The sequence below is a fragment of the Mesorhizobium sp. M0184 genome (assembly GCF_040322215.1).
GTDB lineage: Bacteria > Pseudomonadota > Alphaproteobacteria > Rhizobiales > Rhizobiaceae > Mesorhizobium.
The window spans coordinates 1-57671 of sequence record NZ_JAMYSZ010000032.1 but is presented as its reverse complement, the minus strand read 5'-3'; the positions used below and the strand labels follow the sequence as shown (position 1 = coordinate 57671).

Below are 57671 nucleotides of genomic sequence, written 5' to 3'. Positions count from 1 at the left end.
AGGTCGGCCAGCGTCCGCGCCACCTTCAAGACGCGGTGATAGGCGCGCGCGGAAAAGCCGAGTTTTTCGCTGGCATCTCTGAGCAACGACAGGCCGGCGGCATCGGGCATGGCGATCGCCTCGATGACGGAGGGCGAGCAATGGGCGTTGGTGGTGGCGGTCGCGCCGAGCCGCTCGAAGCGCTCGCGCTGGATCGTACGGGCGCGGGCGACGCGCAGCGCCACCGCGGCACTTTTCTCTGCCCGGTCCGGCCGGATCAAATCGCTGGCCGAGACCGCCGGCACCTCGATCCTGAGGTCGATACGGTCGAGCAGCGGGCCGGAAATGCGCGCCTGGTAGTCGGTGCGGCAGCGGTCGCCGCGCAGGCAGCGATAGCCGGGCTCGCCGGCCATGCCGCAGCGGCACGGGTTCATCGCCGCGACCAGCTGGATACGTGCCGGATAAGTGACGCGGTGGTTGGCGCGCGCGATCATGCAGTCGCCGGTCTCGAGCGGCTGGCGCAGCGCATCGAGCGCCTGCGGCGAGAATTCGGGAAACTCGTCGAGGAACAGCACGCCGTGATGGGCGAGCGAGGCCTCGCCCGGCCGCACGCGCAACCCGCCGCCGACCATCGCCGCCATCGAGGCCGAATGATGCGGCGCGCGGAACGGCCGCCGGTCTGTGAGCTTTCCTTCGCCGAGTTCGCCGGCCACCGAGGCGATCATCGAGACTTCGAGCAATTCCCTGGGCGCCAGCGGCGGCAGGATCGACGGCAGCCGCTGCGCCAGCATCGACTTTCCCGATCCCGGCGGCCCGACCATCAGAAGATTGTGGCCGCCGGCTGCCGCCACCTCCAGCGCCCGCTTGGCGGTCTCCTGGCCCTTGATGTCGGCAAGGTCGGGCAGGTCGCGCGCCGAGGCATGGATGCCGGCTTCCGGCCGCGACAGAACCTGCGTGCCGCGAAAATGATTGGCGATGGCGATCAGGCTGCGCGGCGCCAATATGTCGAAATCCTTGCCGGCCCAGGCCGCTTCCGGCCCGCAGGCGAACGGGCAGATCAGGCCCTTGCCTTCGGCATTGGCGCCGATCGCCGCCGGCAGCGCGCCGGCCACCGCGGCGATGGTGCCGTCGAGCGACAATTCGCCAAGCACGACATAGCCGGCCAGCATGTCGCCCGGAATGGCGCCGAGCGCCGCCATCAGCCCGAGCGCGATCGGCAGATCGTAATGGCTGCCTTCCTTGGGCAGGTCGGCGGGTGCCAGATTGACGGTGACCTTCTTCGACGGCATCGACAGGCCGGATGCATGCAGCGCTGCCTGCACCCGCTCGCGGCTTTCGGCTACAGCCTTGTCGGCCAGCCCGACGATGTGCATGTTGACCTTGCCCGGCGCGATCATCACCTGCACGTCGACCGGCACGGCCTCGATGCCCTGGAAAGCAACCGTGCGAACCCGCGCCACCATGTCTTCACCCCGGATGCAGGCTTTTGCCCCAAGCCTTTGCGATCATGCCGCGAACGGCGTCACCGGAGACAACCACAGATTTCCGGCGAAGGCAAGAACATTTGGGGAACAGCTGAGCGCCACGGCTGCAATGGTCCGGAACGCGGCCGCTTCCAGAAGCAATGTACGCTAGTTGCGCTTCTCCTCGACGGCATCCCAAAATAGGCTGGCGATGTCGGCGCCGCCGAAGCGCTGCACTTCGCGTATGCCGGTCGGTGAGGTCACGTTGATCTCGGTCATGTAGTCGCCGATGACGTCGATGCCGACAAGGATGAAGCCGCGCTCCTTCAGCGCGGGGCCGATGCGGGCACAGATCTCGCGTTCGCGCGCCGTCAATTCGGTCTTTTCGGCGCGGCCGCCGACATGCATGTTGGAGCGGGAATCATGCTCGGCCGGTACCCGGTTGATGGCGCCGACAGGCTCGCCGTCAACCAGGATGATGCGCTTGTCGCCAGCCCGCACCTCCTTGAGGTAGCGCTGCACGATGTAGGGTTCGCGGAACAACTGGTCGAACATTTCGAGCAGCGAGGCGAGGTTGCGGTCGGCCTCGTGCAGGTGGAAGATGCCGGCGCCGCCATTGCCGTAGAGCGGTTTGACGATGATATCGCCGAACTCCTTGCGGAAGGCTGCGACCTCGAGCGGGTCCTTGGTGATCAGCGTGTCCGGCATCAGGTCGGGAAATTCAGTGACGAAGATCTTTTCCGGGCTGTTGCGCACCCAGGCAGGGTCGTTGACCACCAGGGTCTTCGGATGGATGCGCTCGAGGATATGCGTGGTGGTGATGTAGTTCATGTCGAAGGGTGGATCCTGCCGCAAAAGGATGACGTCCATCTCCGAAAGATCGGTGCGGACTTCTTCGCCCAGCGAATAATGATTGCCCTTATCGTCGCGAACCTGCATCGCCTCGATACGGGCAAACACCTTGCCGTCGCGCAGCGACAGCCGGTCGGGCGTGTAGTGGAACAATTGGTGGCCGCGCCGCTGCGCCTCCAGCGACAGCGCAAACGACGTGTCGCCGGCTACCGACACGGTGGAGATGTGGTCCATCTGGACGGCGACTTTCAGGGGCATGGCAGCTCTCCGGCGCACTTGGAGCGATCCACTTGGACGCACAAAGTACGCTCCAACATTTTTTGAATCCATGCATCGTGCTTTCCGAAAATCGATTCCGATTTCTCGGGCCGATGCATCGACGAGAGCGATATAAGGAAATCGGCGGCCTCTGCCAATCGGCCAAGGTCATGATGAGGCTGCGCTTCGCTTGGCGCAGACCCCAATGCGATGTGCGTTCAGCGGTCGAACACCAGCTTGGAATAGCCGAGGAAGGACAGCGCCATGGCAACCAGTGAGGCGACCGCAAGGGCGACGAGCGGCGGCACCATCGGCAGCGCGAACAGCATGGCGCAATAGACGAGATAATTGACGAGGCTGGTGGCAATGCCGACGCCGCCATAGCGTGCGCCCTCTTGCGCGACGCCGCGGCTGGAAGGCGAGAAGGTCAGATGGCGGTTGATCAGCCAGGTGACGGACAGGGCAAAACCGATCGAGATGATGCGAGCCGCGAAGGGGCCAAGCGGCGCTATCGCCAACACCAGCCAAAGCGCCGCCGCGTCGGCGACGAAGCCGATGCCGCCGGCGACAATGAAGCGGGCGAGGCGTCCCATTTAGGGCTCTAAGCCGCCCGCGGGGTCTTGCGCGGTCCGGTCTTCAAAGTCGCGAGCGCACTTGCGCGTTCGCGTTCGACGCGGCCGGAAGGCATCGACAGATAGAAGATGCGCTTCTGCTCGGCCCGGCCGCGCGACACCGAATCGAGGATTACCCCGGTCACCGCCGCCAGCATCGACAGCAGCAGCAGCCCGACCGACAGCACCCACGTCGGCATGCGCGGCACAAGCCCGGTTTCGGCGAACTCGATCAGCACCGGCGCCATCAGAAACAGGCTTGATGCCAGGAAGAACACCGAAAAAGCGCCGAAGAAACGCAGCGGCTGCGTCTCCTTCATCAGCATGGCGAACATCCACAGGATCTTCGCGCCGTCGCGAAAGGTCGACAGCTTCGACGAGGAGCCTTCCGGCCGGCGGCCATAGTCGAGTCCGATCTCGCTGACCGGCAATTTGAGCTGCGAGGCGTGCACCGACATTTCGGTCTCGATCTCGAAACCGCCGGAAACGGCGGGAAAACTCTTGACGAAGCGCCTGGTGAAGGCGCGGTAACCCGAGAAGATATCGGTAAAGTCCGAGCCGAACAAACGTTTGTAGAGGCTGTTGAAGATGCGGTTGCCGAAGGCGTGGCCTGTCCTGCCGGCGTCGTTGGCGACGCCGCGCCTGGTGCCCACCACCATGTCGGAGCGCTCGGTCAGCAGCGTGTTGATCAGTTGCGGCGCGTCCTCCGGCGCATAGGTGCCGTCGCCGTCGGCCATCAGGTAGATGTCGGCCTCGATGTCGGCGAACATGCGGCGCACGACATTGCCTTTGCCCTGGCGCGGCTCGCGCACCACGATGGCGCCGGCGGCGCGGGCTCGGAGCGCGGTCAGGTCGCGCGAATTGTTGTCGTAGACATAGATCGCGGCGGCAGGCAGCGTTTCGCGAAAGCGCCGCACCACTTCGCCGATCGTCAGCTCCTCATTGTAGCAAGGCAGGAGCACGGCGATGCTCGGCTCATGGCGCACTTCTTGTGGCATTTTCGTCTCCGGATGCCCTGTGAGGCCCCTGACCGCTCAAGCGCCGGCCTCGCTCGGGCGGCTTTACTATTTATTGAAGCTGTTAAGGCTAGGTTTAAACCGCACCGTATTCCTTCCAAAGGTCCTGATATGAGCACAGCCGACGATGGCGCCTCCATTTGGAGGTCCGATATCGCGCTGGCGCTGCTTGCCACTTTGCTGGCACTTGCCGTCAATGCCCTTGCCGGCTTCCCGGAATTGACCAATGCCGGCGGCGACAACGACAATCTGCTGCGCCTTGTCGAAGTTCGCGACATGCTGGCCAGCCAGGGCTGGTTCGATCTGCACCAGTACAGGATGGGCCTGGAAGGCGGTTTCGTCATGCATTGGTCGCGGCTGGTCGATGCGCCGATCGCCGCCATCATCATCGCCGTATCGGCCCTGACCGGCAGCGCGGGCTTTGCCGAGAATGTTGCGCAAGTGCTGTGGCCGGCGCTGCTCTTTTGCCTGACCGTATTTTTCACGGCTCGCGCCGCGCGCAGCTTTGCCGGGTACGGCGCTGTGCTGCCGGCTGTCGTCGTCGGCGGCGCCGCACTGCATTTCCTCGGCATTTTTTCGCCTGGCGCGCTCGATCACCACAATGTCCAGCTGATGCTGAGCATGGCCAGCCTGAGCTTGTTGCTTGAAGCGCCGTTGCGCAGGCCGGCGGCATTGCTCTCCGGCCTGTGCGCCGGATTGATGCTGGCCGTCGGCATGGAAACCGCGCCTTATGTCGCCACCATCGGCGCCTCAGTCGCCACGCTGTTTGCCCTCGACGCCGATGGCGAGAGGTCGATTGCCAGGGATTTCGGCCTCGGCTTTGCCGGCGTGTCCGCTCTCGTCTTTGTCGCCACCATTGCGCCGTCTGCCTGGGGTCAGGCGCAATGCGACGCCTTCTCGACCGTGCAGTTCGTCGTCGCGGCGATTGCCGGAACCGGCCTTGCGGCGATAGCGTCGGTCGAGCCCGCCGGCCGCACGCGCCAATGGCGGTTCGCCTTGCTTGGCCTGCTTGCTCTTGTATTGGGCTCTGTCGTCGTCTTTTTGTCCCCGCAATGCCTGGCAGCGCCCTATGCGAACCTCGATCCGCGCCTCAAGGAGCTATGGCTTGATCACATCGACGAGGCGCAATCGCTGTTCAAGCTGCTCGCTGAAGATCCGGCCGGGGTGGTGGCGCGCTATGCCACGCCGCTCATCGCGCTCGTGCTGATGGCGCTTCGCCTTGGCCGTGGCGGCTGGCGGCGGCAGGACAGCCTTGTCGGCGCGCTGCTTGTCGTGGCCTTCATCGTCAGTGCTTGGCAGGTGCGCGGTTCGACATTCTCGATCGCCTTCGCTGTCGTCCCGCTTGCCGCCTGGATTGCCAAATGGCGTCAACGGGCCGAGGTCAGCCCGTCGCGCGGTGTGGCGCTGCGCATGGCTGCCGTCTGGCTGGTTTCGGTGAATGCGGTCTGGACTGGGGCTGCCGCGGCAACCTCGGTAGCCTTCGAGGACAGCAGTACCGCCGCCGATAATGGCGACGGCGCCGATGTCGCTTGCCAGCGCATGGCCTCCTTTGCGGCACTCGGCCGCCTGCCCGGCACCACCGTGCTGGCAATTTCCAATCTCGGATCGCCTATCCTGGCCTATTCCGGACATCGCGTCTTCGCCGGGCCCTACCATCGCAACGTCGCCGGCAACCTGCTGGCGCTCGATGCCTTCCTTGGGTCCGATGCCGATGCCAGGACCATCCTGGCGGATCATCACGTCGGCCTCGTCGCGCTGTGCCCCGGCAGCGCCGAAAGCAAGCTCCTCGCAGCCAAGGCGCCGGCAGGCTTTCTTGCCGGGCTGATGCGCGGCAGCGTGCCGGAATGGCTTGAGCCGGTTGCCGGGACCAGCGGAGCCGCCGTCGAATTGTACCGCGTCCGGCTGGGCAGCTGATCGATCGGCGGCCCGTGCGGCCTTTTGTCGGTCATAAGTCCTGACAATCCACTCTTTCGCCCTTGCCCGCCCGACACGGCTGGATAGGATGCGCGCCGGCCGACCGAGATCATTGGACCGGGAGAGAATTTCATGATGCCATCGGCACGCTTTGCCGACCTCGAAGGCGCTTCGGTGCTGATCACCGGTGGCGGCTCCGGCATTGGTGCTGCCTTGACCGAAGGTTTTGTCCGCCAGGGGGCAAAGGTCGCCTTCATCGATATCGCGGACCGTCCGAGTGTGGCGCTGGCCGATCGGTTAGACAAGGAGCTGGGCCGGCGGCCGCTTTATCTCAAGACCGACATACGCGACATCGAGGCGTTGCGGCTATCGGCGGCTAAAGCCGCCAAGGCGCATGGCGACGTGACCGTGCTGATCAACAATGCCGCGCAGGATGACCGTCATGCCGTCGAAGACGTCACGGTGGAGTTCTGGGACAACAACCATGCCATCAACCTGCGCCCGCATTTCTTCAGCGCACAGGCGGTGGCGCCGGGCATGAAGCGGGCCGGCGGCGGCTCGATCATCAACTTCACCTCGACGTCGTTTCTCATCAACCATCCCGATATGCCGGCCTACACCGCCGCCAAGGCCGGCATCGTCGGTCTCACCAAGGGTCTTGCCGGCAAGCTCGGCGTCGACGGCATCCGTGTCAACGCGATCGCGCCCGGCTGGGTGATCACCGAGCGGCAGAGAAAGCTCTGGGTCACCGAAGAAGCGCTCGCCGCTCATGTCGCCAAACAGTGCATCAAAGAGGTGATGCAGCCGGAAGACATTGTCGGCACCGTGCTGTTCCTGGCGTCGGATGCCTCACGCATGCTGACCGCGCAGATGCTGATCGTCGATGGGGGGTTCCTGTGATCTCATCGAGCAAGGCAGCTTCCGTCGCGGCCGTCGACTGGGGCACCACCCGCATGAGGGTCTGGCTGCTCGACGGCGCCGGCAAGGTTCTCGCCGAGCGGCGCGGCGATGACGGACTGATCACCGCCCAGGCTAAAGGATTTTCGTCCATTCTCGAAGGGCATCTGGCTGCCCTGGGTGCTCCCGAGGCGCTGCCGGTCATCATTTGCGGCATGGCCGGTTCGCGCCAGGGCTGGCTGGAGGCGCCCTATGTCAGCGTGCCGGCGCCGATCGGCGCTATTCTCGCCGGCGCTGCCCGCATCCCCGGCCAGCGCCGCGACATCCGCATCGTGCCCGGCCTTGCCCAGCGTCTGGCCGACGCCCCGGATGTCATGCGCGGCGAGGAGACGCAGCTTGCCGGCGCAGGTTTGCCGGCAAAGGGACGCCATCTCGTCTGCATGCCTGGCACCCATTCCAAATGGGTGCTGGTCGAGGACGGCTCTGTTGCCGGTTTCGGCACCTGGCCGACCGGCGAGCTGTTTTCGGTGCTGGCCGCGCACTCGATCTTGCGCCATTCGCTGGGCGAGCCGCCGAAGCCGGTTGCCGCCGAAAATCCATTTTTCCGGGAGTGGTGCCTGAAGGCGTTGGCCGAAGGCGGTGACATCGGTTCAAGACTGTTCTCGATCCGCGCCGCCAGCCTGCTGCAGGATCTGAAGCCCGAGGATGCCGCCGCCTGCCTGTCCGGCCTGCTGATCGGCGGCGAGATCGCTTCGGCAAATCGCCGTTATGGGGCCGTGCCCGTCGTGCTGATCGCGTCGGGCGCACTCGGCAAGCTCTATGCCGACGCCCTCGGCCTTGCCGGGCTCGCGGTCAGGGTGGTCGACGCCGACGAGGCGGTGCGTGCCGGTCTTGCCGAAGCCGCGCGCGAAAATGGCATGATCGCTGGAAATGGAGTTGCCGCATGACCGAAACCGCACCTTTTCCAAAGCTCGAGCGGGGTCTGGTCGCCATCCTGCGTGGCCTCAAGCCAAGCGAGGCGGTGGCGATCGGCCAGGCGATCTTCGGCGCCGGTATCGAAGCGATCGAGGTGCCGCTCAACTCGCCCGATCCTTACGCCTCCATCGCCAGCATTGTCGGAGCGCTTCCTCCAACGGCCCTGGTCGGTGCCGGCACGGTGCTCAGCGCCGCCGATGTCAACGGCCTGCACAAGGCCGGCGGGCGGCTGCTGGTCAGCCCCAATATCGATGCCGAGGTCATGGGCCGTGCCATGCACTACGGCATGGTGACGATGCCCGGCGTGTTCACGCCGACCGAGGCATTTCAGGCAATCCGGCTCGGCGCCTCGGCATTGAAATTCTTCCCGGCGAGCGTGCTTGGCGCGGCAGGCATTTCGGCGATGCGCGCGGTGCTGCCGGCCAGTGTGCTGGTCGGCGCGGTCGGCGGCGTTTCGGACAAGGATTTTGCCGGCTACAAGGCAGCCGGCGTCAGCGTCTTCGGTCTTGGCTCCAGCCTGTTCAAGCCGGGCATGAGCGTCGACGAAGTGGCAGCGCGAGCGAAAGCCGCAGTTCAGGCCTGGGACGCGGCGTTTGGAGCGGCATGATGAGCGAGACCATTGTTTCGGTTTTTTCCGACCATGTCTGCCAACTCGGCGAGGGACCAAGCTATGACCCTGCCACCGACACGCTCTACTGGTTCGACATCGTCAACGGCCAGCTCCTCGAACAGCGCCTGTCGGGCGGTGCCGTCAAAATCCACGAGCTCGGTCAGATGGCCAGCGCCATCTGCATCATCGACGACCAACGCCAGCTGATCGCCACCGAGACCGGTCTGCATGTCCGCGACGTCGCGACCGGCAAGCTGACGCTGCACACGCCGATCGAGGCCGACAATACGGTCACCCGCTCGAACGATTCACGCGTTCACCCTTGCGGCGCGCTGTGGGTCGGCACCATGGGCAAGGGCGAGGAGAAGGGTGCCGGTTCGATCTACTGGTTCTTCAAGGGCGAGCTGCGCCGGCTCTATGCCGACGTCACGGTGCCCAATTCGATCTGCTTTTCCGAGGATGGGACGATCGCCTATTACACCGACACCAGCACCGGGCTGTTGATGCGCGTCGGCTGCGATCCGGTGACCGGACTGCCGGTTGGCGAACCGAAGGTCTTCGTCGACCACCGTTCGGCCAAGGGCTATATCGATGGTTCGGTGCTCGACCGTGACGGCATATTGTGGAACGCCTGCTGGGGCGGCAGCGTCGTCGAAGCCTATGGACCCGACGGCAAGCTCGTCCGTTCGGTGGCGATGCCGGCGACGCAGCCTTCCTGTCCGGCTTTCGTCGGCAGGAATGCCGACCGGCTGGCGGTCACCTCCGCCTGGTCGGGCAAAAGCGAGAAGCAGCGCCTGCTCGACCCGCAAGCCGGCATGACATTCATGCTCGACATTCCAGTCAATGGTCGCTTCGAGCCACGCGTGCTGATTGGCTAGACCATGATCCCGAAAAGTGGGAACCGGTTTTCGGAAAAGATCATGGTCAACCAGGAAGATGGCGCCGTTGCTGTCGTGCAGGCGTCCGGCTGACGTCGGTTCCGCGAAAGCCGAATGCATTCGCCGTGCGATGCTAGAACGGTTCATCGTTTCGCGGGAACGCTGAAACGCTCTATCTCTTTGTTTTGACGCAATTCCGGACGGAAAACCGTTTCACACTTTTCCTGGAATTGCTTTAGGCAATCGTGCTGCCGGGAAATCGTTTCGATCATGTCAAGCCGCGAGCCGAAGCTGATCCTTGTCTACGAGCCAGAAAAGGCTTGCTTCGATCGGCTGGTCGCCGATAACCACGTGCCGGAGCGTGCCGCCGAAATCGCCTCCTATCTGGCGCAATCGACCGATATCGCTGCTGAATTCGACGCACTTGCCGCCGCTTGCCAGAAGCGCGGCCTGTCATTTGCGCCGGTGGCGCTCGACGACGCCGCAAGCGTTCTCGCCGGCGAGGACCCGAAGACCACGCTTGTCTGGACGCTGACCGACGGCGTCGCCTATTTCCGCGGCGGCGCGGCACCGGCTCTGGCACGGCTGAATGGCCTGAAGGCGATCGGCGCCGACGATGCGCTGTTCGCGCTCTGTCAGGACAAGTTCCGGTCCGGCGCCGTGCTCGGCGCGCTTGGCCTGCCGGTGCCGCAGGCGGGCCTTGCCCGTGACGGCGCCTGGCTGGTCGCGCCGCCGGCCTCGCCCGCCGGCTGGTTCGTCAAGCCGAACCGGCTCGGCGCCAAGATCGGCATCTGGCCGCATTCGCACTGCCACGATCTCGGCCACGCGCTGGAGCTTAGCCGGCGCGTCTTCGCCGCCTATCGCGACGATGTCATCGTCCAGCCCTATGTCGCCGGCCGCAACGCGCGCGCCAGTTTTCTCGGATTGAGGCCGGATACCGGCGTCGAGGCGCTGGGCATCGCCTTTGTCGGTTCGGGCGGCGATTTCCAGACCATGCAGGACAGCCTGGCGCTTTACGGCGATACCGGCGCAGCGGCGAAAGCTGCGGGAAAATATACCGAGCCGGTGCTGCTGCCGGTCGCCGGCAGCCAGCCTGAAGCCGATGCAAGAATCCGTCGCATCGCCGAACGCCTGATGGTCGGGCTTGGCCTGCGGGATGTGTTTTCCATCGATTTCCGGGTCGAAGCCGACGACAGCGTCCACCTCATCGAGTTCGAGGTCTGCCCCGGCTTGCCCTGCTTCGATTTCCGCGATTACTGTCGCCAGCAATGGGGCTTGAGCCTCGCCGACGCGATGGCGGAGGCAGCGGCGAACCGGCTTCTCGCCTAAATCCCCTCGACCAGCGCGATTTCACCATCGGCCACCTTCTGGCGGATCGCGACGGCGCGCTGGTATTCGGGCGAGTGGTAGCAGTCATGCGCCGCCGCAAGCGACGGAAACTCGATGATCACGTTGCGGTCGCGGCCCGGCCCCTCGGCCTTCTCATGTGCGCCGCCGCGCGCCAGGAACTTGGCGCCGAAGCGATCGAAGGCCGGTTTGGCGGCGGCGACATAGTCTTTGTAGCCTTCCGCATCGCGCACGTCGACGCGAGCGATCCAGTATCCCTTGGGCATGGCTTTTCTCCGGGTTAATTCCTGCCCTCAGGCCGAGCGCATTTCATCGAGGATCGCTTCCGCTGCCGCCCGCCTGTCGGCCGCACCGACGATCGGCCGGCCGACGACGAGGTGGCTGGAGCCGTTGCGGATCGCCTGCGCCGGCGTCACCACGCGTTTCTGGTCGCCATGGTCGCTGCCCTTCGGCCGGATTCCCGGCGTCACGACCGCCAGGTCGGGGCCGACGATGCGGCGCACCGCCTCGGCTTCTTCGGCCGAGCAGACGATGCCGCCCATGCCGGCATGCAGCGCCTGCTCGGAGCGCCTCAGCACTAGCGTATGCGGATCATACTCATAGCCGGCGTCGATCACGTCCTGCTCGTCCATCGAGGTCAGCACGGTGACCCCGAGCAGGCAAAGGTCGCTGCCCCTCGCGGCTTCGACCGCCGCCTTCATCGTCTTCGGATAGGCATGGATGGTCAGCATGCTCATGCCCATCCTGGCGATGTTGTCGACCCCCTTGGCAACGGTGTTATCGATGTCGAGGAGCTTCATGTCGAGAAAGATCCTGGTGCCGCCGCTGGCCAGCTCGCGGGCGAAATCGAGCCCGCCGGCAAAGGCGAGCTGGTAACCGATCTTGTAGAAGGAGACGATCCCGTCGAGCTCGCGCACCGCTTTCTCGGCTTCCTTCAGCGTCGGCAGGTCGAGGCCGACGATCAGCCGTTCCTGCATCGTGTCGGCATGCGCGGCGTCCGGGATCATGCCTCGATCCGCGTCGACAGCATGCGCGAGGTTTCGATCAGCGTTCGGCATAGGTGCTCCATCGATTGGCGTAGTCTTTCGTCCCGGAAGTTGCCCTCGTCGTCGAAGGCGTAGCCGCCCTCCGGCACCGAACACTCCGGTGTCACCACCTCCATCCGGCAGCGTACCAGAACGGCGCGCAGATGGTTGATGCAGCGTATCCCGCCGAAGGGTCCGTTGGAAGACGAGCAGAGGCCGGCGACCTTGCCGGCAAGCGGCCTGAACGTCCGGCCGCCATCCTTGCGCAGCTGGCTCACCCAATCGATGCTGTTCTTGAGCAGCGGTGGAATGGAGCCGTTATATTCGGGCGTCGCGATCAGCAGCCCGTCATGGGCGGCGATCATCCGGCCGAGCTTGACGGCGTTTTCGGGAATGCCTTCGTCCTTTTCCAAATCCTGGTCGAGGATCGGCAGCGGATAGTCGGCGAGCGAGATGCGGGTCACCTCGGCGCCCTGCATGGCAAGTTCCTTCTGTGCCACGTCGGCGGTCCTGCCGCTATAGGCGCCGCTGCGCAACGAACCGGCGACGACGAGAATTTTCGGGATCACAGCCATGGGTCCGCCTTGTCACCCGATGGGTATAAGACAAGTGCTATTCAAACCCAACGCTTCAATTCATGCGGCCCCGCGTCGGTAGATCCAAAGCTGCGTCGGCGGAATGTTGCGGATGACGAAATGGAAATGCTCGACCGTATAGTCGCCGCGGCCCGGCGGGATCGGCGACAGCGGCCCGTAAGTCAGCTGCACGATCGGCCGGCCCGCCGGGATACGGTCGAGCAGGCTCTCGACATAGGCGATGCGCTGGGCGACAGGGAAATTGAGCAGCGGCACGCCCGATATCACAGAATCGAAGATCAGGTCGCGCTTGTCGCCAAGCGTCGCGTCGAGATTGAAGGCGTCGCCCTCGATGACGTTGACGCCTGGATAAAGCTGGCGCAGATGGCGCACGAAATCAGTGGAATATTCGACCGCGTAGAGATTCTCAGGCTTTATGCCCTGGGCGAGGATGGCGCGTGTGATGACGCCTGTACCGGGCCCGACCTCGAGCACCGGCAGGCCAGATGTCGGATCGACGATCGAGGCCATCTTGCCTGCGGTGATGGAACTGGTCGGGACGATCGAACCGACCGCCTTCGGCTTGTCGATCCAGCCCTTGAAGAACTTCAGCTCGTCGTCGAACTTTTCCGCCAGCGTCTTTCGCAGTCCGGGACTACGCGTCATTGAAAGTCCTCCTCAACGCTCCCTCGCATGCTACTTAGCAGTTACGAGGTGCAAGACAAGGCGAATCCCCGGATAAGGTGTTGATGACGCTCGGGAAGCGTTTTCCAGGGATCAGCTTCAGTGCTCGCCGAACGTTTCGAAAAAGTCTTTCATGCGGGCGAAAAATCCGCTCGACTGAGGCGAATTGTCCTTTGAGGAAAGCTGCTCGAATTCCTCCAGCAATTCGCGCTGACGGCGCGAAAGGTTCTGCGGCGTCTCAACCACGGTCTGGATGTAGAGGTCGCCGATATTGGGCTGGCGCAGCACAGGCATGCCCTTGCCCTTGAGGCGGAACTGGCGACCGTTCTGGGTGCCTTCCGGCACCTTCACCTTCGTCTGGGTACCATCCAGTGTCGTCACCTCGAACGAGCCGCCAAGCGCTGCCGTCGTCATCGAGATCGGCACCTTGCAATAAAGATCGGCCCCGTCGCGCTGGAAGAATTCGTGCGGCTTGACCGCGAGGAAGATGTAGAGATCGCCCGACGGGCCGCCGCGCAGGCCAGCCTCGCCCTCATTGGCCAGCCGGATGCGGGTGCCATCCTCGATGCCGGCAGGGATGTTTACCGACAGCGAGCGCTCCTCGGTGACACGGCCTTGGCCGGCGCATTTCGGGCACGGATCCTTGATGGTCTGGCCGCGCCCCTGGCATTGCGGGCAGGTGCGCTCGATCGAGAAGAAGCCTTGCGTGGCGCGCACCTTGCCGTGGCCGTTGCACATCGAGCAGGTGACGGGCTGGGTGCCAGGCTTGGCGCCGCTGCCCGAGCATTCCGAGCAGGAAATCGAGGCTGGCACCCGAATCTGCGCGGTCTTGCCGGAAAATGCCTCTTCCAGCGTAATTTCCATATTGTAGCGCAGGTCGGCGCCGCGCTCGCGTCCGCCGGACGAGCGGCGCTGGCGCCCGCCCATCATGTCGCCGAAAATGTCTTCGAAAATGTCGGCGAAGCCGCCGGCGCCAAAGCCTTGCGCCCCGCCATTCATACCGCCGTGCTCGAAGGCGGCGTGGCCGAAGCGATCATAGGCGGCGCGCTTCTGCGGGTCCTTCAGTGTCTCGTAGGCTTCGTTGATTTCCTTGAACTTGTGCTCGCAGGCATGGTCGCCTGGGTTGCGGTCGGGATGGAACTGCATGGCGAGCTTGCGAAAAGCGCTCTTGAGCTCCTTCTCGTCGGCGCCCTTTTGCACGCCTAGCGTTTCGTAAAAATCAGCTTTCATGTTTTCCCGCAGTCCGGATAGTCAACGTCTTGAAGCATCGTTGCGTCGTTTGCCGGCACGCTGTTCCGATTTAGGTGTGATGGAGCCGCGATGCCAGTGTCTACGAGGCTTTGTCCGCATTTTTTCGGGCAGCTCAGCGTTTTTCCGGCAAAGGGTTGCAAAAAAGCCCGGCTGTGCGCCGGGCTTTTCCCTTACCTGTACCGTCAGGCGGTTCAGGCCGACTTCTTCTTCTCGTCGTCTTCGTCGATTTCCTCGAAGTCGGCATCGACGACGTCACTGTCCTTGGCGGCATCAGCCTTGGCGTCGGCCTCGGCGGCTTCCTTCTGCGAAGCCTCGTACATGGCCTGGCCGAGCTTCATCGAGACTTCGGCGAGCGTCTGCGTCTTGGCCTCGATCTCGGTCACATCGTCGCCTTCGGCAGCGGTCTTCAGAGCCGCGATCGCATCGGCAATCGCCGTGCGGTCGGCCTCGGAAACCTTCTCGCCGTATTCCTTCAGAGATTTCTCCGAGGAATGCACCAGCGCCTCGGCCTGGTTGCGGGCCTCGACCAGCGCGCGCCGCTTCTTGTCGGCTTCGGCATTGGCCTCGGCGTCCTTGACCATCTTCTCGATGTCGGCGTCCGAAAGGCCGCCGGACGCCTGGATGCGGATCTGGTGCTCCTTGCCGGTGCCCTTGTCCTTGGCCGAGACGTTGACGATGCCGTTGGCGTCGATGTCGAAGGTGACCTCGATCTGCGGCACGCCGCGCGGCGCAGGCGGGATGCCGACCAGATCGAACTGGCCGAGCGCCTTGTTGTCGGCGGCCATTTCACGCTCGCCCTGGAAGACGCGGATGGTCACCGCCGACTGCGAATCCTCGGCCGTGGAGAACACCTGGCTCTTCTTTGTCGGAATCGTCGTGTTGCGTTCGATCAGCCGCGTGAACACGCCGCCCAGCGTCTCGATGCCGAGCGACAACGGCGTCACGTCGAGCAGCAGCACGTCCTTGACGTCGCCCTGCAGCACGCCGGCCTGGATAGCGGCGCCCAACGCGACGACCTCATCCGGGTTGACGCCCTTGTGCGGCTCCTTGCCGAAGAACTGCTTCACGATCTCCTGGATCTTGGGCATACGGGTCATGCCGCCGACCAGGACGACTTCGTCGATTTCGCCGGCCTTCAGGCCGGCATCCTTGAGCGCCGCCTTGCAAGGATCGATCGTGCGCTGGACGAGATCCTCGACCAGACTCTCGAACTTCGCCCGCGTCAGCTTCAGCGTCAGGTGCTTGGGGCCGGTGGCATCGGCGGTGATGAAGGGCAGGTTGATCTCGGTCTGCGTGGTGGACGACAGCTCGATCTTGGCCTTTTCAGCCGCTTCCTTGAGGCGCTGAAGGGCGAGCTTGTCGTTCCGCAGGTCGATGCCCTGTTCCTTCTTGAACTCGGCCGCCAGATATTCGACCAGACGCATGTCGAAATCCTCGCCGCCGAGGAAGGTGTCGCCATTGGTCGACTTCACCTCGAACACGCCGTCGCCGATTTCGAGCACCGAAATATCGAACGTGCCGCCGCCAAGGTCATAGACGGCAATCGTCTTGCCTTCCTTCTTGTCCAGTCCATAGGCAAGCGCGGCCGCCGTTGGCTCGTTGATGATGCGCAGCACTTCGAGGCCGGCGATCTTGCCGGCATCCTTGGTCGCCTGGCGCTGGGCGTCGTTGAAATAGGCCGGAACGGTGATGACCGCCTTCTCGACCTTCTCGCCGAGATAGGCCTCCGCCGTTTCCTTCATCTTCTGCAGGATCATCGCCGAGATCTGGCTAGGCGACTGCTTCTTGCCGCCTGCCTCCACCCAGGCATCGCCATTGTCGCCTTTGACGATCTTGTAGGGGACAAGCTTCTTGTCCTTCTCCGTCACCGGATCGTCGTAGCGGCGGCCGATCAGGCGCTTGACCGCGAAAATGGTGTTCTCAGGATTGGTAACCGCCTGGCGCTTGGCCGGCTGGCCGACGAGGCGCTCGCCGTCGCTGTTGATGGCGACGATGGAAGGGGTCGTGCGCGCGCCTTCCGCATTCTCGATGACCTTGGATTCCTTGCCGTCCATGATGGCGACACAGGAATTGGTTGTTCCCAGATCGATACCGATTACTTTTGCCATTTCTCTAATCTCTCCGCTAAGCAGGCTCTCAGGACCCGTACAGGCGTTCCGACGAAAGCCCCTGTTCACAAGAAATTCCGCTCCGGCAACCGGCATTCGGCGCTGGACGGCTTGGCGCGTATATAAGAACAGGCTGCGTGGCGCGCAAGCATTCTGCGCAAGGCGTTCACCATTCATCGCGGTTGATTGGATTCGGGACCGGCAGGCCCGTATTTTCCGACGGTGATCCAGCCGGCCCGGCCCCCGGCCCATGAACCTTTCCGCCTCGCCCCGCGACTGACGCTCAGGTGCCGCGTGGTGCGGCCCCGGAAAGGAAAGCCCCATGACCACAGATCCAGAGGCTCCATGGTCTCCGGGAACAGCAGGAACTCAGCGCGACCATCGCCTTTGGGACCGGGTCGATGCGCTGGGCTTTCCGCTGGTTCCGTTGACCCTGCGCGGACGCAGGCGTATCGTGACGTTGAGGAAAGCAGACAATTCGATCAGGGATGAACGTGCCGGAACGCCGCGCCTTGCCCTGATTTGCGCGGCGGGACCGGATGTTTCTCCCATGACCTGTGGGGGGAGATCCATGTCTTGCGACCACGGCGCGTTCGTGCGCTCTCGTGCCGGCCGTTTGCGCCGCGCCATCCAGGCTGCCAGCGGATTGTCGATCTTGGCGCTCGCCGCTGGGCTCTGGCTCGGTGGCTCGGCCCAGGCTCAGGAAACCCGGATCATCTATCCCGGCTCGATGGCAGTGACCGGATTCTCCGGCACCATCATTCCCAATTTCGAGGAAGGCCTGCCGCCGGGCGTCGATCCCGTCGACGAAACCTTCATCGACACGGCGCGCGCGACGTTGCGCATCTTCGACGTCTCAAGGTTGGGCGGGCCGGCGTCTGGCCAATTGGTCTTCACCCCGCCACCGTTCGAGGTCACGGCCGGGCAAATCGGCCAGGTGTTCGGCATCACCTACGACGACGGCGTGCGCGACGGCGTTCCATCGGCTATTCCAAACCTCTATGCCGGCGCCACGTCGCTGCACGGCATCCGCATAGTCACGCCAGACGGCGACGCCGACGGCCGGCCGGAGCGGCAGCGCCGCGGCACGGCTGACGCGGTCTTCATGGACGGCCAGTTCGGCACCGAAAACGGCGGCGGCCCCGGAACGATCTGGAAGATCGACGGCATCACCGGCGCCGTCTCGAAATTCGCCGATATCGACGCCAATAGCGGTCCCGGCATCGGCGACGTCACTTTCGACAATATCCACCGCCAGTTCTTCGCCAGCGATCTCGACACCGGCCTCATCCACCGCATCGACGCCAATGGCGCGCTGCTCGACACGTTCGACCACGGCATAGCCGGCCGCCCGGCGCACGGGCTTGCCGCCCTTGCCGACGACGGCTCGGTGATTGACATCCAGGGTGCTGCCTTCGACAGCGAGGACCCCGACAGCTGGGGCTACACGCAGGACGAGCGCCGCGTCTGGTCAGTCGTCTATCGTGGCGGCCGGCTCTATTATTCGGTCGGTGATAAGGCGGAGATCTGGTCGGTGGGCGTTGCCGGCGATGGCAGTTTCGCCGGCGACCCGCGCTGGGAACTGACGGTCAAGGCCGACAAGGATTACGCGGTCACCGACATCGCCTTCGACAACGAGGGCTTCATGTACCTGGCCCAGCGCGGCCCGGTGGAGAACCGCTACGACTACAGCCAGTTCGCCGATTCCGGCAAGGGTCAGGTCATCCGCTACTGGCGCGAAAATCCGGACGATCCGGCGACGGAATCGGCCTGGGTGGAAGTGCCGCAGGAATATGCGGTCGGCTTCCCGCAAGACAACCGACAGTCGGCCGGCGGCCTCGACCTGCAATATGGCTACGATGCCGAAGGCAATCTCGATACCGGCGTCTGCACCGACACGTTGGTCGATACCGGCGACAAGTTGCGCGACAACCCGGAGCTTGCCGAACAACTCGCAGCCGGCGGGCCGCTCGCCGTGCACGGCGTGCAAATCACGCCGACGGCACTGGTCAAGCCGGCCAACATGCCGCCTTTCGGCTCGTGGTTCGTCGACTTCGACAATTATTTCGAAGACCCGGAAGTCGAAGGCCATGTCGGCGACGTCGAGGTCTGGCGCCCCTGCGAAGGCCGTGCCGGCTATTACGAGCAGGTGCCGGGCGGCTATCTGCCACCGTTCTATCCGCCGGACTTTCCGCCCCCCGGCAATCTGCCTCCTTGCCTCGATGTCGAGGATGTCAGGTATTTCTGCACGCCCTCCGGCCTCGAGGCCGATCTCTATCTCCATGACCATGCCGGCTTTGGCGGCGATTCGATCAAGGCTCTGTCCAGGACGCCTGGCGTTGGGGTGACTTCACCTCTGTCGCATGCGCCCGGCGCGCCATACACGATCGGCATCACCGGCCATTACCCTGGCGATACGGTCGATGTCGGGCTCTGCTTCTACAGGCAGTCCGATAGCGACAAGGGTGGCTACTACCCTTGCTGCAAGATGACCTTGCGGCTCAGAACCCCAGCCGTCAGCTGCGAACCGTGAGGAGGGGAAGATGAGCAATCTCGCATTTTTCCCGCCTGCGACAAGCAGCCAATCAACCGGCAAACAATCTATCGTCATGGAGACCATCATGAAACCCCTGTCACTCGCCAGGCGCGGCGTGCGCTGGCTGATGGCGGCCGGTATCGCGGTCGCCATGCTGAGTCCGCTGCAAGGCTTCGCTGAAGACCTTGCTCCGGCCAAGACCAAGCCTGCCGATGCGGGCATCTACACTGCCGTTCCAGATCCCAGGCTCGATTTCGACAATCCTCGCACCGTCAATCCGGAGCCGGGCCGGATCGTGCCCTTCTTCACCAAGAAAGGCACCCAGAGAGGCTGCGACTATGTCGTATACTCGCTGAGCTTTGGCTTGCGCGGCAATCCGCAGGGTTTTGCCAGCCCGGACCTCGCCGCCATGCTGAAAAAGGTCAGGCTCGATTTCAGGGACCAGCTCCCGCACGGCCTGCGCATCGTCGGCGTACATGTGACCGGCGACGGCACCGATGCGTCCGGCGGACCGCTGCCCGGCGCTGCGATCAGCAGTTCGGCTGGCCCGGACGATACGGCGACGGTGTCCGATTTCCGGATTTCCGCCAGCGATCTCGACGGCATCGGCGCTGCGAACGAGCGCGTCATCACGTTCCAGATCACCGCCAAGATCGACCATGCGGCGTTTCCGTCGCCGACGATCATTCACAACCAGGGCATGGTCAAGGTGAGCCGCGAACGCGGCGCCGGCATCGAAATCCCGTCGCAGGACCCGGGCAAACCGGACGACGGCAATTACCTCACGGGTGCAAAGACCTCGATCAAGATCGACGTCACCAGGTGCAACCCGCCGCCTCCACCTCCCGGCAAAGAATGCTTCAAGGTGGAGCGCGGCACGGTCGATTGCGTGCCCGGCGGCGGCGCCTTCATCTACCACATGCCGGTCGGCCCAGAGATGGCTGGCAAATGGGTGCAGCTTTCGACGACGACACCCGGCATCACCATCATTCCCGACACGCAATTGGTGCCGGCCGGCGGCGGTGTGCTCAATTGGAAGATCGTCGGCGCTTCACCCGGCGACGTCATCCACATCATCGTCACCGGTATCGAAACCTATGCCGGCCCGAGGGAGGGCTGGGGCCTGTGCTGTACGCAGACCATCGGTATCGTCATCCCGCGTGATCAGCGCTGCCCACCGAAGGACAAGGAACCGGATCTGAACGTCGAAAAGCGCGCCGACGTGCAACGTTGCACGATGGGCGGCGGCTGCGACTTCACCATCAGGGTCACCAATGTCGGCGATGCACCCTACCACGGCAAGATCGTGCTCGACGAAGTCACCCTGCCGGCCGGCTCCACCCTCGATTCAGGGCCGAACCCGCCTTGGGTCTGCGCGCCTGGAACCACCCCGATGATTTGCACTCATCCGGTGACCACGCTCAATCCGGGTGCCTCTGTCGACCTCAAGCTCGGCTTCAAGCCGGCCGCAGGCTGGCGAGGCAGCGTCTTGCGCAACTGCGCCACTTACAATTACGGCGCCAGCGGCAAGCCGCTTTTCGGCAGCCAGCAAAACGATCGCGGCTGTGCCTCGATCCCGGTCTGCCGGCGTGGCGATCGTGACCGCGACTGCCGGCCGCCGGTGGAGAAGAAGGTCGACCTGATCCTGAAGAAGCGCGCCCGCACCGAATTCTGCTCGGCCGATGGCGTCTGCACCTTCGTAATCGACATAATCAACAATGGCAGCGTCCCCTATAATGGGCCGCTGACGGTCGTCGATACCTATCCGGGCGGCGCGCCGGCATCCTCGACCTTTGGCCCGACGCCGCCATGGACATGCGGACCGAACGGCCCCGGCCAGTTCCGCTGCGACAACGCCGGCATCGTGCTGTTGCCTGGCGCCTCGACGCCGATCTTCGTCAGGGCGGTGATGCCGGCCAACTACCGGCCCGACAGTGTCGAGAACTGCGCCGAGGTGAAGGCTATTCCCGGTGAGAACGACATCACCAACAACAGGGCCTGCGCCAAGGAACGCATCCGTCATCCGAATGGCGGCCAGCCGGCCCTGCGCATCACCAAGCTGTGCAATGGTTCGCTGGCCGGTGCTGCGGTCGTTTCCTGCCGCATTACCGTCATCAGCCTCGGCACCACTGCCCCGACCGGTCCGGTACGGGTCAACGATGCCGCGACGCTGATAGCCGGCGGAGCGCCGGTCCAGATCCAGACCGTCACCCCAGACGGCGCGGAATGGACTTGCGGACCGGTTCCGGCCAATGCGCTGTCGTGCCAGATTCCCGGCGCCGTCATGACGCCTGGAACCAGCCGCCATTTCGACGTGACGGTTGCCGCGAACGGCGAATTCGAGAACTGCGCACGCGGCTCCTACGGCCCGGCTCCGGGAGACGACATCGTCTATCCGATCGGCCAGGCCTGCGCCAAGGGCGGCGGCGCCTCGACCATCCGCGTCGAGAAGACCGGTGATGCCGAGTGCAAGCCCGGCCAGCCCTGCTCGTTCGAGATCACCATCACGAACGATGGCGCGAGCGCCTTCTCCGGTCCGGTTCGCGTCGGCGATGCGATCGGCGTCGAAGGCCTCGGCCGGCTGGAAGGCGTTGCGATCACCTCGATCGATCCGCCCTTCGGCTGCTCGCCGGAGCCGGCAATCTTGCCTCTGTCCTGCATCGCCCAACTGACGCTCGGCGCCGGGGAAAGCCACGTGCACACAGTGACCGTGACCATTCCCGACGACGGTCGTCTGGCCAATCTGCAGGGCACTGTCAACGGCCAGAACTGCGTCGGCGTGCTGTCTCCGAACACGCCGGTGCAAGGCGGTGGCGACGTGTTGTCCCGCGGTGCGGCCGACATGCAGGGTGATCGCGGCAAGGCCTATGCCTGCCATCCCTTCACCATTAGGAATGAGGTGAAGAAGGAATGCTCGCAAGGCTTCGTCATGAACGACGCCGGCAACTGCGTCTGCCCGCCCGGCACGACCTTCCGCAATGGCCAATGCTCGTCCGGGGGCGGCACGGTCATCGTGCCGAAGCCAAAACCTTGCGTTCTGCTCAAAGGCCAGATCCGTACCGAAGACAGACGCTGCGTCTGTCCGCGCGGAACCGAGCTGGAGAACGGCGCTTGCGTGGGCAGCAAGCCGCAGCCCGAGCAGTGCACCATCCGTGGCCAGATCCACGACGCCGCTGGCGATTGCGTCTGCCCGCGGGGTACGGAAGTCAGAGGCAATGCCTGCCGGCCAATCCAGCCGAAGCCGGAGCAGTGCACCATTCGGGGCCAGATCCATAACGCCGCTGGCGATTGCGTCTGCCCACGGGGCACCGAAGTCAGGGGCAATGTCTGCCGGCCAATCCAGCCGAAGCCGGAGCAGTGCACCATCCGCGGCCAGATCCACGACGCCAACGGCGATTGCGTCTGCCCGAGAGGCACGGAAGTCAGGGGCAGTGCCTGCCGGCCAATTCAACCGAAGCCGGAGCAGTGCACCATTCGCGGTCAGATCCACGACGCCAACGGCGATTGCGTCTGCCCGAAAGGCACGGAAGTGCAAGGCAATGCCTGCAGGCGCAAGAAGCCTGTTGTGGTGGAGTGCCCGATACCTGGTCAGATCCACAACAAGCGTGGCGTTTGCGTCTGCCCGCGTGGGACAGAGCTGCGCGACGGCGCCTGCCGCAAACCACGGTTGGAATGCGCACCGGGCGCGCGGCCGATCAATGGCCAGTGCCAGCCGATCCGCAAACCGAACCTGCTGCTGAATCCAAAGGTTCTTCAGCAGGTCGTGCCAAGGCGTAAGCCGCTGCTCGAGCAATAGGATCATCGCGCACCGAACTTCAAACGGTGATGATTCGCGTCACCCAAAACCCGCCGGAGCGATCCGGCGGGTTCTTTCTTTGGCGGCGCCGTATTTCGGCGGCTTGCATGAACCTTACGGCAGTCAGCAGCGACAAACTCCTGAAGGACCCCATCAACCCATCAGGAGAGAGAAATGCCTTCAGCCAAACGTCTTTTCCGAACTGTGGCGACCACTGCATTGATCGCAGCCTCGCTTGCAGGCACGCCCGCCTTCGCCAAGCAGGCGAACATAAAATCGATGTCATTCCATACGGAAAGCGCCAACACGACAATCCATGTCGGCTCGAGCGACAAGCAGAAATGGGACACGCTGAAAAGCGGCAACGTCCAGTTCTGGGGCCACATGAAGCTCGATCTCTGGTGGCCGGGTTATGTGCAGGATGTCGCCGTATCGCTTGGTGTCTGCGGACCAGGCCAGTGCCAGGCGTTCCCGCCGATCTGGAGTGCTTCGCCGCTTGGTCGCGACTACGACCACCAGGAAAATTTCTCCTTTGATCCCTCCATCATCCCGCTGTCGTCGAATACCGGCATCGCCGTCGTACCCGATGGCGATGAGATCGCCGCCAAGTGCAACCAGCACCTCCAGGCCGACGGCCCGACCAAATCCTATTCATTCACGCACACATTCCACGCCAGTTTCTCGGCAGCCACCGACACCGCTCTCGACATGGACAATGCGGTCAGCGAAGTACAGGGCGGCAGCTGGCCGCATCCGCTGTACGGATCGCACTATGCCGAGCATGGCTCGTTCGACGTCCAGATCGTCTGCGATGCCGTCATCAAGCCAAAGGTCCAGGACATCGCCACCGATTTCGGCGAGTTCGACGTGAATGACGTCAAGCTGTTCTTGACGACATACCAGTCCAATCAGCCAGGCTCCGCGCCTGGCACTGTTTGCCCTTCGCTCAGGGTCACCAGCCGGGCGCAAGCCAACCAGGCCGGGCCGGTTACGATGCGCATCTGGCGCCAGAAGGACGGTGGGCCGATCACCTCCGAGGTGCAGCAGGCATGGGCTTCGTACGATGCAGCGAAGAACGGCTATTTCGCGCTTTATGAAAAATGGGAGGATGTCGGCGCCACCGCCTATTTCCAATACAAGGCCGAGATTGTCGGCAACGGCCCGTTCGAGCCCTTCGACGGCTGGAAGGACATCACCGTCCATTGCACGAGTGCCGGCGGCGGCGGCTTCACCGATTCACCGCAGGACAACCCCGTCAACCCGCCGGTTCATTCGGACTGGCAGGGCGAGGTCACCGTGTCCGACAGCGCCGGCCTCAAGAAACTCTGCCCGCGCAAGGGGCAGGTGGCGTTCGAAGTCGAGCGCGATGCGCCGGGCGCGTTTCACTACCGCATCAGTTGCTCGAATGGTGCCTTCTTTACCGGCACGACTGCGGCCTTCAACAATGGCGGTGTGTTCAAGGCGAGCGCCGCGCACGATCTCAGCATCGTCAGGACGCGCTCGATCCAATGCACCCTGCAGGAAATCAAGCAGAACGGTTCAATCGCGACCGTCGATACGGATACGGAGGATTTCACCTGCATAAAGCGCACCTTCGATCCGAAGGCCAACGATCTCGTCTCGACCACCCGTCCGGATTCCGATCAGCCCAAGCTGCCTCCGGTCGTCGTCGATCCCGGCCGTAAATGTCTGCCCAGCCAGAAGCTGATCCACGGCAAATGCATCGACAGGCCGCTCGTGGGCGCGTGCCGCAGCACCGAAAAGCTCGTCAATGGCAAGTGCATTGGCATCAGCATCCATTGCCTGCCCGGCTACCATCAGGTCAGCCTGAAATGCGTAAGGAATCCGGTGATCGCCGACAGGTGCAACCGCAATGAGCTGCGCATCGACGGAAGATGCGTGCGCAAGCCGCCGGTCGTCATCGACTGCAAGCGCGGCTATCATTTGGTCGGCAAGGCATGCGTCAAGAACCCGGTGATCGTCACCGCCTGCCGTGCAACCGAAAAACTGGTGCGTGGACATTGTGTGCCCAAGCCGCCGCTGAAGAAGCCCGATCTGCAGAAGGTGAAACAAGGCAACGGCAAGCTCTTCCTGCCACGGACGGCCAGGCCGCGGCTTCATCCGAACTGAAATCCAAGGCCTTGCCCTGGAAAGTCCTTGCCCTGGAAAGTCCTTGCACTGGAGGAAAGGTCTGCACAGGAGAGAAGTGGCTCGCACCGCTTCTCCCCTTCTGCGCGGATGCGGTATTGACGCCGGATTCCTGTCGACAAGCGGCGCCGAGATGATTACGCCGATGGGGCTCAACAACGGGAAGCGGACATGGCTCAAAAAACCCTGATCGCGCCATCGGTGCTGGCTTCCGATTTCTCGAAGCTCGGCGACGAGGTCGAGGCGGTGGCGGCCGCCGGCGCCGACTGGATCCATCTCGACGTCATGGACGGGCATTTCGTCCCCAACATCACCTTCGGGCCGCCGGTGATCAAGGCGATCCGCAACCGCACCAAGGCCTTCTTCGACTGCCATCTGATGATCGCCCCCGCCGACCCCTATCTGACCGCCTTCGCCGAGGCCGGGTGCGACGGCATCACGGTGCACGCCGAAGCCGGGCCGCATCTCGACCGCTCGCTGCAGACGATCAAAAACCTTGGCAAGAAGGCCGGTGTGTCGCTCAACCCGGCGACACCGGAGACGATGATCGAATACGTGCTCGACCGGCTCGATCTTATCCTGATCATGACGGTCAATCCGGGCTTCGGCGGCCAGGCCTTCATTCCGGCGATCGTAGACAAGGTGAAGCGGGTGAAGGCGCTTATCGGTGACAGGCCGATCCGGATCGAGATCGACGGCGGCATTTCGCCGGAAACTGCGCCCCTGGTCACCGCCGCCGGCGCCAGCGTGCTGGTCGCCGGTGCGGCCATCTTCAAGGGCGGCAGCGTCGAGGCCTACCGGGCAAATATCGAGGCAATCAGGGCGGCGGCGGACAAGGCGGCCGGCTGACCGCCGCCGTTCGGCCGGAGACAGCCGCTCGGGGGGACTTATGAGCAACCATCTGTTCGATGCTTTCCGTGCCCGGATGCCCACGCCCGGACGCCTTTTGATGGAGGCAGAGGACGGGCGCTCGATCAGCTATGGCGAAATGCTGGCGCGCTCCGCTCAACTGGCACATGTGCTGTCGCAGCTGGGCGTCGAAGCCGGCGACCGCGTCGCCGTTCAGGTCGAGAAGAGCCCGGAGGCCATTTTCCTCTATCTCGCCTGCCTGCGTGCCGGCGCGATCTTCCTGCCGCTCAACACCGCCTATACGCTGACCGAGCTCGACTATTTCTTCAGGGATGCCGAGCCGCGACTGATCGTCTGCGACCCGGCGCGAGCGACCGAGATCGGCGCTTTGGCGCAGGCCTCGGGCGCTGCGGTCGCGACACTCGGCAGCAAGGGCGAGGGTTCGTTGACCGATCGGGCCTCTGAGGCGGCCGTGGACTTCCACGACGTGGCGCGCGGACCGGACGACCTTGCTGCGATCCTCTACACCTCCGGCACCACCGGCCGTTCGAAAGGCGCCATGCTCAGCCACGAAAACCTCGCCTCGAATGCGCGGGTGCTGGTCGACCTCTGGCGCTTCATTGCCGCAGACGTGCTGATTCACGCGCTGCCGGTTTTCCACACGCATGGCCTTTTCGTCGCCACCAATGTCGTCCTGATGGCCGGCGCTTCGATGCTGTTCGAAACCAGATTCGACCCGGCCCGCATCGTCTCGCTGCTGCCGCGCGCCACCGTGCTGATGGGCGTGCCGACATTCTACGTCCGCCTGCTGCAGCAGGACGGTTTGAACCGGCAAGCGGCGAAAAACATCCGCCTGTTCATTTCCGGCTCGGCGCCGCTTTTGGCCGAGACGCACAGAGCCTGGCGAGAGCGCACCGGCCACGCCATCCTCGAGCGCTACGGCATGACCGAGACCAACATGAACACGTCGAATCCATACGAGGAAGAGCGGCGAGCCGGCACGGTTGGCTTCCCCTTGCCCGGCGTCTCCCTGCGCATCGCCGATCCCGATGTCGGCGAAACACTTGCCCGGGGCGAGGTCGGCATGATCGAGGTCAAGGGCCCGAACGTCTTTTGCGGCTACTGGCGCATGCCGGAAAAGACAAGGGCCGAATTCCGTGACGACGGTTTCTTCATCACCGGCGATCTCGGGCTGATCGATGCCGACGGCTATGTCCACATCGTCGGCCGCGGCAAGGACCTGATCATTTCCGGCGGCTACAATATCTATCCAAAGGAAGTCGAGAGCGAGATCGACGCGCTGCCTGGCGTCGCCGAAAGCGCTGTCATCGGCGTTGCCCATCCGGATTTCGGCGAAGGCGTCACCGCTGTCGTGGTGAGGGCGCCGGGCTCGACCATCAGCGCCGCAGGGATCGTCGAGGCCATCGCCGGGCACCTCGCCAGGTACAAGCATCCGAAACGGGTGATCTTCGTCGACGAACTGCCGCGCAACACGATGGGCAAGGTGCAGAAGAACCTGCTGCGCGAAGCCTACAAGGACCTCTATACGTCCAAAGCCGGCTAACCCTAACGAGCAGGGCTGCCTGCAAAAACCTTGGCACCATCGATCCAGACGCTTTTAATGTCCAGATCGTCCGACAGCGAAACGATGTTGGCCGCGGTACCGTTGGCGAAGCGCCCGAACCGGTGCGACTGGCCGACCGCCTGCGCCGGATAGAGGGAGGCCATGCGCAAGGCTTCGTCGAGGTCGAGGCCGACGACGCGGTGCATGAAGCGCACCGCGGAAATCATATCGAGATCCGCGCCCGCCAGCGTGCCGTCGGCAAGTGTCAGCCTGCCATCCTTGCGGTGGATGGTGCGGCCGTTCAGCGTGAACGAGGTCATGTCGGTGCCGATCGTCGCCATGGCATCGGTAACGAGCAGGATCTTGCCCGGCCCCTGCTTGGCGCGCAAGGCGATGGCCATGGTGGCCGGATCGACATGGATACCGTCGGCGATGATCCCGGCATAGAATGTGCCGGTATCGATTGCGGCGCCCGCTAGCCCTGGCTCGCGATTACCGATCTGGCTCATAGCATTGAACAGATGGGTGACCACCGTTGCGCCGGCCTCGGCAAAGGCGCGAGCCGTGGCATAGCCGGTATCGGAATGGCCGATGCTGACGACAATGCCGGCCTTGCTAAGCGCCGACACCTGGCTGGGCTCGACGGATTCGGGCGCCACCGTCGTCAGCAGCACGGGCAGGTTTTTCCGCGCGGCGATCAGCATCGTCTGGTCGGAGTCTAGCATCGGCCGGATCAAAGCCGGGTCATGTGCGCCCTTGCGGGCGATCGACAGATGCGGCCCTTCGAGGTGCAGGCCCAGGAACCCCGGCACCTTCCTCCGTGCCGCGTCGGCTCCGGCCGCAACCGCCGCGGCGGTGATCTCGGACGTGTCGGTGATCAGCGTCGGCAACAGCGCCGCCGTGCCGAAGGGTGCGTGCGCCCGGCAGATGGTCTCGATCGAGGCGACGTCGGGATGGTCGTTGAGCATGACGCCGCCGCCGCCATTGACCTGCAGATCGACGAAGCCAGGCGCCAGCATGCAGCCGCCGGTCTCGATACGCGCAACATTGGATGGAATGGCGCCGGCGGCAACAATGGCCTCGACGAAGCCGTCGCGCACGACAAGCGCCGCATTGTCGTGCCAGTCGTCGCCATCGAAAATCCGGGCGCCAGTCAGGGCAAAACGGTCGCTCATAGGGTTTCCGTTACCTTGCGCAGATTGGGCGGCGTGTCGGGGTCGAGGCCGCGATGGCGGGCAAAAGCCTCGACGAAACCATAGAACGACACGATCAGCGTCAGCGGGTCGGTCAGCGGATGACCGGTTGCGACATGCGGCAGGCGCTGAGCGCTCTTTGCCTTGTTCGACGTCACAAAGACGGCAGCGCCCTTGCCGGCCAGGCTGTCGGCGGCATCGGCCACCGATGGCTCGGACGCATCGCGAGCAGCCAGAGCCAGCACCGGGAAACCGGGACCGACCAGCGCCAGCGGGCCGTGCATGACCTCGGCGGCACTATAGGCTTCCGCATGCATGGCGCAGGTTTCCTTGAATTTCAGCGCCGCCTCGTTGGCGATCGCCGCCGACGGGCCACGGCCGAGAATGAACAGCGATTTCGGCGTCTCGAGTGCCCCAGCCAGCGCCATCCAGTCGCAGGCGATCGCCTTGCGAAAATGCTCCGGCAAGCGCGCGAGCGCCACCAGGAGTTTGTCGTCGCCGGTGCAATGCGCCATCAAGGCGAGTCCTGCGACGGCTGAATTGACGAAGGTCTTCGTCGCCGCGACGCTGCGCTCCGGTCCGGCCAGGATGTCGATCGCGTAGTCCGAAGCCCGCGCCAGCGGCGAATCGGCGGTGTTGGTGATGGCGACGGTCAGCGAACCGCCGGTCCTCGCCGCTTGCGCCATTGCAACGATGTCCGGGCTCTTGCCGGACTGCGAGATCGCCAGGCAGGCCGAGCCGCCCAGCTTCAGCTTGGCGCCATAGATCGAGGCGATCGACGGGCCGACCGATGCAACCGCCAGCCCGGCGGTCAACTCCACGGCATATTTCATGAAGGTTGCGGCATGGTCGGACGAGCCGCGCGCCACGGTGACGACGAAATTCGGATCGCGCTCGCGAATGCCGCGTCCAGCTTCCGTCAGCACCGCGGCCGAGCCATCGAGCAGGCGGGCGGTGGCCTCCGGGATCTCCTCGATCTCGCGCCGCATATGGGTCGTTGTTGCGGTCATGGCCGGCCCTCTTCGCCCGGCCCGCTCAGCCGGAGTTCGGCGACAAAATCATAGGCATCGCCCCTGTAGATGGAGCGGGTAAACTCGATCACCTTGCCGCTCGCCAGATAGGAGATACGCTCGATGTGCAGGCCGGCAATGCCCGGCGGTACTTCCAGCAGATGTGCGTCGCTATCGCCGAGGTTGGTGGCGGAAATGCGCTGCACCGCCCGCACCGGCCTGTTGCCGGTCTTTTCCAACGCGGCGTAGAGCGACGAACCAATCGCCGCCGGATCGGGCAGCACGCTTGTCGATAGCGAGGCGCGCTCGATCGCCAGCGGCGTGTCATTGGCGATACGAAGGCGCGCCACGCGCGCAACCAATTCGTTCGACGCCAGGCCGAGCACCATCATCTCGTCGGGCGACGGCGGATAGAGGCCGCGGTCGAGCCAAGCCGAACGCACCGCCATGCCGCGCCGCGCCATGTCTTCGGTAAACGAGGTCAGCATCGATAGCGACTGCTCGACGCGCTCCATACGTGGCGCAACGAAGGTACCGGAACCATGGCGCTGGACGAGGATGCCGCCCTTGACCAGGTCCTGTACCGCCTTGCGCACGGTGACGCGCGAAATGTCGGCCTTGCTAGCGATGTCGCGCTCGGAAGGCAGCGCATCGCCAGGTCCGATCAGCCCACGTTTGACCGCATCCTCGATGCTCTTCCTGAGCTGCAGATAGAGCGGCGCGCCACTCTGCGACGATTGTTTCAGCGCCGCGAATATCTGGTCGGCGGCCTCACTCATCGAGCTGCCTCCGCCGTGTTTGCGAAAATCCGAACCGCCATCTGAACCGCGCCGCCCAGCGCGTCGTCGAGCGGCGGTTTCAGCAGCGCCCGGTAGCGGGCCGACAGGCGCGGCGCGTAAAGCGGCGCCAGCCCGCCGAGCAGGCAGAGCGGATCGTCGCCGTCGAGGTCGAGCACGCCAAGCGCTGCCTCGACATCGGCGACCGCCTTGTCGAGGATCCAGATAGCGACGGCGTCGCCTTTTTCGGCATGCTCGAACACCTTGGGCGCGAAGCCGCCGAAATCGCCGGGCTTGGCGTTGGTGGTGAATTCGACCACATCCTCGGGATTGTTGCGGAAAATGGCGAGCATGGTCTGCGTCAGCGGCGATCCCTGGCGGATGCCGTCATAGGCGAGCAGCGTCTGCTCGAGCAGGTCGCGGCCGATACGGGCGCCGCTGCCCTGGTCGCCGACCTGGAACCCCCAGCCGCCGATGGCGCGCGACTTGCCTTGTTTGCGTGCCATATAGGCGGTGCCGGTGCCGAGTATGGCCATGGCGCCGTCGCCGGAGCCAACCGCGCCTTCCAGCGCGATCTCGGCGTCGGTCTCGACACGGCTGATGCGAAACGGCAGGATCGCTTCAAGCTGCTGCCGGTAGGTGCCGACATTGGCGCCGGCAAGACCGAGAACGGCCGGAGTTTGCGGGATCAGTGCGGGGTCCCTGCCCGCGGCGACAAAGGCCTGCTGCGCTGCGTCGACGATGTTCGTCCTGGCGCCGGTGAGATCGGTTCGGATGTTGGCGGCACCGCTTTTGGCGCGGCCGAGGACGCTGCCGTCGGCCGTTGCAAGGGCCGCCCTGCAGCTGGTGCCGCCGCCATCGATGCCGAGCACGAATTTCACGCGATTTCTCCTCCGGGCGGATAATACCAATAAAATACCAATAGCCAAGGATTAATTTCCGTTTCAAAAAAGTTAAGGCGTAGTTTGTCGGAAAATCAGCCAATTTCGTTCGCAAGCCTGCACCGCCGCAAGGATTTCATTAATGCGTGTGGACAAGTGGTATTTTTTTGGTATGGTTTTCTCGATTGGAGGAAAGCGGATGGCCGAAACGCGCACCGAAGCGCTTCACCAGAATGCCGAAGGACTGGATATCCAGGCCCCGGAAGCCGTCCTTTCCTCGTTGGCCAACGCACAGATCGAGGCCGCCAAGGCTGTGCACGGCGCCATTCCTGCCATTGCCACGGCAGCCGAAATCATCGCAAGCAGACTGAAAAGCGGCGGCAAGCTCGCCTATGCGGCTGCCGGCAGTTCGGGCCTGATGGCACTGGCCGATGCGCTTGAGCTGCCGGGCACTTTCGGCATCCAGCGCGACCGCATCGCCATCCTGATCGCCGGCGGCGACGAGGCCTTCAAGACACTGGCCGGCGGGCCGGAGGACGACACCGAGGAAGCTTCGGCAGCAGTTGCCGCCGCCCGCATCGGCAAGGGCGACTGCCTGATCGCTGTCTCGGCCAGCGGCTCGACACCTTATGCAGTCAGGGCGATCGAGGACGCCAGGCGCCGCGGTGCGGCGACCATTGCCATCGCCAACAACAGGGATGCGCCGCTGTTGCGGCTGGCCGACATCGCCATCCTGCTCGAAACGCCGCCGGAGCTGATTGCCGGCTCAACGCGCATGGGCGCAGGCACCGCCCAGAAGGTCGCGCTCAACATGCTGTCGACGCTCGCCGCCATCCATCTCGGCCATGTCCATGACGGCTACATGGTCAACCTCATGGCCGACAACATCAAGCTGCGCGACCGCGCCGCACGCATCGTTGCCGCCGTCAGCGGGCGCGACAAGGACGAGGCGGCGCGCCTGCTCGAAAGGAGCGGCGGCGTCGTCAAGACCGCTATTCTGCTCGCCGCCGGCGCCGCCAGCGCCGATGCAGCCGAGAAGATATTGGAAGGGACCGGCCACAAGCTGCGGCCGGCCCTTTCCGCGATCGAGGGGAGCAAGGGGCGCAATGCCTCTGTTCTCATCAAAACCGAACCTGAAAAAGGTCAACAGGGAGACTGAGCATGACAACGAAGCTACTGACGGCACTTCTTCTCGGCACCAGCATTCTCGGCTCCGCCGGGGTGGCTTATGCCGACGACGTAACGCTCAACATCGAAAGCTGGCGCGGCGACGACCTTGCCATCTGGAAGGACAAGCTGATCCCGGCCTTCGAAGCCAAGAACCCGGGCATCAAGGTGGTGTTCGCGCCGTCGGCGCCAACCGAATATGACGCCGCCCTCGGCGCCAAGCTCGCCGCCGGCTCGGCGGGCGACCTGATCACCTGCCGCCCGTTCGACAAGTCGCTGGAACTCTTCAAGAAGGGCAACCTCGCCGATCTGTCGGCGCTGCCGGGCATGGAGAACTTCTCCCCGGTGGCCAAGTCGGCCTGGCAGACCGACGACGGCAAGGCGACATTCTGCGTGCCGATGGCCTCGGTCATCCATGGCTTCATCTACAACAAGGACGCCTTCGACAAGCTCGGCATCAAGGTGCCGGAGACGCGCGACGAATTCTTCGCCGCGCTCGACAAGATCAAGGCCGACGGCACCTACATCCCGATGGCGATGGGCACCAAGGACCTCTGGGAAGCCGCGACCATGGGCTACCAGAACATCGGCCCGAACTACTGGAAGGGCGAGGAAGGCCGCGCCGCACTGATCAAGGGCGAGCAGAAGCTGACCGACCCTCAGTGGGTCGCACCTTATGCCGAGCTTGCCAAGTGGAAGCCCTATCTTGGCGACGGTTTCGAGGCGCAGACCTATCCGGACAGCCAGAACCTGTTCACGCTCGGCCGCGCCGCCATCTACCCGGCCGGCTCGTGGGAGATCGGCCTGTTCAACACGCAGGCGCAGTTCAAGATGGGCGCCTTCCCGCCGCCGGTGCAGAAGGCCGGCGACACCTGTTACATCTCCGACCACACCGACATCGGCATGGGCCTCAATGCGGCGTCCAAGAACGCCGACGCGGCCAAGACCTTCCTGTCCTGGGTCGCCTCGCCTGATTTTGCCACCATCTATGCCAACGCGCTGCCGGGCTTCTTCAGCCTGAACAACACGCCGGTGAAGATGGAAGACCCGCTGGCGCAGGAATTCGTCTCCTGGCGCGACAAGTGCAAGTCGACGATCCGCTCGACTTACCAGATCCTGGGCCGCGGTACGCCGAACCTCGAAAACGAGACATGGGTTGAATCGGCCAACGTCATCAACGGCACCGACACGCCGGAAGCTGCCGCCAAGAAGCTGCAGGACGGCCTCGACAGCTGGTACAAGCCGGCGAAGTAAGAGTGCGGCGAAGCGTTGTCTCCCCCCTCGAGGGGGAGATGTCGCTGAAGGCGACAGAGGGGGTCGGTCGAGGCAGGCTGCGGCTTGATCGCTGCTGGAAAGCACGGTCGAACGACGATGGCGCGCTGCCTCTGCCGACCCCACCCGCCTCGCTTTGCGAGGCACCCTCCCCTCGAGGGGGAGGGAGGCGCCGCGCCCTTTGACGGCAATTGCAAGAACCTGATCGGCGGGACCGAACTCATGGCCGCAACACCGAAAAGACCGTTCCGCTGGCACATCGGCGTCTTTCTGGCGCCGGCAGTGCTGGTCTACACGGCAATCATGATCCTGCCGCTGGCCGGGACGCTGCAGCTCTCCTTGTTCCGCAACATAGACCAGTCCCAAGTCTTCGTGGGACTGGCAAACTTCCGCACGCTGTTCGGTGATCCTAACTGGTCGGTGGGCTTCTGGAATGCTCTCCGGAACAATGTCTGGTTCTTCATCATCCACATGCTGGTGCAGAATCCGATCGGCGTCCTTTTGGCGGCGCTGCTGTCGAGCCCGCGGCTGAGATTCTCCGCCTTCTACCGAACGGCGATCTTCGTGCCGACGATCCTGTCCTTCGTCATTGTCGGCTTCGCCTGGAAGCTGATCCTGTCGCCGCTGTGGGGCGTGGCGCCGCATCTGCTCGATCTGGTCGGCCTCAAGAGCCTGTTCACGCCCTGGTTGGGCAAGGAGCAGTACGCGCTGACCACACTCAGCCTGATCTCGGTCTGGCAGTTCGTCGGCATCCCGATGATGCTGATCTATGCGGCATTGCTGTCCATCCCCGAAGAGGTGATCGAGGCCGCCGAATGCGACGGCATTACCGGCATGTCGCAGTTCTGGAAGATCAAGCTGCCGCTGATCCTGCCGTCGATAGGCATCATCTCGATCCTGACCTTCGTCGGTAATTTCAACGCGTTCGACCTGATCTACACCGCGCAAGGGGCGCTCGCCGGACCGAACTATTCAACCGATATCCTCGGCACCTTCCTCTACCGCGCCTTCTTCGGCTTCCAGTTGCAGATCGGTGATCCCAACATGGGCGCGGCAATCGCCACGATGATGTTCCTGATCATCCTGGGCGGCGTCTGCGTCTACCTGTTCCTCGTGCAGACGCGCCTGCGTCGCTACCAGTTCTGAGGCGTGACATGAGCACGGCAACCCGCTCGCTGCCCCGCACCATTGGCGCGCATGCGATCCTTCTGACCTACACGGCGATCGCGCTGTTTCCGGTAATCATCGTCATCGTCAACTCATTCAAGTCGCGCGCCGCCATCTTCGGTGCGCCGCTGGCGCCGCCGACGCCAGGGACCTTCGACCTGATCGGCTACACCACGGTGATCGGCCAGGGCGATTTCATCCACTATTTCCAGAACAGCCTTGTCGTCACCGTCGCCTCGCTGTTCTTCGTGCTTTTGTTCGGCGCCATGGCGGCTTTCTCGCTGTCGGAATACCGCTTCCGCGGCAATTCGCTGATGGGGCTCTATCTGGCGCTCGGCATCATGATCCCGATCCGCCTTGCCACCGTCGCCATCCTGCAATTGATGGTGGCGAGCGGGCTAGTCAACACGCTGACGGCGCTGATCCTGGTCTATACGGCGCAAGGCCTGCCGCTTGCCGTCTTCATCCTCTCGGAATTCATGAAGCAGGTCTCCGACGATCTGAAGAACGCCGGGCGCATCGACGGTCTCTCGGAATACACCATCTTCTTTCGCCTGGTGCTGCCGCTGGTGCGACCATCGATGGCGACGGTCGCGGTCTTCACCATGATCCCGATCTGGAACGATCTGTGGTTCCCGCTGATCCTGGCGCCGTCGGAGGAGACCAAGACGGTGACGCTCGGCGCCCAGCTGTTCCTCGGCCAGTTCGTCACCAACTGGAACGCCATCCTGGCGGCACTGTCGCTGGCGATCATGCCGGTGCTGATCCTCTACGTCATCTTCTCGCGGCAGCTGATCCGCGGCATCACTTCGGGGGCGGTCAAGTGAGTTCGCAACAACCTCTTCGCGTTGTCATCGCCGGCCTCGGCAACATGGGGCGCAGCCATGCGCTGGCGTATCACACCAATCCGGGATTCCAGATCGCCGCGCTGGTCAACCGCTCCGATGTGCCGCTGCCGGAAGGGCTTTCGAGCTACGGCATCAGGCGCTCCTTCGACGAGGCGCTGCGTGACGAACGGCCCGACGTCGCCTGCATCGCCACCTATTCCGACAGCCATGCTGACTATGCCGTCAAGGCGTTCGAGGCCGGCTGCCACGTCTTCCTCGAAAAGCCGCTGGCAACGACGGTCGCCGATGCAGAACGCGTCGTCGCCGCCGCCAAGGCCAACGGCAAAAAACTGGTGATCGGCTACATCCTGCGCCATCACCCGTCCTGGATCAGGCTGATTGCCGAGGCGCGCAAGCTCGGCGGCCCTTACGTGTTCCGCATGAATCTCAACCAGCAATCCTCCGGACATACCTGGGAGACGCACAAGCAGCTGATGCAGACGACGTCGCCGATCGTCGACTGCGGCGTGCATTATCTCGACGTGATGCTGCAGATCACCGACGCCAGACCAGTCGAGGTGCGCGGCATGGGGCTACGGCTGAGCGACGAGATCGCGCCGTCAATGTACAATTACGGTCATCTGCAGGTGCTGTTCGACGACGGTTCGGTCGGCTGGTACGAGGCCGGCTGGGGGCCGATGATTTCGGAGACGGCTTTCTTCGTGAAAGACGTGATCTCGCCCAATGGCTGCGTGTCGATCGTCATGAAAGAGGGCGTCAGGTCCGACGACATCGACACCCACACCAAGACCTCGACCATCCGCCTGCACAGTGCGGCGACCGGCGCGGACGGCAAGTTCGCCAAACCGGACGAAATGCTGTCGATGCAAGGCGAGCCCGGCCATCAGGACCTCTGCGACCTGGAACAGGCGTTTGTGCTGAAGGCGATCCGCGAGGAACTGGACTTGACCCGCCACATGGACGACGCGGTGAAGTCGCTCGCCGTCTGCCTTGCCGCAGACGAGAGCGTGCGCAGCGGCCTCGCCGTGAAACTCTAGAACAGGGACGAAGCCGTGGGCTCGCTGAACATCGAGAACGTGAAAAAGGCCTTCGGGCCGGTCGAGGTGCTGAAGGGCATCAACCTCGAGGTGACGGATGGCGAGTTCGTCGTCTTCGTCGGTCCATCCGGCTGCGGAAAGTCGACGCTGCTCAGGGTCATTGCCGGGCTGGAGGACTCGACCTCCGGCCGCGTGGTCATCGACGGGGCGGACGTATCCGCCACGCCGCCGGCCAAGCGCGGTATCGCCATGGTGTTCCAGACCTATGCGCTCTATCCGCATCTGACGGTGAAGAACAATATGGGCCTCGGCCTCAAGCAGGCGGGCACGCCGGCGGCCGAGATCGACCGCCGCATCGGCATCGCTTCCTCGATGCTGTCGCTGGAGCCCTATCTCTCGAGGCGGCCGGCCGAGTTGTCCGGCGGCCAGCGCCAGCGCGTCGCCATCGGCCGCGCCGTGGTGCGTGAGCCCAAGCTGTTTCTGTTCGACGAGCCGCTGTCGAACCTCGACGCCGCACTGCGCGTCAACACCAGGCTGGAGATCGCGCAATTGCACCGTCGGCTGAAGGCCACGATGATCTATGTCACCCACGACCAGGTCGAGGCGATGACACTGGCCGACAAGATCGTCGTGCTGAACGCGGGAAAGATCGAGCAGATCGGCGGACCGATGGAGCTTTACAATTCGCCGGCAAACGAATTCGTCGCCGGCTTCATCGGCTCACCGAAGATGAATTTCGTCGACGGGGCCAGGCTTGGCGAGACGGCCAAGACCATCGGTGTCCGTCCCGAGCACCTGACCGTCGATCCGAAATCCGGTGCCTGGAAAGGCACGGTTGTCCATGCCGAGCATCTTGGCGCCGACACCAATCTCTATCTCGACTGCGAGAAGGCCGGCTTGATCACAGTGCGCATCTTCGGCGTCTATAACGCCGAACCGGGTGCCACGCTCTACGCGACGCCGGATCCGGCAAAGACATACCGGTTTGGAGCCGATGGGAAGGTGCTGAAGTAGCGCAGGCGCCGACTCCCCTTCTCCCCTTGTGGGAGAAGGTGGCCGAGCGAAGCTCGGTCGGATGAGGGGTGTTGGACGGATCGCTACGCTGAAGGCGTAAGCGACGGAAATCCTTCGATGTTTTCTCGTCGCGTTTCTTCCAGCACCCCTCATCCGTCTCGGCGCTGCGCGCCGATCCACCTTCTCCCACAAGGGGAGAAGGAAGAGCGCCTACGCATCCGCCTTGAACGTCTGCTTCTGGATGCCCAGCCCCTCGATACCGAGCTCGACCACGTCGCCGGGCTTCAGGAAGACCGGCGGCTTCATGCCGAGGCCGACGCCGGGCGGCGTGCCGGTCGAGATGATGTCGCCCGGGTGCAGCGACATGAACTGGCTGAGATAGGAGACGAGATAAGCGACGCCGAAGACCATGGTCTTGGTCGAGCCGTTCTGCATCGTCTTGCCGTTGACCGTCAGCCACATCGGGATGTTCTGCGGGTCCTTGACCTCGTCCTTGGTCACCAGCCACGGGCCGATCGGCCCGAACGTGTCGCAGGACTTGCCCTTGGTCCACTGGCCCTGGCGCTCGGCCTGGAAGGCGCGCTCGGAGACGTCGTGCGCGACGCAATAGCCGGCGACATAATCCAGCGCCTCGGCCTCGGTGACATACTTTGCAGTCTTGCCGATCACCACGCCGAGCTCGACCTCCCAGTCGGTCTTCACCGAGCCGCGCGGGATCAGCACGTCGTCATTCGGCCCGACAATAGCCGAGCTTGCCTTCATGAAGATGATCGGCTCCGGCGGCACGGTGGCGCCGGTTTCGGCGGCGTGGTCGGAATAGTTGAGACCGATGCAGATGAATTTGCCGGTGCCGGCGACGCAGGCGCCGATCCGCGGCTTGCCGGAAACCGCCGGTAGCGTCTTCGGGTCGAGCTTCGACAATGTCTCGAGCGATGCCGGGTCAAGCGCCTTGCCGGCAATGTCGGTGACATGGGCGGAGAGGTCGCGGATCGTTCCATCGGCATCGAGCAGGCCGGGGCGTTCGCTCCCCGCCTCGCCATAGCGCAGCAGTTTCATGCAGTTTTCTCCCAGTTGCGACCAGAGGCCGTTTGCAAACTCGCTCCGCTGCGGCGAATGGCGTGGGTTTCGAGAACCGGAGCGGAGCGTACTTAAAGTACGTGAGCACCGGAAGCGCAGAAAGCCGCGTCAGGCGCCCGGCGGAGTAGGGTTTTCAAATGGCCTCTTAGATCGACCAGCCACCGTCGATATTATAAGCTTGCCCCGACGTATAGGTTGCGCCGGCCAGATAGACGGCGAGATCGGCGATTTCCTCGGGCGTGCCGAGCCGGCCCATCGGCTGGCGGGCGATGAAGGCGGCGCGAGCTGCTTCGTAGTCGCCCTGCGCATGCATGCGGTCCTGCAGCGACGGGCTTTCGACCGTGCCCGGACAGATCGCATTGCAGCGTATGCCCTTGCCGACATAGTCGGCGGAGACCGATTTGGTCAGGCCGATGACGGCTGCCTTGGTCAGCCCGTAAACGAAGCGGTTCGGCACGCCCTTGGTCGAGCTGGCCAGCGACGCCATGTTGATGATCGAGCCGTCGCCGCGCTCCAGCATGCCGGGCAGCACGGCGCGGATGGTGCGGATCATCGAGCGGACATTGAGATCATAGGCAAAGTCGAGATCGCCGTCCTTCATCTCGAGGATCGAGCCGGAATGGACGAAGCCGGCGCAGTTGAACAGCACGTCGACGGCGCCGATCTCGGCAAAAGCGGCGTTCACCGCCTCGTCGTTCAGCACGTCGAGCTTGCGGGTCTTGATGCCGGGCGTCTTGCCGAGGTCGGCGAGCACCACCTCGTTGATGTCGGTGGCATGGACGACGGCGCCGACCTTGGCGAACGCCAGCGCGCTCGCCCTGCCGATGCCTTGCGCCGCCGCCGTGACGACAACGATTTTGCCTGTCAGATCCGCCATGCTTTTCTCCTCGCCCGTCTGTGGTCGTTCGGCTTTACCGGCGCAAGGCCGGGGCGCAATGTGCCAGGCGGGCACTACCATCCCGCCTGTTTCGATATTCGCCTGCCAGCCAAATGTTTTTTCTCGGTAAAGAACATCTTTTGGCCCGTCAAGCCCGGACGTCTCTCCGGGGCACTCAGTCGCCGTAGGGCACCCAGACGTTCTTGACCTCGATCGCACGGCGCAGCAAGGCATCGCCGGCTGCTTCGTTCGACGCCCAGTCGAGGCTGTGGCCGTCGCCGGTCCAGACGCGTTTGAGATTGCCGATGGACTCGGCCTCGGCCTTGGCGCAAGTCTCGGCATCGGCGAATACCCAGAGCCCGTCGACATCGTTATGCTTGGCCAGCACGCCGGCGAGCTCGGCGCTACGGCCGGTGACGATATTGATGGCGCCTGCCGGAACGTCGGAATATTCGATGACCTGGTAGAGGTCGGTGGCAAGCAGCGGGTATTTTTCGGACGGCACGGCGACCACGGTGTTGCCCATGGCGAGCGCCGGCGCCACCAGCGATATCAGGCCAAGCAGAGGCGCATTGTCCGGCGCGACGATACCGACGACGCCGACCGGTTCGTGCAGCGCCAGCGTGACGGCGCGGGCCGGCGGCTGGTGGACGCGGGCTTCGAATTTGTCGGCCAGACCGGCATAGAGGAACAGGCGCTCGATCGACAGTTCGACCTCTTCACGCGCCGCCTTGGCGGTCGCGCCGGTAAGTTGGGTGAGGCGCACAGCAAACTCGTCGGCGCGGCCGGAAAGGTTTTCGGCCAGGTAATAGAGCACCTGGCTGCGGTTGTAGGCGGCCGCCTCCGGCCAGGCCTTGCAGGCGCGCGCGGCCGCGACGGCGTCGCGGATATCCTTGCGGTTGCCGAGACCGACCTCGCCGGCAAGCTTGCCCTTGGCGCTGGCGACGGCGAAGGAATAATTGCCGTCCGGCCGGACCTGCTTGCCGCCGATGAACAGCTTTGCCGTGCGGTCGATGGCGCCACCTTCCGCCTGCTCGACAGGTTGGGCCGAAGACGTTGCCGGTTTGATGATCGGGCCGAGCGGCAGTTTTGCCGAGAGATATTCGAACATGCCTTCGCGCCCGCCTTCGCGGCCAAAGCCGCTCTCGCGGTAGCCGCCGAAGCCGCAGGCGGCGTCGAACATATTGGTGCCGTTGACCCAGACGACGCCCGCCTTCAATTGCGGCGCGACGTGTAGGGCAAGATTGATGTTCTCGCTCCACACCGAAGCGGCCAGGCCATAGCGCGTGTTGTTGGCGAGCTCGACCGCTTCCTCGGTGTTGCGGAAGGTCATAGTGGCGAGCACCGGCCCGAACACCTCTTCCTGCGCCAAGATGTTAGCCGGCGAAACACCGGTCGCCAGCGTTGGCAGATGGTAATAGCCCGCGGCGGGCAGTGCCGAGTCCGGCTGCCAGCAGATCGCGCCCTGCTTGGCGCCCTCGGCGATCAGGCCCTTGACGCGATCGAGCTGGGTCAAATCGACCAGCGGGCCGATATCGGTGTTCTTGTCGAGCGGGCTGCCGACGCGCAGCCGGCTCATCCGCGTCTTGACCTTGGCGATGAAGGCATCGGCGATGCCTTCCTGCACCAGAAGGCGCGAGCCGGCACAGCAGACTTGGCCCTGGTTGAACCAGATGCCGTCGACCAGCCCCTCGACGGCGCTGTCGAGATCGGCATCCTCGAAAACGACGAAGGCCGACTTGCCGCCAAGCTCCAGCGACAGTTTCTTGCCCGAACCGGCCGTGGCCTTGCGGATGATCTTGCCGACCTCGGACGAACCGGTGAAGGCGATCTTCTGGATGCCGGGATGGTTGACGATGGCCCGACCCGCTTCCGGCCCGCCCTGGACGATGTTGACGACGCCCTTCGGCACGCCGGCGCGTCCGCAGATCTCGGCAAACAGGATCGCGGTGAGCGGCGTGAATTCCGCGGGTTTGAGCACCACGGTGCAGCCCGCGGCGAGCGCCGGCGCGATCTTCCAGGCGAGCATCAAGAGCGGGAAGTTCCACGGGATGATCTGGCCGACGACGCCGACGCCTTTGTGGCCGGGAAAATCCCTGTCCAGCGCCTGCGCCCAGCCGGCATGATGGATGAAATGGCGGATCGCCAGCGGCACGTCGATGTCGCGGCTTTCGCGGATCGGCTTGCCATTGTCGATCGATTCCAGCACCGCGAACAGGCGTTGGTGACGCTGCATGGCGCGGCCGATGGCGTAGAGCAGTTTGGCGCGTTGATAACCGGTGCTGGCGCTCCATTTCGGCAGCGCTTTTGTGGCGGCCGAAACCGCCGCGTCGATATCGGCGGCACCGGCATCCGACACCTTGGCCAGCAGCTTTCCCGAGGACGGATCGCTGGTGTCGAAGGTTTTGCCTCCGCTGGCTGCCTTCCAGTCGCCGCCGATAAACAGCGCTTTGCCGAAATCCCGCGCGGCAAGCCACGCATCGGCCTCGTTGCGCGCCTCCGGCGCCGGGCCGTATTCCATGGCATGATAGCGTTCGAGAATGTTCATGGCGCGCTCCGAATCACGCCATCGCGTGGCGATGATTGGCCGAGTAGTGGCCGGTCAGATGATGCTCGAGCTGGCGCTCGATGTCGGTCAAAAGGCTCGATGCTCCGAAGCGGAACAGCTCCGGCTCCAGCCACGGCCGGCCCAGTTCTTCTTTCATCAGCACCAGCCAATCGAGCGAGGCTTTTGCCGTGGAAATGCCACCGGCCGGCTTGAAGCCGATGAGATAGCCGGTTTCCTCGAAATAGGCGCGGATGGCGCGCACCATGGCAAGGCCGACCGGCAGCGTCGCGTTGACGCTCTCCTTGCCGGTCGAGGTCTTGATGAAATCTGCACCCGCCATCATCGCCACCATCGAGGCGAGCATGACGTTGCGCAGCGTCGCGAGGTCGCCGGTGCCGAGGATCACCTTCAGATGGGCCTCGCCGCAAGCGGCGCGCATCGAGACAATCTCGTTATAGAGCTCCTGCCATTTCGCCCCGAATACCAGGCCGCGCGGGATGACGACGTCGATCTCGTCGGCGCCGTCCCTTACCGATGCTTCGATCTCCTGCAGACGTGTCGAAAGCGGTGCAAGGCCATGCGGGAAAGCCGTGGAAACGGCGGCGACATGGACGCCGCTGCCGCGCAGCGCTTCAACGGCAGTGGCGACGAAGGGCTGATAGACGCAGACCGCCGCCGGGCGGATCCTTTCACCAGTAATGCCCAGCCCGTCGACGATGTCGCGACGGAACGGGTTGACCGCCTTGGCACAGAGCCGGCGCACGCGCTCTTCCGTGTCGTTCGAGTTCAGCGTCGTCAGGTCCATGCAGGCGACGGCGCGCAGCAGCCAGGCGGCCTGATTATCGGCCTTGATCGAGCGTCTTTTGGTCAGGCTGGCGACGCGGCGTTCCAGCGCCGAGCGGTTGACGCCGCGCATCGATTCCATGAAGCCGAGATCGAGCCTCATGCCGGGATTGCGAGCAATGCCATGGGCTTGCGGGATTGGTGCATTGGCGGCGGCGCGCGCCGGCAGCGGCGTGACCTTCGATGTGCCGACGTCGGTTTCGCGGATTGTGCTGCTCATCTCCTGCCCCTTGTTCAGCGACTTATGCCGAAGATAGACCGTGAAGCAGCGCTTCACGAGTCTTTCAAGCGGTCATAGCGGAAAAAGGCAGTCAAGGCAGCCGATTTTTGACCGTATGATCAAAATCAGGGTCTCAAACCAGTGGACGCTGAATTGCCGCGTCTCAGCCGACGAAGGCGCGCTCGACGACGAAGCTTGCCGGATGATGCAGCGAGCCTTCCTGGAAGCCGTGGCTTTCAGCCAGTTCCTTGACGTCCTTGAGCATATGCATCGAGCCGCAGATCATGATGCGGTCGGTCTCGGGATTGAGCTTGTCGATGCCGAGATCGCTGTAGAATTTGCCCGAGCCGATTAGCGCGGTGATGCGGCCCATGCGCCCGGAGGTCTCACGCGTCGTTGAATTGTAGAGCGTGACGCGGCCACCGGTCAGCTCGCCGATCAGCGGGTCGTTCTCAAGTGCTGCCACCAGCTCCTGGCCGTAGGTGAGTTCGGCATTGTCGCGGCAGGTATGGGTCAGGACCACCTGCTCGAACTTCTCATAAGTGTCGGGATCGCGCAGCAGGCTGGCGAAGGGCGCGATGCCGGTACCTGTCGAGATCATGAACAGGCGCTTGGCCGGCGTCAGCGCGTCGACCACCAGCGTGCCGGTCGACTTCTGCCGCATGATGACGGTGTCGCCGATCTGGATCTTCTGCAGCTCCGAAGTGAGCGGGCCGTCCGGCACTTTGATCGAGAAGAATTCGAGTTCGTCGTCCCAGGCAGGGCTGGCGATCGAATAGGCGCGGAACACCGGCTTCTCGGCATCGGGCAGGCCGATCATGACGAACTCGCCGGAACGGAAGCGCAGCGATTGCGGCCGGGTGATGCGGAACGAAAACAGCCGGTCGGTATAATGCTTCACCGAGACGACGGTTTCGGCATAGACATTGGCCGGTATCGGGAACTGCAACGGCCGGGCTCCGGCAGTGTTGAACGCGGATGTGGTGTTCATCAAACCTAACCTTCCGGGCCAGCTCAGCGCCCGCGCCAAATCTTCACCTGCGCGCCCGAACCGGTCAGGTTCCAGCGTGCCGTTTGCACACTCCGAAGCGGTAAGCTCTTGTGTCCGGAATTTATTAGTATACAAACGATATTTGCGTCAAGACGCCGCCGTAAAACAGCTTTCCAAACTGAGGCATGTAGGCAGTTCGGGCATTTCGGGTTTCGACAATGGGACAGAATTTTTCGGCGCAAGCGCTGGATTCGACTAGCGGCGTCGTCGCCGGCATCGATGTCGGCGGCACCTTTACCGACCTGCTTCTGATCGACGGCCGTGACGGCGGCCGGGTGCACATCGCCAAGACCCCGACGACGGTCGACAACCAGGCGTTCGGCGTCGTTTCGGCACTTGGCGCCACCGGATTTCCGGTCGACGGCATCGACCTCATCGTGCACGGCACGACGACCACCACCAACGCGGTCCTGGAGCGCCGGCTGGCCAAGACCGGCATGATCACCACGCGCGGCTTTCGCGACGTCATCGAGCTTGGCCGGCGGACACGGCCGCAGGCCTATGGCATGACAGGCACCTTCGTCCCGATCATTCCGCGCAATCTGCGGCTCGAAGTGTCGGAGCGGGTCGAGGCCTCGGGCGCGGTGCGCATCCCGCTCGACGAGGCCGAGATGCGGACAGCGATTTCACAACTGATCGCAGCCGGCTGCGAATCCCTCGTCATCCATTTCCTGCACTCCTACGCCAACCCGGCGCATGAGCGGCGCGCCGCCGAGATAGCGGCCGAGCTTTGGCCGAATGGCTACATCACGACAGGCCACGCCCTGCTTTCGGAAGCGCGCGAATTCGAGCGCGGGGTGACCGCTTCGGTCAACGCTTCGGTGCAACCGATCCTCGAACGCTATGTCGAGCGGCTGCGCAAGGAGCTGGCGTCAAAGGGCTACGCCCGCGACTTCCTGATCATGAACGGCAATGGCGGCATGATCTCGGCCCGCTTTGTCACACGTGAGTCGGCCAAAACTGTCATGTCCGGCCCCGCTTCCGGCGTCATTGCTGCCGCCTATACGGGAAAACGCGCCGGCTTCGAAAACCTGGTCACCTATGACATGGGCGGCACCTCGACCGACGTGGCGCTGATCCGCAACGCCGAGCCGGCGGTGTCGAACGAGATCGAGATCGAGTATGCGATGCCGATCCACGTGCCGATGGTGGCGGTGCATACGGTCGGCGCCGGCGGCGGCTCAATCGCCCACGTCGATGCGGCAGGCCTGATCCAGATCGGCCCGGAAAGCGCCGGCGCCAATCCCGGCCCGATATGCTACGGACACGGCGGCTTGGAGCCGACCATCACCGACGCCAATCTGGTGCTCGGCAGGCTGGCGCCGAAGAAGCTGCTCGCGGTGGAAAACCCGGTCACCGTCGAACGGGTCACCGGCATATTCGAGGACAGGATCGGCCGCGCCACAGGCTTGTCCGGCGTCGAGGCGGCGGGTGCGGTGCTGCGACTCGGCAACGTGAAGATGGCCGGCGCCATCCGCATGGTCTCGGTGTCGCGCGGCCACGACCCGCGCGATTTCGCGCTGTTCGCCTTCGGCGGCGCCGGGCCGCTGCATGCGACGGCACTGGCGCGCGAGCTCGGCCTGCCCAAGGTGCTGGTGCCGGCGCGGCCGGGCATCACCAATGCGCTCGGCTGCGTCGTCGCCGATCTGCGCCATGATTTCGTTAATACGGTCAACCAGCCGGTAGCCAGTCTCGATGAAATCCAACTCCACGAGACATTGGAACGGCACCGAAACGAAGGCAAAGAGCTGATCGGCAAGGAGGCGGTGAAGCCGGAAATGATCCGCGTCACGCATTCCGCCGACATGCAGTTCGTCGGCCAGACGCATATCATCAACGTGCCGCTGCCGTCGTCTGCGGTGACACGCGAGGGACTGCAGCAACTGTTCGAGAAGGCCTATTTCGCCCGCTTCAAGGTCCAGTTGCCGGAAATCCGCGCCAATCTGGTCAACCTCAACACCTCGGTCACCGGCGTGCGGCCGGCAATCGATCTGTCCCGGCTGATCGACCCGGCTGGGCGCGCCAAAACGCTCGAAGAGGCGCGGCGCGAGATCCGGCCTGTCTGGTATGGCGGGCGCCGGTACGACACGCCGGTCTACAGCAGAGAGAAGTTGCCGCTCGACGCAACAATCGAAGGTCCGGCGATCCTCGAACAGATGGACGCGACGACTGTGCTGGAGCCCGGCGATCGGGCGCGATCGGATGCCGACGGCAACATCATCATCGATATCGGTGAGGCCTGAGATGGAAAAACTCGACGCCATCACCCTTTCGGTCATCCAGGCGGCGCTACAGCAAGTCTGCGACGAAATGGACCTGACATTTTCGCGCGCCGCGTTCTCGCCTGTCATCGCCGAGGCCAATGACCGTTCGGATGGCATCTATTCGGCAGTCGATGGTTCGCTGATCGCGCAAGGCAGCCAAGGCCTGCCGGTGTTCGTCGGCGTCATGCAGTATTCGACCAAAACCGTGATCGAGATGATCGCCGACGGACGCTGCCTGCCGCCCAAGCCGGGCGATATCTACATCGTCAATGATCCCTATCTCGGCGGCACCCATCTCATGGATGTGCGCTTCGCCATGCCGGTCTACCGCGACGGCAAAATATTCTGCTGGCTTTCGAACACCGGCCACTGGCCCGACATTGGCGGTTCGGTGCCGGGCGGCTTCTCCGCCTCGGCAACGGCGGTGGAGCAGGAAGGCTTGCGGCTGCCGCCGGTGAAATTGTTCAAGAAGGGCGTGCTCGACCCTGAGATCTACGCCATCATCTGCTCCAACATCCGTGTCGCCGACCAGCGCATTGGGGACATCCGGGCGCAAGCGGCGGCACTGCTGATCGGTCAGGACCGACTGAACGGAATCCTGGATCGTTACGGAGATGAAACGGTCGTCGATGCGATCGCCGAACTTCGCCGCCGCGCCGCCGAACAGATGCGCGCGAACATATCAGCCATTCCCGACGGCATTTACCGGTCGCAGGCCTTTGTTGATTCCGACGGCGTGGTCAACGAGCCGCTGGTCATCGCGCTGGCCGTCGAGAAAAAAGGCGACACGCTCAGCTTCGACTTCTCCGGTTCGTCAAAGCCCTGCGCTGGGCCGATGAACAGCGTGCTGGCGACGACCTTGTCCTCGGTCTATCTCGCCATGCGGCACATTTTCCCCGACGTGCCGATCAGCGCTGGCGCCTTCGAGCCGCTGATCGTCAAGCGGCCGGAAGGCACCTTCCTAGACGCCAAATATCCGCGCCCGGTATCGGGCTGCGCGGCCGAGGTTTCGCAGCGCATCGCCGAAGCGGTGTTCGCGGCGATGGTGCAGGCGCTGCCGGACAAGGTGACGGCGGCCCCCGCCGGCTCCAGCGGCAATTTCGCGCTCGGCGGCAACGATCCGGCGCGCGGCCGCGATTATGTCATGTATCAGATCTCCGGGGGCGGCTATGGCGGCAATGCCGGTCACGATGGCCTGACCAATGGCTGCTCTACCATCGGCATCTCCAAGTCGCCGCCGGTCGAGATCATGGAGCAGGCCTTCCCGGTGCTCTACCGGCATTATGCCTTACGCGAAGGCTCGGGCGGCGCCGGCAAGCACCGCGGCGGGTTTGGCCTCGCCTATGAGGTCGAGATCCTGCGCGGCGACGCCCGTGCCTCCTTCGTCATGGATCATGGCCGCTTCGGCCCGCAAGGCGCGCTCGGCGGCAAGGACGGCGCGGTCAACACGGTCACCGTGTTCCGCGACGGCAAGGAACATGTGCCGCCGCACCTCTCCAAGGAACAGGACATCGCGCTGAAGGCAGGCGACCGCGTGCGCGTTAGCACGCCGGGCGGCGGCGGCTACGGCGATCCGTTGCAGCGGGACGCCGATCTGGTGTCGAGGGATGTCGCGCTGGGCTATTACACGCCCGCAGAAGCCGCCGAAAAGTTCGACGTCGCTCTCTCGGCGGATGGATTGGGGATCGACCGGGCAGCCACGGAAAAGAGGCGCGCCGGCTGACGGCGCGGCCCCGGATTTCCGTTATTTGCGACCAACGATCAGTTGCGGTGATCCAGCCTCGCGACCAGCCGGTCGCCGGCCCACTGGATGCCGCAGACCAGGATGATTAGCACAATGACAACGGCGATCATGACGGACGTCTCGAAGCGCTGGTAGCCGTAGCGGATGGCGAGGTCGCCGAGCCCGCCGGCGCCGATGGCGCCAGCCATGGCCGAGGCGCCGATAAGCGTCACCAGCGTCACCGTGAAGCCGGCGACGATGCCGGGCAACGCTTCCGGCACCAGCACCTCTCGAATGATCGTCCAGCGGTTGCCGCCCATGGCGCGTGCTGCCTCGATCAGCCCGTGGTCGACCTCGCGCAGCGACACTTCGGCGATCCGGGCATAGTAGGGCGTCGCCGCGATCGACAGCGGCACAATCGCTGCCCAGGTGCCGATCGAGGTGCCGACGATCAGCCGCGTCACCGGGATCAGCGCAACCAGCAGGATGATGAAAGGCACCGAGCGGAAGCCGTTGATGACCGCTCCGAGCGCGCGGTTCACCCACAGGTTTTCGGCGATACCGCCGCGGTCGGTGGCGACCAGCGCCAGGCCGAGCGGCAGCCCGAAAACCAGCGAGATGAGGCCGGAGGCGGCCGTCATCAGGATCGTTTCCCAGATCGAACGGACGAGAAGCTCAAACAGAACCGGCGACATGGCCAAGCACCTCCACCCGCGCTTGGCGGGCTTTCAAGAACGCGATCACGTCTGCCAGGTGAGCTTCATTGCTGCCGGCGACCGCCACGAACAGTGTCCCGACAGGCTGCTGCTGGACGTGATCGATGCCGCCATGCACGAGGCGGAACGAGCCGGGAACTGCCGAGGCAAGATCGGACAAAAGCGGGCTTCGGGCGGCCTCACCCGCCACGTCGATCCTGAGGATCGCCTCCACGCCGGCGTTCTGCGTTAGCCGGCTTGCGATCTCCGCCGGCAATTGCGGCCGGATGCCGCCGAGCAGGCTTTGTGTGATCGCCGACTTCGGATCGGCAAACACCGACCACACCGGCCCTTGCTCGACGATCCGCCCAGCGTCGATCACCGCGACACGATCGGCGATCGAACGGATCACCTCCATCTCATGGGTGATGAGCAGGATGGTCAGGCCGAGCTGCCGGTTGATATCTCTGAGCAAGGCGAGGATGGAGCGCGTCGTCTCCGGGTCCAATGCCGAGGTCGCTTCGTCGGACAGCAGCAGCGCCGGGCGCGCCGCAAGCGCCCGGGCAATGCCGACGCGCTGCTTCTGCCCGCCCGACAGCGACGCCGGATAGGCTTTCGCCTTCTCCGACAGGCCGACGAGCTCGAGCAGCTCGGCAGCGCGCGCCAGGCGTTCGGCCCTGGGCCGGCCTTCGATCTTGAGCGGCAGCGCTACATTGTCTTCGACCGTCTTGGCAGACAGCAGGTTGAAATGCTGGAAGATCATGCCGATACGCCGGCGCAGCGGTTGCAATTCGCGCTCGCCGAGCCGGCTGATGTCGCGGCCTTCGATGAAGACCTGTCCTGTATCCGGCCGCTCCAGGCCGTTCAGGCAGCGTATCAGCGTCGACTTGCCGGCGCCGCTCCGGCCGATGATGCCGAGGATCTCGCCCTGGCGCACGCTGAGCGATACGCCGTCCAGCGCCGCTGTCGCGCCGAAGCAGCGCTTCAGCTCGATGAGGCGCACGACATCGTTCGGTCCCGCGGAGCGGCCGCCGACGGGATGCATGACTTCGGTGACCGAGGCGAAATGCTGGTTCATGAAAGTTCCTGTATTCGTGCCCGCAAAACGCGATCGCGGTCCGCGTTGGAGCGCGGACCGCTTTATCATGCCGGGCTTCAGCGCCAAGTCGAGCTCGGTATCAATAGGCGCTGATGCCGGTTCCCTTGTAGACTCGGTCGAATTCGGCCTTCACCTTTTCGTTCTGGTAGGAGGCGACCAATGTCTTTACCCAGGGCTGGTTTTCATTGCCGGCCTTGACCGCGATGAAGTTGCGGTAGGGATTGTCGGCCACCGCCTCCTGGGCGATGCGGTTCTCCGGTGTGAGGCCGCTTTTAAGCGCCCAATCCGTGTTGACCACGGCCCCGTCGAGGTCTTCCACCGAGCGCCCGACAATCCCGGCGTCAAGCTCCTTGACGACCAATTTCTTCGGGTTTTCGGCAATGTCGGTCGTCGTAGCCAGAATGCCGGTGCCTTCCCTGAGCTTGATCAGATCTTCGCTCTGCAGAACGCGCAGTGCGCGGCCCTCATTGGACGGGTCGTTCGGCACGCCAATGACGGCGCCTTCGGGCAGGTCGGCAATCTTCGTGTACTTCTTGGAATAGAGGCCGATCGGCCAGACCCCGGTATAGCCGACCGGGACGATGTGATAGCCCTGCGTCTTGATCTGGTTGTCGAGATAGGGCTTGTGCTGGAAGGCGTTGGCGTCGATTTCGCCACGCTCGAGTGCTTCATTCGGCTGGGTGTAGTCGTTGAACACCACGGTCTCGATCGTCAGCCCCCTCTCCGCCGCCTGGGCGGTGACGACGCGCCACACATCCTCGTCCTCGCCGCTCATGATGCCGACCTTGACCGCCGTCTTGTCTTCGGCGAACGACGGCGCAGCAAGGCCGACAATCCCAACCGCCGACGCGAAAAGTACAGCCAGACCGGCGCGCCGGTTTATACTTGCGGAGAGAAATGAGAGCAAAGTGTTGGTATTCCCAGACATGATCTATCCCGTCGGTTCTGAAGTCGTTGCGGCCAGGCGGAGTGCCAAGCCTTGCCGGCATCATCGGGAATGCTGACCGTCGGATCAAAGCACCGTATTTCCCGCGAAATGCGAAGCCAGGAATATTCTCTCAAAGTTTCGGGCCTGGCGAGCACAGGGCGTGCTGGGATCATGCGTTCTAAGCCAATGCTGGTTCAGAAATTGTCCGGACGTCGTCTCCGCTATGAGGCCCGCCGCGCTTCGAAGCGGCGGGCCTTTCTGCGTCCGAATGCCCAACACGGGCAGCAGTGTGGGATGTCGACAATGCTGGACGCGCCGCATGTCCCTTCAAAGCGACGCGCTTGCTCACTCGATGACCTTTACAATCCTGCGCGTGCCAGGATCGACCAGGACGGTCCGATTGTCGACGACGACATAGCGGTATTTGACGTCGGGAACCTCATGAAGCTCGACGGTATCGGGCAGGGTCGAGCCGACATTGAGCTCCACGCCGGGAAGCTGCACGGACGCCAGAGGCTGCTTTTTCACATACTCGCGTACGATCGTCTCCTGCTGCGGTTCGATGACCACGTCCTGAGCGGCAGCGGCGCCAATACCCGCAAGCAGCAAGAACCCAGCCGCGGCTGCCGAAAGATGCATTCTCATGATCGTCTCCTTTCGTCGTGAGCCACCTCTGCGCTGCGCCGCGTCATGCTGTTCGCAGCGGGGTCGCTATAGGCCGGTAACGTCATCAGGTGGAGCTTGTTCCGCCACTCGGATCGCTTGCCGTTTCGCTCCATTAGTTTGGAACAAAGTTTTTTAGCCGCGGTTTTACGCGGTGAAGGGACGCGTTTTCCAAGGAGATCTCTCATGAAAGGCGTTCTGATCACCAGCATGCTAGCAATCAGCGTCAGCTGCGGGGCTGCACTTGCCCAGACGCAGCAGTCGACCGACGACCAGTCCGGCGCCAATTGTGCAGCCGGCACTGCCAATTGCCAGAACGGCGCCAAAATGGGCGAGCAGGCTCAGGGCAAGGCCGGCGCTACGACTGATCAACAGGCGCAAGGCAACAAGAAGCTGAAGACCGATGAGCAAGCCCAGGGCAAGGCCGGCGCAACGACTGACCAGCAAGCCCAGGGCAAACCGAAACTGAAGACCAACGAGCAGGCTCAGGGCAAGGCTGGCGCCACGACTGACCAGCAGGCCCAGGGCAACACAAAGATGAAGACCGATCAGCAAGCCCAAGGCAAGGCCGGACCCACCACCACCGAGCAGACCCAAGGCAACACGAAAATGAAGACCGAGGAGCAGGCTCAGGGCAAGACTGGGACCACGACCACCGAGCAGACTCAGGGCAATGCCTCGACGCAGACGCAAGACCAGAGTTCGACCGCGTCCATCAACAATGTAACCGTTGAACAGAAGACGGAGATCACGCAGGTCATCAAGGAGACGAACGTCCAACCGGTTTCCAGCGTCGATTTCGACATCTCTGTCGGTGTCGAGGTTCCGCGAAAGAAGGTCCGGCTGCATCGCCTGCCGGCGCGCATCGTCAAGATCGTTCCGGCTTACGAAGGCTATGAGTATTTCGTGCTCGCCGACGGCCGGATCGTCATCGTCGACCCGAATACCTACAAGATCGTGATTATCCTGACCTAGTCGTGGCCCAGACGGTCTACCGTGGGTTGATGCACCAAAAAAGCCCGCCGCGCAGCTCGGGCGGCGGCTTTTCCGTACCCGGCTCCAGCGTCTGCAAATCGCAAATCAAGGTCCGTCCTCGGGGCGAGGAGTGAGCACGGTGTGATCGATGGTGTCGGGCAGGCAGGGACTGGGCACGCAGCTTGTTCGGACCGACGCGGTGGTCATGGCATCGATATCCGTAACCAGCACCATTCTCGCGTAGTGCCGCGGCCACAGCGGCTCTCCAAACAGGACGAAGACGCCGCCAATCATCAAGGCCAGCAACATGAGTGCCGTAACATTTGCAAATATCTCGCCGTAGCGCATGAAGGCAGCCTGTCCCGTTCGGAAAGCGATTTCAGCCTGTGACAGCGGCGACCAGGACGGCGCCGAAAGCCGGCGCTACTATCCTTGAGGCCCCGCGAATGCCGCCTTCCATTGGATCCTCCCCGAACAAGCCGGATAAATAACGGCACTCTCGGTGCTTTGTTCCCGGCCGTGTGGCCGGACGACAGCTGCGTCACACAGGCCGTGTGTGGGGCGGCCTTTCGTTTGCAAAAGGCACTCTTCGCTCTCATTGATGCGCGGCAGCGAGGTCCTTGAGATGACGTTCGTGCATTTGCAGCACCGGCAGCGTCTTCTTGGCAAACTCCTTCATCGCCGGATCGTCGCCGGAATTCGCGTAAGCGGAAAACAGCGCCACCGCTTCCTTATGCGCCTGGGTCTGCATGTCGATATATTTCGATTGGAAGCTGTCCCCGCTGGCCTCCTTGAGTTGGTCGAGCAGCGCCTGGTGCTTGGTGTCCAGCGACGGGCCGGCTGGCGCGGTGGCCGAAGTCGTCTGACCCTTGCTGAGCGCCGCCTTGAAGTCCTCGCCGGCCTTGGTGTGGTCCCTGACCATTTGCGCCGCGAATGCCTTCAAGTCGTCGGCAGTCGCCTGCGTCTGCGCAAGTCGGCTCGATTCGATTTCGAATGTATTGGCGATGGGCACGGTCTTGACGAACGTCGCGGTGTCAACCTTGCTCATGGTGTCGGTCGTTAGAGGCGTCAGCGTCGCCGATTGGGCAAAAGCAGCCACAGGTGCGCCTGCCATCATCGCTGCCGCAGTGATGGATAGAAGGGTTTTCATGGGGGTTCTCCGAGACTGATGTCATCCCTCCGATGGCTCAACGCGCAAGCTGCGGCGAGGTTGCCTGGTCGGGGCGGCCACAGCCGCCGCCACGCCAGACAATGGTTTGGAAACGCAAAACAAAAGACGCCGGCTGCGTCCTGCAAAGTGCAACGCAAGCCACGAGATCGTACGGAATCGTACAAGCTCTTTCGCTTTGCCGCAGTCTTGCTATCGTTGGCTGGGAGAGATGGGTGGAGGCTTCCGTGGGGCAGATCAAGTCGCCGCTAGGAATCGGTATTGACACCGACGCTGCCGTTCATACCATCATGGCCGACTATCATTCCGGCGACATTCTCTCGACCACCGTCGTCATAGCCGATTTGCGCAAACGCTTTCCCTGGTTCCGGCAAACCGACGAGGAGCTGGTTGGCTTCATCGTTCGGGCGCTGGACGGTCGGGATATCGCGGTCAGCTTCGACCACCGCGGCCGCTAGGCTGATTTTACGGCAAAACCAGCCGGCCGCGGAGCTTAAGCTCCGCGGCCTCGTCAGGCTGTGATGACCGGGCGCTTACTTGCCGCAGTGGTTGTCGTTCACCGTCGGCGCCATCGTGCCCGGAGCCTTGCCGGTCGCATCGGGCAGAGCCCCCTGCGGGCCCGGCGGGCAATTCCGGTCGGCATTCGAATTCGTCGTTGAGAAATCGCGAATGCTATTGGTGATGGTCGAATCCGTGCCGGTGTCAGGGCCGCCATTATCCGGGACTACGATCGTCCGCCCGCTACCGTCGGCAGCGGCTCCGGAAGGGTCGCCGACGTTCTGCGCCATCGCTGACGTAGCCAGACCGATCGTAAGCGCCGAAGCTGCGAGAATTTTCGTGAGCATGATGCTTCTCCTTTTTACGAGGGTCGTCGCGTTGCGACTACGAAAACAACCGTTCGGGCGAGCGAAGGTTCCGACAAATTTCCTATGAATTCAGCATGTTCTCAGGTGTTCAAGGTGGCCGCCATGCCATTCTCCGCGGGCACGCATCTGTGGACTTTTCTAACGGCACAGCCCGGCATTTTGCTCGCCGCATGAGCGTACGCCTTACCGTTCCGCCGGAACAGGAATGCTTCTTGCGAGTTCATACCTTTGTACAATGCGACGCGCTGATGCGAATGGCGGCAGCGCAAACAAGGAGAGCAGACATCATGGGCCTTGGAACCATTCTCATCATAATCTTGGTCCTTGCCTTGCTTGGCGGCTTCAGCGGCTTGGGCGGCGGACCGTTCTATGGCACCGGCTATTACGGTGGTGGCGGCCTCGGCCTGGTGCTGCTTATCGTCATTATCCTGGTCCTGCTTGGGCGCATTTGATGCACGTCGCGCAAAAGTGTGCAGCGGTTTTGTGATAGCGACATGCATAAAACAGGAACCTAAAGCGCATCGCATGAGGCCAGTCGAACGCGACGCGCCTTAGTGTCACGCTCGCGACAAAAACGCCTGCCGCTTGGTAACAAGCGCCGGGCGTTTTGGAGACAAGATTTCCATGATCCTTGGCCAACCAGGATCCCTGGCTAAAAAGGCCGACCCGGTGCCGAACCTTTCGGCACCGAGGACACCACCATAGCAGCAGCTTAGTGTTGGCGATCGGCGGCCAGCGCTTCTTTCAGATCGGCGCTGAGCACGCCTTCGTTGAACAGCGACATGATACGGGCGGCCAACCGCTCGCGGACAGGACTGTCGTCCGCAACACCCAACTCGCGGCAGCAGTCGTCGAGCGCTTTTTTCAGCACGCTCAGTTCGGCTGGAGTTGCTGCACCTTGCATCGACATGCCATCCTCCCTTGAAAAAGGGCGAAAGCGCGAAGCGTCTTTCAAGCGTCCACTCGCCATGTCTGTGTGGACGACTCCAATTCAATTAGCGCCGATCTCGTCCAAACTCAATGTACGGAAATTACCAAACAGACAGTTTGGGAACGACTGCCTTGCACCTGCATTGTTGCTGCGATCCAACCCACCCCTCATTTGGATCATTGGGCGTAGCCCACGACGCCCGAATGGAGCCCGTTGCATCCCTCGCGACGGGCTCTTTCGCGTCCGGTGACCTCAATTGTCGTTTTCGTACCAAACCGTCTTTGGTACGTTTCCAACTCTAACTTTCAGTCGGATGTTTTCGTAGGCAAGCGGCAGGAGAAACTGTCGTGCATCGATTCATTTTTTTATTTAGTAGGCTCCATACCTTTCAGTGCCTATATGAGCGTTATCGTCCGCAGGTTATACCGGGCGCGGACGGCTGGGAGATAAAAAAGCTCTTGCCCTGTTTTGGGGCTAGCTATGTCTGATCCAGCAATTTCCAATAGAAATCTATACAGAAACAAGCTGTTGCGCCGGATGAGCGCCGGCGATTTCGCATCTCTCGAGCCGCACATCGAGCGCTGTTCACTGGAGTTACGGCAATCGCTCGAAGTGTCCGGATCCCCGATCGAGGCCATTTATTTCCTCGAGGACGGCATCGGTTCGGTGGTTGCGAAAATGCCGAACGGCAGCGATGCGGAAGTTGGCCTTGTCGGCTTGGAAGGTATGACCGGCTCGGCCCTGATAATGGGCGACGACCGTACGGTCCATGATTGCTATGTGCAGCTGGCGGGAGAAGCCGCCAGGATCGACGCCGAGCCGTTCAAGGCGGCGCTGACGCAAAGCCCGACGCTGCGGCTGTTCTTGCTGCGCTACGTGCAATATCTGCATGTCCAGACCGGCTATACCGCGCTGGTCAACGCGCGATCGAAACTTGAAGACCGGCTGGCGCGCTGGCTGCTCATGTGTGACGATCGGGTGGACGGCGGCCGGCTGACGATCACTCACGAATTCCTGTCGATCATGCTTGGCGTAAGGCGTCCGGGTGTCACGGTCGCGCTGCAGCTGCTCGAGGGGCGAGGGCTCATCCGGTCCCGGCGCGGCGAAATTATCATTCGCGATCGCGATGGTCTCGTCGCACTGGCGGATGGCGGCTACGGCCTGGCCGAGGCCGAATATACCCGCCTGGTCGAGCATATCGGCGAGCGCTGACGGCGCTTTCCTGGCCGATTGCTGCCGCAGGTCGAGGCCCCTTGCGACACTACACGGCGGGTCGGAAAAATTTTCAAAGCTCCCGGACCGTCAGGGAACTTGTTTCCCGTCGGAGGGTTATGGGACGCCTCTACTTTGCGAGGCGGCACCAACCATTCGGGAGAGGATCATGGCGACCACGAAAAAGGCCGCGAAGGCGGCAAGCAAGGGCCTTGAGGATCTGTTCCTCGACGGGCTCAAAGACCTCTACTACGCCGAGAAGAAGATACTGAAAGCGCTGCCTAAAATGGCCAAGGGCGCGGAGTCGGAAGAAGTGACCGCCGCCTTCGAGAAACACCGCATGGAAACCGAAGGACATGTCGACCGCCTGGAGGAGGTGTTCGAGAAGTTCGGCAAGCCGGCCCGTGGCAAGACCTGCCCGGCGATTGACGGCATCATCGAAGAGGGCTCGGAAGTGCTCGAGGAGTATAACGGTGCTCCCGCGCTCGACGCCGGGCTTGTCGGCGCGGCGCAAGCCGTCGAGCATTACGAGATCGCTCGCTACGGTACTTTGATCGCGTGGGCGGAAGAACTCGGCAAGAGCGACGTTGTCGAGCTGCTCAGGGCAACTCTCAAGGAAGAGGTCGCGACCGACGAAGCGCTTTCCAAGCTCGGCGAAAGCGGTGTCAACGAACGCGCAATGCAAGAAGCCGCTTGACCTACCAGATCGCCCTCCGAGCCACGGGAATGGGTTTGCGGGGGGAGGGGAGTGCGGCGGACCCGCCGATTAATGATTTGTTTCCTCGGTGGGGGGCGGACCGGGGAGCCAGGCGATGAAAAGGTGGCGCGGG

Annotated in this window: 51 protein-coding genes (1 of these 51 running past the window's edge); 24 read left to right on the top strand and 27 right to left on the bottom strand. The window is 63.6% G+C overall.

Annotated elements, in window-relative coordinates:
* From NKJ23_RS28315 to NKJ23_RS28300, 4 genes are all read right to left on the bottom strand, one after another.
* Positions 1-1442: the 5' portion of a YifB family Mg chelatase-like AAA ATPase gene (locus NKJ23_RS28315; RefSeq protein WP_352571552.1), read on the bottom strand. 88 nt of this gene lie to the left of the window's left edge; the window shows 1442 of its 1530 coding nt (coding positions 1-1442); its start codon is at positions 1440-1442; its stop codon lies off the left edge, out of view.
* 168 nt (positions 1443-1610) lie between these two features.
* Positions 1611-2552, bottom strand: a complete 942-nt coding sequence (gshB, locus tag NKJ23_RS28310) for a glutathione synthase (protein WP_352683899.1) — start codon at positions 2550-2552, stop codon at positions 1611-1613.
* A 218-nt stretch (positions 2553-2770) separates the two neighbouring features.
* Positions 2771-3145 carry a GtrA family protein gene (locus NKJ23_RS28305; RefSeq protein ID WP_352472815.1) on the bottom strand — a complete coding sequence of 125 codons (375 nt, stop codon included), beginning with the start codon at positions 3143-3145 and terminating at the stop codon, positions 2771-2773.
* A gap of 8 nt (positions 3146-3153) precedes the next feature.
* Complete coding sequence (locus NKJ23_RS28300) at positions 3154-4161, bottom strand: glycosyltransferase (protein ID WP_352472814.1); 1008 nt, start codon at positions 4159-4161, stop codon at positions 3154-3156.
* 129 nt (positions 4162-4290) lie between these two features.
* Between NKJ23_RS28300 and NKJ23_RS28295 the strand changes: the two genes are divergently transcribed.
* The 6 genes from NKJ23_RS28295 (at position 4291) to NKJ23_RS28270 (ending at position 10782) form a co-directional block, all read left to right on the top strand.
* A complete protein-coding gene (locus NKJ23_RS28295) occupies positions 4291-6093 on the top strand; it encodes a GtrA family protein (protein ID WP_352683896.1) in 1803 nt (600 codons plus the stop codon).
* A 132-nt stretch (positions 6094-6225) separates the two neighbouring features.
* Positions 6226-6993, top strand: coding sequence for an SDR family NAD(P)-dependent oxidoreductase (locus NKJ23_RS28290; protein ID WP_352614229.1), 768 nt, complete (start codon positions 6226-6228; stop codon positions 6991-6993).
* Entirely contained in the window at positions 6993-7937 is a 945-nt protein-coding gene (locus NKJ23_RS28285; protein ID WP_502902576.1) for a 2-dehydro-3-deoxygalactonokinase, read from the top strand. Before NKJ23_RS28290 ends, NKJ23_RS28285 begins: the two co-directional genes overlap by 1 nt.
* Positions 7934-8572 (top strand): 2-dehydro-3-deoxy-6-phosphogalactonate aldolase, encoded by a 639-nt coding sequence (locus NKJ23_RS28280; RefSeq protein WP_352683892.1) that lies wholly within the window; start codon positions 7934-7936, stop codon positions 8570-8572. Before NKJ23_RS28285 ends, NKJ23_RS28280 begins: the two co-directional genes overlap by 4 nt.
* Positions 8572-9453 (top strand): SMP-30/gluconolactonase/LRE family protein, encoded by an 882-nt coding sequence (locus NKJ23_RS28275; RefSeq protein WP_352449619.1) that lies wholly within the window; start codon positions 8572-8574, stop codon positions 9451-9453. Before NKJ23_RS28280 ends, NKJ23_RS28275 begins: the two co-directional genes overlap by 1 nt.
* Positions 9454-9723: 270 nt before the next feature.
* Entirely contained in the window at positions 9724-10782 is a 1059-nt protein-coding gene (locus NKJ23_RS28270; protein ID WP_352683890.1) for a D-alanine--D-alanine ligase family protein, read from the top strand.
* On the opposite strand, the gene NKJ23_RS28265 is transcribed toward NKJ23_RS28270, so the two are convergent.
* The 6 genes from NKJ23_RS28265 to dnaK all read right to left on the bottom strand — a co-directional run bounded on the left by NKJ23_RS28265 (position 10779) and on the right by dnaK (position 16443).
* The gene (locus NKJ23_RS28265; RefSeq protein ID WP_352683888.1) at positions 10779-11066 is read right to left on the bottom strand and encodes a DUF1330 domain-containing protein; all 288 of its coding nucleotides are present in this window, start codon (positions 11064-11066) and stop codon (positions 10779-10781) included. The genes NKJ23_RS28270 and NKJ23_RS28265 overlap by 4 nt on opposite strands.
* A 27-nt stretch (positions 11067-11093) precedes the next feature.
* Positions 11094-11807, bottom strand: a complete 714-nt coding sequence (gene pyrF / locus NKJ23_RS28260; RefSeq protein ID WP_023679855.1) for an orotidine-5'-phosphate decarboxylase — start codon at positions 11805-11807, stop codon at positions 11094-11096.
* A complete protein-coding gene (locus NKJ23_RS28255; protein ID WP_352571544.1) occupies positions 11804-12400 on the bottom strand; it encodes an NADPH-dependent FMN reductase in 597 nt (198 codons plus the stop codon). The genes pyrF and NKJ23_RS28255 overlap by 4 nt, the downstream gene beginning before the upstream one ends.
* A 60-nt stretch (positions 12401-12460) precedes the next feature.
* The gene (pmtA, locus tag NKJ23_RS28250; protein WP_023679853.1) at positions 12461-13066 is read right to left on the bottom strand and encodes a phospholipid N-methyltransferase PmtA; all 606 of its coding nucleotides are present in this window, start codon (positions 13064-13066) and stop codon (positions 12461-12463) included.
* A 117-nt stretch (positions 13067-13183) separates the two neighbouring features.
* Positions 13184-14314 (bottom strand): molecular chaperone DnaJ, encoded by a 1131-nt coding sequence (gene dnaJ, locus NKJ23_RS28245; protein WP_023679852.1) that lies wholly within the window; start codon positions 14312-14314, stop codon positions 13184-13186.
* A gap of 212 nt (positions 14315-14526) precedes the next feature.
* Positions 14527-16443, bottom strand: a complete 1917-nt coding sequence (gene dnaK / locus NKJ23_RS28240; protein WP_023679851.1) for a molecular chaperone DnaK — start codon at positions 16441-16443, stop codon at positions 14527-14529.
* A 571-nt stretch (positions 16444-17014) separates the two neighbouring features.
* Here dnaK and NKJ23_RS28235 point away from each other — a divergent pair.
* From NKJ23_RS28235 to NKJ23_RS28215, 5 genes are all read left to right on the top strand, one after another.
* Positions 17015-18976: a hypothetical protein gene (locus NKJ23_RS28235; RefSeq protein ID WP_352683886.1), complete on the top strand. Its 1962-nt coding sequence runs from the start codon at positions 17015-17017 to the stop codon at positions 18974-18976.
* 10 nt (positions 18977-18986) lie between these two features.
* Positions 18987-22775: a DUF7929 domain-containing protein gene (locus tag NKJ23_RS28230; RefSeq protein WP_352683884.1), complete on the top strand. Its 3789-nt coding sequence runs from the start codon at positions 18987-18989 to the stop codon at positions 22773-22775.
* A 174-nt stretch (positions 22776-22949) separates the two neighbouring features.
* The gene (locus NKJ23_RS28225; RefSeq protein WP_352683882.1) at positions 22950-24905 is read left to right on the top strand and encodes a hypothetical protein; all 1956 of its coding nucleotides are present in this window, start codon (positions 22950-22952) and stop codon (positions 24903-24905) included.
* Positions 24906-25094: 189 nt separating this feature from the next.
* Positions 25095-25772 (top strand): ribulose-phosphate 3-epimerase, encoded by a 678-nt coding sequence (gene rpe / locus NKJ23_RS28220; protein ID WP_352588897.1) that lies wholly within the window; start codon positions 25095-25097, stop codon positions 25770-25772.
* Positions 25773-25812: 40 nt separating this feature from the next.
* A complete protein-coding gene (locus NKJ23_RS28215) occupies positions 25813-27336 on the top strand; it encodes a malonate--CoA ligase (protein WP_352683880.1) in 1524 nt (507 codons plus the stop codon).
* Between the two features lie 2 nt (positions 27337-27338).
* On the opposite strand, the gene nagA is transcribed toward NKJ23_RS28215, so the two are convergent.
* From nagA to NKJ23_RS28195, 4 genes are read right to left on the bottom strand one after another with little or no spacing between them, the layout of a single operon-like run.
* Positions 27339-28511, bottom strand: a complete 1173-nt coding sequence (nagA, locus tag NKJ23_RS28210) for an N-acetylglucosamine-6-phosphate deacetylase (RefSeq protein WP_352683878.1) — start codon at positions 28509-28511, stop codon at positions 27339-27341.
* Entirely contained in the window at positions 28508-29539 is a 1032-nt protein-coding gene (locus NKJ23_RS28205; RefSeq protein WP_352683876.1) for an SIS domain-containing protein, read from the bottom strand. The genes nagA and NKJ23_RS28205 overlap by 4 nt, the downstream gene beginning before the upstream one ends.
* A complete protein-coding gene (locus NKJ23_RS28200; protein ID WP_352491133.1) occupies positions 29536-30318 on the bottom strand; it encodes a GntR family transcriptional regulator in 783 nt (260 codons plus the stop codon). Before NKJ23_RS28200 ends, NKJ23_RS28205 begins: the two co-directional genes overlap by 4 nt.
* Positions 30315-31196 carry a glucosamine kinase nucleotide-binding domain-containing protein gene (locus NKJ23_RS28195; RefSeq protein WP_352683874.1) on the bottom strand — a complete coding sequence of 294 codons (882 nt, stop codon included), beginning with the start codon at positions 31194-31196 and terminating at the stop codon, positions 30315-30317. The genes NKJ23_RS28200 and NKJ23_RS28195 overlap by 4 nt, the downstream gene beginning before the upstream one ends.
* A 199-nt stretch (positions 31197-31395) precedes the next feature.
* Between NKJ23_RS28195 and NKJ23_RS28190 the strand changes: the two genes are divergently transcribed.
* From NKJ23_RS28190 to NKJ23_RS28165, 6 genes are all read left to right on the top strand, one after another.
* Positions 31396-32355 (top strand): N-acetylmuramic acid 6-phosphate etherase, encoded by a 960-nt coding sequence (locus tag NKJ23_RS28190; RefSeq protein ID WP_352683872.1) that lies wholly within the window; start codon positions 31396-31398, stop codon positions 32353-32355.
* A gap of 2 nt (positions 32356-32357) precedes the next feature.
* Positions 32358-33617 (top strand): ABC transporter substrate-binding protein, encoded by a 1260-nt coding sequence (locus NKJ23_RS28185; RefSeq protein ID WP_023679841.1) that lies wholly within the window; start codon positions 32358-32360, stop codon positions 33615-33617.
* 240 nt (positions 33618-33857) lie between these two features.
* Positions 33858-34781: a carbohydrate ABC transporter permease gene (locus NKJ23_RS28180; RefSeq protein WP_352575248.1), complete on the top strand. Its 924-nt coding sequence runs from the start codon at positions 33858-33860 to the stop codon at positions 34779-34781.
* 8 nt (positions 34782-34789) lie between these two features.
* Complete coding sequence (locus NKJ23_RS28175; RefSeq protein ID WP_352683870.1) at positions 34790-35629, top strand: carbohydrate ABC transporter permease; 840 nt, start codon at positions 34790-34792, stop codon at positions 35627-35629.
* Complete coding sequence (locus NKJ23_RS28170) at positions 35626-36687, top strand: Gfo/Idh/MocA family protein (RefSeq protein ID WP_352683868.1); 1062 nt, start codon at positions 35626-35628, stop codon at positions 36685-36687. The genes NKJ23_RS28175 and NKJ23_RS28170 overlap by 4 nt, the downstream gene beginning before the upstream one ends.
* Positions 36688-36702: 15 nt before the next feature.
* Positions 36703-37701: an ABC transporter ATP-binding protein gene (locus NKJ23_RS28165; protein ID WP_352527632.1), complete on the top strand. Its 999-nt coding sequence runs from the start codon at positions 36703-36705 to the stop codon at positions 37699-37701.
* Between the two features lie 210 nt (positions 37702-37911).
* Here the strand turns inward: NKJ23_RS28165 and NKJ23_RS28160 are convergent, their stop codons facing one another.
* From NKJ23_RS28160 to NKJ23_RS28140, 5 genes are all read right to left on the bottom strand, one after another.
* Positions 37912-38757 carry a fumarylacetoacetate hydrolase family protein gene (locus tag NKJ23_RS28160; protein WP_352683866.1) on the bottom strand — a complete coding sequence of 282 codons (846 nt, stop codon included), beginning with the start codon at positions 38755-38757 and terminating at the stop codon, positions 37912-37914.
* 166 nt (positions 38758-38923) lie between these two features.
* Entirely contained in the window at positions 38924-39655 is a 732-nt protein-coding gene (locus NKJ23_RS28155; protein WP_352683863.1) for an SDR family oxidoreductase, read from the bottom strand.
* Between the two features lie 175 nt (positions 39656-39830).
* Positions 39831-42203: an aldehyde dehydrogenase family protein gene (locus tag NKJ23_RS28150; protein ID WP_352683862.1), complete on the bottom strand. Its 2373-nt coding sequence runs from the start codon at positions 42201-42203 to the stop codon at positions 39831-39833.
* A 13-nt stretch (positions 42204-42216) separates the two neighbouring features.
* Complete coding sequence (gene deoC / locus NKJ23_RS28145) at positions 42217-43266, bottom strand: deoxyribose-phosphate aldolase (RefSeq protein ID WP_352683860.1); 1050 nt, start codon at positions 43264-43266, stop codon at positions 42217-42219.
* A 163-nt stretch (positions 43267-43429) separates the two neighbouring features.
* Entirely contained in the window at positions 43430-44257 is an 828-nt protein-coding gene (locus NKJ23_RS28140) for a ferredoxin--NADP reductase (protein ID WP_352683858.1), read from the bottom strand.
* Between the two features lie 218 nt (positions 44258-44475).
* Here NKJ23_RS28140 and NKJ23_RS28135 point away from each other — a divergent pair, with 218 nt between their 5' ends.
* The gene (locus NKJ23_RS28135; RefSeq protein WP_352683856.1) at positions 44476-46560 is read left to right on the top strand and encodes a hydantoinase/oxoprolinase family protein; all 2085 of its coding nucleotides are present in this window, start codon (positions 44476-44478) and stop codon (positions 46558-46560) included.
* A gap of 1 nt (position 46561) precedes the next feature.
* The gene (locus NKJ23_RS28130; RefSeq protein ID WP_352683854.1) at positions 46562-48304 is read left to right on the top strand and encodes a hydantoinase B/oxoprolinase family protein; all 1743 of its coding nucleotides are present in this window, start codon (positions 46562-46564) and stop codon (positions 48302-48304) included.
* A gap of 38 nt (positions 48305-48342) precedes the next feature.
* Here the strand turns inward: NKJ23_RS28130 and NKJ23_RS28125 are convergent, their stop codons facing one another.
* From NKJ23_RS28125 to NKJ23_RS28110, 4 genes are all read right to left on the bottom strand, one after another.
* Positions 48343-48999 (bottom strand): methionine ABC transporter permease, encoded by a 657-nt coding sequence (locus NKJ23_RS28125; protein WP_352468145.1) that lies wholly within the window; start codon positions 48997-48999, stop codon positions 48343-48345.
* On the bottom strand, positions 48980-50044 hold the full coding sequence (locus NKJ23_RS28120) for a methionine ABC transporter ATP-binding protein (protein WP_352683908.1): 1065 nt from the start codon (positions 50042-50044) through the stop codon (positions 48980-48982). Before NKJ23_RS28120 ends, NKJ23_RS28125 begins: the two co-directional genes overlap by 20 nt.
* Positions 50045-50177: 133 nt before the next feature.
* Entirely contained in the window at positions 50178-51026 is an 849-nt protein-coding gene (locus NKJ23_RS28115) for a MetQ/NlpA family lipoprotein (RefSeq protein ID WP_352683852.1), read from the bottom strand.
* A 345-nt stretch (positions 51027-51371) separates the two neighbouring features.
* Complete coding sequence (locus tag NKJ23_RS28110) at positions 51372-51671, bottom strand: DUF1236 domain-containing protein (RefSeq protein WP_023677114.1); 300 nt, start codon at positions 51669-51671, stop codon at positions 51372-51374.
* A 204-nt stretch (positions 51672-51875) separates the two neighbouring features.
* Here NKJ23_RS28110 and NKJ23_RS28105 point away from each other — a divergent pair, with 204 nt between their 5' ends.
* A complete protein-coding gene (locus NKJ23_RS28105; protein WP_352683906.1) occupies positions 51876-52664 on the top strand; it encodes a DUF1236 domain-containing protein in 789 nt (262 codons plus the stop codon).
* Positions 52665-52769: 105 nt separating this feature from the next.
* Here the strand turns inward: NKJ23_RS28105 and NKJ23_RS28100 are convergent, their stop codons facing one another.
* Positions 52770-53012 (bottom strand): hypothetical protein, encoded by a 243-nt coding sequence (locus NKJ23_RS28100; RefSeq protein WP_023677112.1) that lies wholly within the window; start codon positions 53010-53012, stop codon positions 52770-52772.
* Between the two features lie 247 nt (positions 53013-53259).
* Positions 53260-53814, bottom strand: coding sequence for a DUF4142 domain-containing protein (locus NKJ23_RS28095; RefSeq protein ID WP_352683850.1), 555 nt, complete (start codon positions 53812-53814; stop codon positions 53260-53262).
* A gap of 233 nt (positions 53815-54047) precedes the next feature.
* Between NKJ23_RS28095 and NKJ23_RS28090 the strand changes: the two genes are divergently transcribed.
* On the top strand, positions 54048-54290 hold the full coding sequence (locus tag NKJ23_RS28090) for a hypothetical protein (RefSeq protein WP_023677110.1): 243 nt from the start codon (positions 54048-54050) through the stop codon (positions 54288-54290).
* Between the two features lie 75 nt (positions 54291-54365).
* Here the strand turns inward: NKJ23_RS28090 and NKJ23_RS28085 are convergent, their stop codons facing one another.
* Positions 54366-54677: a hypothetical protein gene (locus NKJ23_RS28085; protein WP_023677109.1), complete on the bottom strand. Its 312-nt coding sequence runs from the start codon at positions 54675-54677 to the stop codon at positions 54366-54368.
* Positions 54678-54985: 308 nt separating this feature from the next.
* Here NKJ23_RS28085 and NKJ23_RS28080 point away from each other — a divergent pair, with 308 nt between their 5' ends.
* On the top strand, positions 54986-55150 hold the full coding sequence (locus NKJ23_RS28080; protein ID WP_023677107.1) for a DUF3309 family protein: 165 nt from the start codon (positions 54986-54988) through the stop codon (positions 55148-55150).
* 260 nt (positions 55151-55410) lie between these two features.
* On the opposite strand, the gene NKJ23_RS28075 is transcribed toward NKJ23_RS28080, so the two are convergent.
* On the bottom strand, positions 55411-55608 hold the full coding sequence (locus tag NKJ23_RS28075; RefSeq protein WP_292655400.1) for a hypothetical protein: 198 nt from the start codon (positions 55606-55608) through the stop codon (positions 55411-55413).
* A 501-nt stretch (positions 55609-56109) separates the two neighbouring features.
* On the opposite strand from NKJ23_RS28075, the gene NKJ23_RS28070 reads away from it, so the two are divergent.
* The gene (locus tag NKJ23_RS28070; RefSeq protein ID WP_023677105.1) at positions 56110-56841 is read left to right on the top strand and encodes a Crp/Fnr family transcriptional regulator; all 732 of its coding nucleotides are present in this window, start codon (positions 56110-56112) and stop codon (positions 56839-56841) included.
* A gap of 169 nt (positions 56842-57010) precedes the next feature.
* Complete coding sequence (locus NKJ23_RS28065; protein ID WP_023677104.1) at positions 57011-57538, top strand: YciE/YciF ferroxidase family protein; 528 nt, start codon at positions 57011-57013, stop codon at positions 57536-57538.
* The last annotated feature ends 133 nt before the right edge of the window (positions 57539-57671 follow it).

Coding starts and splice junctions, on each gene's coding strand:
- gshB (WP_352683899.1), bottom strand. CDS start 2,552: ATGCCCCTGAAAGTCGCCGTCCAGATGGACCACATCTCCACCGTGTCG.
- NKJ23_RS28305 (WP_352472815.1), bottom strand. CDS start 3,145: ATGGGACGCCTCGCCCGCTTCATTGTCGCCGGCGGCATCGGCTTCGTC.
- NKJ23_RS28300 (WP_352472814.1), bottom strand. CDS start 4,161: ATGCCACAAGAAGTGCGCCATGAGCCGAGCATCGCCGTGCTCCTGCCT.
- NKJ23_RS28295 (WP_352683896.1), top strand. CDS start 4,291: ATGAGCACAGCCGACGATGGCGCCTCCATTTGGAGGTCCGATATCGCG.
- NKJ23_RS28290 (WP_352614229.1), top strand. CDS start 6,226: ATGATGCCATCGGCACGCTTTGCCGACCTCGAAGGCGCTTCGGTGCTG.
- NKJ23_RS28280 (WP_352683892.1), top strand. CDS start 7,934: ATGACCGAAACCGCACCTTTTCCAAAGCTCGAGCGGGGTCTGGTCGCC.
- NKJ23_RS28275 (WP_352449619.1), top strand. CDS start 8,572: ATGAGCGAGACCATTGTTTCGGTTTTTTCCGACCATGTCTGCCAACTC.
- NKJ23_RS28270 (WP_352683890.1), top strand. CDS start 9,724: ATGTCAAGCCGCGAGCCGAAGCTGATCCTTGTCTACGAGCCAGAAAAG.
- NKJ23_RS28265 (WP_352683888.1), bottom strand. CDS start 11,066: ATGCCCAAGGGATACTGGATCGCTCGCGTCGACGTGCGCGATGCGGAA.
- pyrF (WP_023679855.1), bottom strand. CDS start 11,807: ATGATCCCGGACGCCGCGCATGCCGACACGATGCAGGAACGGCTGATC.
- NKJ23_RS28255 (WP_352571544.1), bottom strand. CDS start 12,400: ATGGCTGTGATCCCGAAAATTCTCGTCGTCGCCGGTTCGTTGCGCAGC.
- pmtA (WP_023679853.1), bottom strand. CDS start 13,066: ATGACGCGTAGTCCCGGACTGCGAAAGACGCTGGCGGAAAAGTTCGAC.
- dnaJ (WP_023679852.1), bottom strand. CDS start 14,314: ATGAAAGCTGATTTTTACGAAACGCTAGGCGTGCAAAAGGGCGCCGAC.
- dnaK (WP_023679851.1), bottom strand. CDS start 16,443: ATGGCAAAAGTAATCGGTATCGATCTGGGAACAACCAATTCCTGTGTC.
- NKJ23_RS28235 (WP_352683886.1), top strand. CDS start 17,015: ATGTCTTGCGACCACGGCGCGTTCGTGCGCTCTCGTGCCGGCCGTTTG.
- NKJ23_RS28230 (WP_352683884.1), top strand. CDS start 18,987: ATGAGCAATCTCGCATTTTTCCCGCCTGCGACAAGCAGCCAATCAACC.
- NKJ23_RS28225 (WP_352683882.1), top strand. CDS start 22,950: ATGCCTTCAGCCAAACGTCTTTTCCGAACTGTGGCGACCACTGCATTG.
- rpe (WP_352588897.1), top strand. CDS start 25,095: ATGGCTCAAAAAACCCTGATCGCGCCATCGGTGCTGGCTTCCGATTTC.
- NKJ23_RS28215 (WP_352683880.1), top strand. CDS start 25,813: ATGAGCAACCATCTGTTCGATGCTTTCCGTGCCCGGATGCCCACGCCC.
- nagA (WP_352683878.1), bottom strand. CDS start 28,511: ATGAGCGACCGTTTTGCCCTGACTGGCGCCCGGATTTTCGATGGCGAC.
- NKJ23_RS28205 (WP_352683876.1), bottom strand. CDS start 29,539: ATGACCGCAACAACGACCCATATGCGGCGCGAGATCGAGGAGATCCCG.
- NKJ23_RS28200 (WP_352491133.1), bottom strand. CDS start 30,318: ATGAGTGAGGCCGCCGACCAGATATTCGCGGCGCTGAAACAATCGTCG.
- NKJ23_RS28190 (WP_352683872.1), top strand. CDS start 31,396: ATGGCCGAAACGCGCACCGAAGCGCTTCACCAGAATGCCGAAGGACTG.
- NKJ23_RS28185 (WP_023679841.1), top strand. CDS start 32,358: ATGACAACGAAGCTACTGACGGCACTTCTTCTCGGCACCAGCATTCTC.
- NKJ23_RS28180 (WP_352575248.1), top strand. CDS start 33,858: ATGGCCGCAACACCGAAAAGACCGTTCCGCTGGCACATCGGCGTCTTT.
- NKJ23_RS28175 (WP_352683870.1), top strand. CDS start 34,790: ATGAGCACGGCAACCCGCTCGCTGCCCCGCACCATTGGCGCGCATGCG.
- NKJ23_RS28160 (WP_352683866.1), bottom strand. CDS start 38,757: ATGAAACTGCTGCGCTATGGCGAGGCGGGGAGCGAACGCCCCGGCCTG.
- NKJ23_RS28155 (WP_352683863.1), bottom strand. CDS start 39,655: ATGGCGGATCTGACAGGCAAAATCGTTGTCGTCACGGCGGCGGCGCAA.
- NKJ23_RS28150 (WP_352683862.1), bottom strand. CDS start 42,203: ATGAACATTCTCGAACGCTATCATGCCATGGAATACGGCCCGGCGCCG.
- deoC (WP_352683860.1), bottom strand. CDS start 43,266: ATGAGCAGCACAATCCGCGAAACCGACGTCGGCACATCGAAGGTCACG.
- NKJ23_RS28140 (WP_352683858.1), bottom strand. CDS start 44,257: ATGAACACCACATCCGCGTTCAACACTGCCGGAGCCCGGCCGTTGCAG.
- NKJ23_RS28135 (WP_352683856.1), top strand. CDS start 44,476: ATGGGACAGAATTTTTCGGCGCAAGCGCTGGATTCGACTAGCGGCGTC.
- NKJ23_RS28130 (WP_352683854.1), top strand. CDS start 46,562: ATGGAAAAACTCGACGCCATCACCCTTTCGGTCATCCAGGCGGCGCTA.
- NKJ23_RS28125 (WP_352468145.1), bottom strand. CDS start 48,999: ATGTCGCCGGTTCTGTTTGAGCTTCTCGTCCGTTCGATCTGGGAAACG.
- NKJ23_RS28120 (WP_352683908.1), bottom strand. CDS start 50,044: ATGCATCCCGTCGGCGGCCGCTCCGCGGGACCGAACGATGTCGTGCGC.
- NKJ23_RS28115 (WP_352683852.1), bottom strand. CDS start 51,026: ATGTCTGGGAATACCAACACTTTGCTCTCATTTCTCTCCGCAAGTATA.
- NKJ23_RS28110 (WP_023677114.1), bottom strand. CDS start 51,671: ATGAGAATGCATCTTTCGGCAGCCGCGGCTGGGTTCTTGCTGCTTGCG.
- NKJ23_RS28105 (WP_352683906.1), top strand. CDS start 51,876: ATGAAAGGCGTTCTGATCACCAGCATGCTAGCAATCAGCGTCAGCTGC.
- NKJ23_RS28100 (WP_023677112.1), bottom strand. CDS start 53,012: ATGCGCTACGGCGAGATATTTGCAAATGTTACGGCACTCATGTTGCTG.
- NKJ23_RS28095 (WP_352683850.1), bottom strand. CDS start 53,814: ATGAAAACCCTTCTATCCATCACTGCGGCAGCGATGATGGCAGGCGCA.
- NKJ23_RS28085 (WP_023677109.1), bottom strand. CDS start 54,677: ATGCTCACGAAAATTCTCGCAGCTTCGGCGCTTACGATCGGTCTGGCT.
- NKJ23_RS28080 (WP_023677107.1), top strand. CDS start 54,986: ATGGGCCTTGGAACCATTCTCATCATAATCTTGGTCCTTGCCTTGCTT.
- NKJ23_RS28075 (WP_292655400.1), bottom strand. CDS start 55,608: ATGTCGATGCAAGGTGCAGCAACTCCAGCCGAACTGAGCGTGCTGAAA.
- NKJ23_RS28070 (WP_023677105.1), top strand. CDS start 56,110: ATGTCTGATCCAGCAATTTCCAATAGAAATCTATACAGAAACAAGCTG.
- NKJ23_RS28065 (WP_023677104.1), top strand. CDS start 57,011: ATGGCGACCACGAAAAAGGCCGCGAAGGCGGCAAGCAAGGGCCTTGAG.